Genomic DNA, 57671 nt, shown 5'->3' with positions numbered 1-57671 from the left:
CGCGGTGCGTCCGGGTCTATCCCACGCGCGGTCGCGACCTGCTCGACCGTTGCGTAGAAACTGGCGATGAGGGCAATCGGGTCGGTCAGCGGATGCCCGGTGCGTTCGGTTGGCAGCGATGTTGCGTGCTGCAATTTTGAGGTGGTGCCAAAGACAGTGGCCCCTTTTTGCGCGATCTCGTCGGCCACTTCGGCCAAGGCGGCTTCGGCCTCGTCTGCGGCGGCAAAGGCGATGACCGGAAAACCGCGGTCGACGATCGACACGGGGCCATGCAGTACCTCGGCCGAGGAATAGGACTCGGCGTGAATTTGACAGGTTTCCTTGAACTTGAGCGCCGCCTCGTTCGAAATCGCATAGGCCGGGCCGCGACCCAAACAGAAGATCGAATTTCGCCCCCCTAAGGCGTCTTTTGCAGCTGACCAATCCATACCGATAGCGGCCTCTAGCCGGTTTGGAAGGTCTTGGATTGCCGCGCACAGGGTGGCATCCTCGGCCCATTCCGCCAGTAACCAGACACCGGCAACGGCCGAATTGACAAAGGTCTTGGTCGCGGCAACGCTGAGTTCGGGACCGGCGTGCAACGCCAGTGTATGGTCAGCAACGCCCGCCAAGGGACTGGCCGGAGTGTTGGTCATCGCCACCGTCAACGCTCCGCCGTCACGCGCCATCCGCGTCATGTCGAAGATGTCGGGGCTTTTGCCCGATTGCGACACCGACAGGCAAACACCTCCGGTCAATTGCAACTGACGTTTGTAGATCGAGGCAATAGAGGGTCCGACCGACGCGATGGGTGTTCCGGTCAAGAGTTCAGCCGCATATTTGAGATAGGTCGCGACATGGTCGGACGACCCACGCGCAACGCTAATCATAAACGCCGGATCGCGGGCGCGGATCGCCGATGCGGCGCGTCGAATGTCTGCACTGCCGTGATCAAGCAGGCGCTGCACGGCAACCGGGATTTCCCGCACCTCGCGCCGCATTTGGGTTTCGACAGGTGACATGGTGATGGCCTTTTGTGTCTTTGGGGTCGCGCTAGCGTCCGTACGGATGGCGTGTTCCTTCTGTACGGATCAGTTAGGCCGCAAGCCGCGGCGAACCGCAAGCCGATGGTCGTTCAAGGGGTTCGTGCTCAGGGCTGGATGGCCGAACGGTCAATTCCAAGCGACTTGATCCGGGAATAGAGCGTGGTCGGCTGGACATCCAACAGCGCCGCCGCGCCCGACGCGCCGGACACCCGCCCCCCGGTTTCGCGCAGCGCGGCTATGATATTGCGGCGCATCATCTCTTGCATTTCGGCCTCGGTACGGACGGACGCATTGGTGGGCGACGCCACCTGTCCGCCCCCGCCCAGTTCCAACACCAGCTTGCGATCCCGCGAGACGATGGCGGCGCGTTCGATGACATTGTGCAATTCGCGCACATTGCCCGGCCAGTGATACGCCTGCATCTGCTGGACCACGCGCTCGGTCAGTACGGGCACTGGACGACCGTGGCGACGGCAGGCGAGTTTCAGAAGATGTGCGGCAAGCAACGGGATGTCTTCCAAACGATCCCTCAGCGGCATGCAGGAAATCGGGAAGACATTGAGGAAAAGATACAGGTCTTCGCGGATGCGATTGCCGGACCGTGTGTCCGTCGGTGCATGGGTGGTGGCGGCAATCACCCGGATATCCAGCGGCTTTTCCCGCGTATCCCCAACGCGTGTAACCGTGCTTTTCTGAAGTGCGTGCAAAAGCTTGCCCTGTATTTCGAACGGCAGTTCTTCAACATCGTCCAGAAACAGCGATCCGCCATGCGCCAGTTCGAGTTTGCCCGGCTTGTCCCGCGCGGCGTTGGGCCCTGCCCCACGCACATGGCCGAAAAGCGCAGCCTCTACATCTTCCGGAGCAACAGATCCGCATTTGAAATGAATCAGGGGTCTGCGGGACCGGGGGCTGGCCTTGTGGATCTCGGTGGCGACCAGCGCCTTGCCGGTGCCCGCTTCGCCGGTGATCAGAACGGTGGCGTCGGTGCCTGCCACAAGGTCAATGCGGGTCACGACCTGACGGATCGCGGGCGAGCTTCCGATGATGTCATGGTGTGCCCGTTCTGAGCTGATTGCCTCTTGCAGGTATTCGTTTTCCTGCTCCAGCCTGTCACGCAGCGCCGCCACTTCGTCCAGCGCCTCGCGCAGCTTGCGTTCGCCTTCCTTGCGTTCGGTGATGTCGCGAAAGATGACCACCGCCCCGGCGAGCACCTTTTGATCGTAAATCGGTGTCGAAACATATTCGACACGTATCGGCTTGCCGTCCTTTCGCCAGAACACCTCGTCTTCGATCCGGTGGACCTGTTCAAAGCGGAAAGATCGGTAGATCGGGCATTGCTGCGACGGGTAGATTTCGCCGTTCAGGTGGTGGTGGTGGATCATCGAATGGATGTCCTTGCCCAACAGATCCTGCGTCGTCCAACCCAGCATTTCCTGCGCCGCGCGATTGACGAAGGTGGTTTTGCCATCAGCATTCACGCCGTAAATCCCCTCGCCCGCCGCGTTCAGGATCAGTTGGTTCTGGCGTTCCAGTTCGGCAAAGAAGGTCTCGGCCCGTTTCCATTCAAGAAGCCCCGCACGGTGCAGTTCAGCGGCTTCCGCGATCTGGGTGCGTTTGTCGAATGCATCGAGGTCGGTGAAACTGAGAAGCAGGCACCCCGCCACATCGGGCACGCCTCTTGCTCGGATTTCGCACCGCAGCGGCCGCCCGTCCAGCGTGGTCAGAGGCACATCCCGTGTCCAGCATTCGCCCCGGTGGTCGACCTCTTCGACAAAGACCACGAACTTTGCCAATGCCGCGCCCAGAAAGCCGGAAAAGCGCAATGCCCTGTCGGACGCCATGTCCACACCGAACAATGTGGCTGCAGCCGCATTAAGCGCGACCACCTTGTCCTGAGTGGTGTCGAGAACCAGCGCAGCGTCGGGAAATGCCGCAAGCAGGGAATCAGATTGGTGTCGTTCGTCAAGCATGCGTGCATGATTGCCGCTGCACTGCAGAACAGTCTAACGAAATTTCGTAATTTACGATTTATCGTAAATTATTGTTATCGCTAAAGCTCATCAACATATTGAAATAGTTTTATATTTTCACTTTGAACAAATATGCGGCACTCGGTTTTTCTACCCGAGCCCTGCTGTCAGGATGGCTTCAATCCTTAGGAACTTCCACCAGACAGGGGACTGCACATGACGATCAAAAGCCTTGGAAATCCGTTTTCCGCAGATACCGACCTGCGTCACGGCGCCGATTGCGGCTGCGACAGCTGCGCCTCGGGTCACACTCATTCGCACAGCGCGAAAGACCTCGATCCTACACGCATGTCATCCGAACAAATGCTCGAACGGGCGGTTGAAAGTGCCATCGTTCGATCGGTCTTTGGTCAGAGCGATATTGGCCGCCGATCCTTCATGGGCATGATGGGCGGCAGCACCGTTGCGGCGGCACTTGCTTCGGTCTTCCCGATGAACGAAGCCAAGGCGGCGATCCTCGACAATCTCGGGACACCGGAAAAGACCGACCTCAACATCGGCTTCGTGCCGATCACCTGCGCCACACCTATCATCATGGCACAGCCTCTGGGCTTTTACGAACGCTACGGGCTGAACGCGCAGGTCATCAAAACAGCAGGCTGGGCCGTGGCCCGCGACAAGTCGCTGTCGGGTGAGTACGACGCCTCTCACATGCTGACACCGATGCCGCTTGCAATGACGCTGGGTGCTGGTTCGGTGGCTGAGCCGTACATCATGCCCGCAGTCGAAAACATCAATGGTCAGGCGATTGTTCTGTCCAATGAGCACCTTGACAAGCGTGATCCGAAACAGTGGAAGGGCTTCACCTTTGGCGTGCCGTTCGAATATTCGATGCACAACTTCCTGCTGCGCTACTACGTTGCGGAATTCGGTCTCGACCCGGATGTCGACATCCAGATCCGCGTCGTGCCGCCGCCCGAAATGGTTGCGAACCTGCGTGCCGGCAACCTTGACGGCTACCTGTCGCCCGACCCGTTCAACCAGCGCGCCGTCTGGGAAGGCATTGGTTTTATCCACATGCTGACCAAGGATATCTGGGAAGGTCACCCGTGCTGTGCCTTTGCCGCACCGCTGTCCTTTGCGACCGAACTGCCGAACACTTACGGCGCACTTTTGAAGTCGATCATCGACGCAACGCAATATGCGTCAAACCCCGACAACCGCAAAGAAATCTCGGCTGCGATTGCACCAACCAACTATCTCAACCAGCCGGTTCCTGTGATCGAGCAGGTTCTGACAGGCACCTACGCCGACGGCTTGGGCGAGGTACAAGTGGTGCCCGACCGGATCGATTTCGACCCGTTCCCGTGGCACTCGATGGGTGTGTGGATCCTGACCCAGATGAAGCGTTGGGGCTATATCGAAGGCGACATCGACTACAAGGCCGTGGCCGAGCAGGTCTACCTTGCCGCCGATGCGAAGAAAGTGATGGAAGACCTCGGCTATGAGGCACCGGACATCACTTACAAGTCGCACACGATCATGGGCAAAACCTTCGATCCGGCAGAACCTGAAGCCTATGTCGCCAGCTTCCCGATCGGAAAGGGCTGATCCATGTTGGACAGTCTTTCAATCAACAAGCGCGCCGCGATCTTGTCGATTGCCATGCTGGTGGTGGGCCTCCTGATCTGGGAGGCCGCCATTCCGGCGCAAAAGGCAGTGGGCGAGCTTACCGAATATGAGCGTCTCACAGGTGGGGGTGCCCAAAAAGCGGGTGTCCCCCCGCCCAGTCAGGTGATCGCCAAGGCATGGGCGGAACTGTCCAACCCGTTTTATGACGCAGGCCCCAACGATAAGGGGATCGGTATCCAGATCGGGTACTCGATCTACCGCGTTCTGACTGGATATTTCTTGGCTGCGCTGGTCGCTATTCCGTTGGGCTTCCTCATCGGGATGAGCCAGATCGCGTACAAAGCGTTCAACCCGTTCATTCAGGTGCTGCGGCCCATCTCGCCGCTGGCATGGATGCCGCTTGCCCTGTTCATCATTCAGGATTCAGAGGCGTCAGCAATCTTTGTCATCTTCGTCTGTTCGATCTGGCCGATGTTGCTGAACACGGCGTTTGGCGTGGCCGGGGTACGCAAGGACTGGGTGAATGTGGCACGTACGCATGAACTTGGCCCTCTCAAAACCGCGTTCACCGTGATCCTGCCCGCCGCTGCCCCCACAATCGTTACAGGCATGCGGATTTCCATCGGCATCGCGTGGCTGGTCATTGTCGCGGCTGAGATGCTCGTGGGCGGAACAGGCATCGGCTACTACGTTTGGAACGAGTGGAACAATCTCGACCTGACCTCAGTCATCTTTTCAATCCTCATGATCGGCGTTGTCGGCATGTTGCTGGACTCGGCCTTTGGCGTCCTGCAGCGCGCTGTCGCCTATGCCGAATAAGGAGACACCTCATGGCGAAACCTTTTCTCAGTATCGAGCGATTGACCCAGCACTACCCGGATGGCCAAGGCGGCACGATGACCGTCTTCGAAAACGCCAGCTTCGGGATCGAAAAAGGCGAGTTCGTTTGCATCCTTGGTCATTCCGGTTGTGGCAAGTCGACGATCATGAACATCCTTGCCGGATTGGCCGAACCGTCTTCTGGCGTGGTCAAGATGGACGGGTTCGAAGTATCCGGACCATCACTGGACCGCGGCGTGGTGTTCCAGAACTATTCGCTGCTGCCGTGGTTGTCGGCGCTCAAGAACGTGACCTTTGGCGTCAAGGCACGCCACCCGGATTGGAGTGTCGAGCAAGTCGAAGCGCACGCCCGCGACTACCTTGCCAAGGTTGGTCTTGAAGGTGACGTCGTGCACCGCAAACCCAGCCAGTTGTCGGGTGGCATGCGCCAGCGTGTGTCGATTGCACGGGCCTTTGCCAACCAGCCCAAGCTGCTGCTTCTGGATGAACCGTTCGGTGCGCTGGACGCGCTGACACGGGGCACCATTCAGGAAGAGCTGATCAAGGTCTGGGCCGGCACCGAGCAGACGGTGTTCATGATCACCCATGACATCGACGAGGCGATCCTACTGGCGGACCGCATCTTGCTGATGACCAACGGGCCGTTTGCGCGTGTGGCGGAGTCGGTCGAGATCACCATTCCGCGTCCGCGTACCCGGACCGAGATCGTGGAACATCCGAACTACTATGCGATCCGCAACCATCTGGTGCACTTCCTTGGCCAACGCTCCAAGGAACTGGCGGGCAAGCAAAGCGACGATGCCGATCAGCGACCGGAAACCGTGCGGATCGACAAGACAACCGCCGAAGACGAACCCAGCGCACCGCCGCCCTTGCGGGCGGTGAACGACTGAACCTCTGGAATACGATTGTGACACATCAGGAAACCCCGCGTGCGCCCCTACCCCCGTTCTCGTTCGAGGACGCGGTACAGAAGGTGCGGATGGCAGAGGACGCGTGGAACAGCCGCGATCCAGCCAAGGTGGCGCTGGCCTATACGCGGGACACGGCGTGGCGTAACCGCGACACGTTTCTGAATGGGCGGGCCGAGGTCGAGGTTTTCCTGACCGCCAAGTGGGCCAAGGAAAATGGCTACCGCCTGATCAAGGAAATCTGGGTGCATGACGGCAACCGGATTGCCGTGCGCTTTTGCTACGAATGGCATGACGAAAGTGGTCAGTGGTTCCGTGCCTACGGCAACGAGAACTGGGAATTCGACGCGCTGGGGTACATGGCCGTGCGCCACGCCTCGATCAACGACGTTCCCATCGCGGTGGCCGATCGCCTGTTTCACTGGCCGCAGGGCCGCCGCCCTGACGACCATCCGGGCCTGACGGATCTCGGGCTCTGACACGCAAGATTTAACATACGACCAAGGAGGAACCCCAATGAAAGACAATTACGAGGTGCCAGTCATGATGACCAAGGAAGACGTGACGATGATGATCCTGTCCGCCAAGAAGCAGGCGGGCATGACATGGGAGGGCATCGCCGAGAAGATCGACATGTCTCCGATCTGGACACATTCGGCCTGTATGGGGATGAACGCCTTTCCCAAGGACAAGGCAGAAGCGCTGGTGTCAGTGATGGGCCTGCCGCAAGAGGCCGCCAGCGTGCTGGAAGAGCCGCCCACCAAGGTCTGGGAACAGTCGGTTCCGACCGATCCCTGCATCTACCGCCTCTATGAGATCGTCGGCGTCTACGGCCCAACCATCAAGGCGCTGATCGAGGAAAAGTTCGGCACCGGCATCATGTCGGCCATCGACTTTGACATGCAGCTGACGCGCGTGCCGCATGAAAAAGGCGACCGTGTGAAGCTGGAGATGTCGGGCAAGTATCTGGCTTATAATTCCTGGTAAGCCAGCCTGCGCTGCCCGGTTCTTGCGGATCGGGCGGCGCTCTTTGGGTCAGGCGATCGCCTTGCCCTCTGCCGCCCAGATGGCCCCACGCCGGATCATCTCGGTCACTTGCGGCACTTTCAGATCGTCCAGTTCGTGGCCGATCGAGCAATAGAACACCCGCCCTTTGTCCCAGCGCCTGGTCCACGTGACGGGGATCACCGTGCCTTCGATCCACCATAGGTGATCGCCGGAAAAGGTGGTCGTGGCGAGCACATTGTTCGACGGATCTGTCAGCATGTAATACTGCTCTGATGTGATGCGGAAACTGCGGATGCCTTCGACCAGCGGGTGATCCGGCTGGCAGATGCTCACGTCGTAGTTAATATAATCCTCGCGCGGTTGCAGGTTGTCGGGCCATCCCGGCGGGTGCGCAACAAACTGCCCACCGATGAGAAAGTGATATGTGGGCCGGTCGCGGAACGCATCGCCCATATGTCCGTGCCACCCTGCCAGCCCGCAGCCATTGCCGATGAGCTTGAGCAATCCGTCTTCCTGCAGTTTGGTCATGTTGCCAAACTCTTCTTGATGGCCCGACCTTGCGGAAGACCAGATCGGAGTGATCAGATCGAGGTCGGCCAGATCATCGGGGCGTTCCAATGGTTCGAGCGTGTCGTAAACGTCAACCTCGAACCCGTTGGTCTTCAACAGATCTTCATACCAATCGGCGAAATGTGTGGGCGTGTGGCCTTCCCAGCCACCGACAAAAAGCGCGGCTTTCATTCAGAGTCCTTTCGCATGAAGTTCAACATCGCCGCCATGTCGCGTGCGCCGAAACCGGCTTGCTCTGCCCGGCGCAGCGTATCGAGCGTTACCGCGCCTTGCGGCATCAAAGTACCAAGAGATGCGGCCAGTGAGGCGGTGACCTCCATGTCCTTGCGGGCAAGGGACACAGTGAAGGTCACGTCGTGATCGGCTTCGTTCAGGTAAAGCGGTTTGCGGTAGGACAGCATCGGGGCCGCCGCCGCACTGTTTTCGATCACTTCGAACGCGGCTGCGGGCGCGATCCCAGCCGCCTCGCTCAGGGTCAGAGCTTCGGCCAAGGTCTGGTTCAGTCCGTGGATCAGCGAATTGACCGCGAGTTTCATCACAGCACCTGCGCCTGTCTGGCCAAGACAGATCGTCTTGCGTCCCAGCGCATCGAAGACTGGGCGCAGCGGCCCTGCTGTGTCTTCCGAACATCCGGCCATGATCAAAAGCTGCGCATCCGCCGCCGCTTGTGTGGCTCCGGACACTGGCGCGTCGATCACCGTGCAGCCCTCGGGTGCAGCCTTGGCCAGCGATCGTATGTGATCGGGCGACATCGTGCCCATTTCGATGAACACCCGCGCGCCCTGCCCCGCGAACAACCCGTCCGGCCCCAGATGCACCACATCTGAGGACGGGTCATCGGCCAGCATGGTTACCACGACATCGGACGCATTTGTGAGAGCAGCTGGAGTCTGCGCAACGGCGCAACCTGTTTTGTCTGCCAGCGTCCGCGCCTTGTCGGGTGACCTGTTCCAAGCAGTGACCACATGTCCTGCGGCCACAAGGTTCGCGGCCATATGCGAACCCATACGGCCCAGCCCCGCGAATCCGACGCGCATCTCAGGCGACCTTGTCGGCAGTGATCCCGGAGATGGCTTGGATAAGGCTGTCTTCTGTCACCTCGTCCGAGGTGAATTCGCGCATGACCTTACCGGAATACATCGCTACGATCCGGTCGGACACATGCAGCACTTCTGGCATTTCCGAACTGATGACAATCACCGCATAGCCCTGCGCCGCCAGATCGCGGATCAGGTTGTGGATCTCGGATTTGGAGCCAACGTCGATACCGCGTGTGGGTTCATCCACGATCAGCACTTCGGGACGCATCGACAGCCACTTACCAATAACGATCTTCTGCTGGTTGCCACCCGAGAGGTTGCCGACGGTCTGTCGCCAACCAGGTGTGCGGATGTCCAGCTTGTCGCGGTATTGATCAAAAATGGCGATCTCAGCGCCATCGCTGACAAACGGACCCGCTGTCAGGTCATCGACCTGCGGCAAGGTCATGTTGTCCCGGCAGTTCATGCCAAGAACAAGCCCCTGCCCCTTTCGGTCTTCGGGAACAAGGGAAATTCCGTTGGCAATTGCGTCGATTGGCGATTTGATCCGCACCTCTTGCCCGTTCAGCAAGATTTGCCCGGCAGAGGGATCGCGAAGCCCAAATAGGGTCTCGGCAATCTCGGTCCGGCCTGCGCCGACCAGACCGTAAAAACCCAGAACCTCGCCTTTGCGGACGTTAAAGCTTACATCCTGATAAAGCTTGCCGCAGCTTAGCCCGCGCACTTCGAGAGCCACATCGCCCATTTCGTGATGGCTTTCGTTGCGCGACAGATCAAGGCTGCGCCCGATCATCAGTTTTGTGACTTCTTCTTCATCTGTCTCGCGGGTGTTCAGAGTGCCGCGATACTGACCGTCGCGCAGAACGCTGATCCGGTCGGTGATCTTGAAGATCTCTTCCATCCGATGCGAGATATAGATGATGCCGACGCCTTTGGATTGCAGGTCCGAAATCACATCGAACAAGACCACCTTTTCGGCATCTGTCAGAGACGCGGTCGGCTCATCAAAGATCACCGCCTTGGGGTCGACCGTCAGGGCGCGGGCAATCTCGACCATTTGCTGGTTGGCGATCGATAGGTCCCCAACCCGCGTTTTCGCGTCAAACCCGACATTGAGCGTTTTGAGGATGGCGTTTGTGTCTTCGTAAAGCTTAGCCCAGTTGACACGACCAAAGGATTTTAGCGGCAGTTCGCCAAGCCAAATGTTTTCGGCCACGGTCAATTCGTCGGCAAGGCTGAGTTCCTGATGGATAAACACCACGCCCTTGGCTTTGGCCTGCACCGGGGTGGTCATCACCGTTGGTTCTTCTTCGATGAAGATGCGGCCTTCGTTGGGTTGCAGGATACCGCCCAGCACCTTCATCAGCGTGGACTTGCCCGCGCCGTTTTCACCCATCAGCGCGTGCACCTCACCGGGCAGGACGCTAAACGACACGCCGTCCAAGGCGCGGACACCGGGGAAAGTCTTGACGATGTCTTCAAGCCGCAGAACCGGGGTTTGATCGGTCATGTCTTCAACTCCTCTTTGCCCTTGCGGTTCAACTGGCGATCCAAGAACAAGACGGCGATCAGGATCAGACCGATGACAAGGTTCACGGTTTCCGTGTCGGCCCCGATATGGCCCAGACCTTTGCGCAAAAGCTGGATCGCGATGACGCCGCCGAGGGTGGAAATGATCGACCCGTAGCCGCCGGTGAGCTTGGTTCCACCCAGCACAACCGCCGTGATTGCCCAGAGTTCATAGAGCATCCCATCATTCGGGTTCACCGAGCCGGATTCCGAGTAGAACACCACCGCAGACAAGGATGCGAGAAACCCGATCAGCATGAAATTCCACAGGAAATGCGGGCCGACGCGGATACCGGCGTTCACGGCTGCTTCGCGATTGTTGCCGATGGCATAGGCGTTGCGGCCATGTACCGTCTTGGTCATCAACAGCCACAGCAGCAAGGCCGCGCCCAACAGGAACCACGTCGCGGTGTGCAGGCCCAGAAACTGCGCTTCGGCAAAGTCGACGAGCGTCCAGTTCAGGTGGCTGGTGGGTTGTTCACCATTATACATGAAGACCAAGCCGCGATAGCCAAGCATGGACCCAAGTGTCACGATGAAGGCATCGACACCGGTCTTCCACACGATCAAACCGTTGATCGCACCCAGAATGGTTCCTGTCAGCAGGGCAAACACCCAGGCCAGTGGGATCGCCCAATCGCCCATTGCCTGCATGAAGGGCCACGTCATGCTGTCCAGAAGGATGATGGCCGACAAGGCATAGGTGGCACCGACCGACAGGTCGATATTGCCGTTGATCATGATGATCGTCATGCCCAACGCGATGATCCCGATGGGTGCAGATTGCTTGAGCAGCAACAGCATGTTGTCGAAATCCATGAAGGCGCTGTCCGAGACCGACAGGTACGAGCCCGCGATCGAAAAGAAGATCAACTCGACCACGATGAAGGCCCAAATAGCGCCTTGCTTGAGAAGGGTGTCCTTGTTCATCACTCTGCTCCCTACGCGATCTGCGACAACAGACGGCCGCGCTTGGCCGCGATATCCAGCCAGACTGCAAGGATGATGATCACCCATGTGACGACGTACTGGACGTAAAACGCGAGGCCCATGAGCAGAAGTCCATTCTGGATAAAGCCAAGGATCAGAACGCCGATCACGGTTTTGAAGATGGTCCCCGACCCACCCAGCAGCGACGCGCCACCAAGAATGACTGCCGCGAGCACTTCAAGTTCTAGCCCCTGCCCCACAGTATTCTGGCTGCCAAGGCTTCGGCTGGCTTGCAAGAGACCGGCACAGGCCACGCAAAAGGACGAGATCAGGTAGGTCAGAAACACGATGCGCGCACGCGGGATGCCCGAGAACGTTGCCGCCTTGCCGTTGCCACCGACCGCATAGACCTTACGGCCAAAGGGGGTCTTGGACAGAATGAGGCTCAGAACGATCGCAAGTCCGGCGAAGATCAGGATCGGCACCGGCACACCTGCAATGTTGCCTTGTCCAAAGACCGAGAACCACGTGCCGCTTTTGTCGGCGATGTCCATGTTTTGACCGCCGGACCACGTCAATGTCAGCCCGTGGATGGCCGAAAGCATGCCAAGCGTGACGATCAGTGAATTGAGTTTGAGATACCCGACAAGAAACCCGATGAAGGCCCCCAACCCAAGGGTCAGCCCAAACATCGCCGGGATCGCCAGTGTCGGCCCGATCTTGTCGTGCAGATCCAGCACCACAATGGTCGAGAAAGACATCATCGATCCGACAGACAGATCAAGATTTCCACCGATCACCACAAATGTGACACCCAGGGCCATCACGCCAAGAATGGCTGAAGAGCGGATCACGCCCGAGATATTGTCCACTGCGATAAAGCGTGGATTGGCCAGCGCAAAGCCGATCATGAAAACGACAAAGGCAATCAGGATGCCCTGTTTGGCAAGGACTCTTCCGATGCCCTGTTTCGTCAGTTCTGCCATGTGTTCCTCCCAAAGGTGCGGGCGGGATCGCCGTCACACCAAAGTCATTCCACCGTCGATCATCACGATCTGGCCGGTCATGTAGTCACTGGCGGAAGAAGCCAGAAACGTCGTCGTTCCGGTGATGTCTTCAGGACGTGCAACGCGTCCTTTCAAAATCTCGGACGAGAACTCTTCCATCGCCTGACCGGGGCGTTCTGCGGCCCCTATTGCCATCAGATCCTGATCGACCTGTTCCCACATCTCGGTTGCAACGACACCGGGGGCGAACCCCGTCACAGTGATATCATGTTTGGCCAAGTCGCGCGCACCGGACTGCGTCAGCGATACGACGGCCCATTTGCTTGCGCAATACGGTGCGACATTGTCGAACCCTTGGCGGCTGGCGATGCTTGCCGTGTTTATGATCTTGCCACCACCACCTTGGGCGATCATCTGCCGGGCGGCTTCCTGCATGCCGATCATGCAGCCCAGCCCGTTGATCCCCATGATGAAATTCCAGTTATCCTCGGTCACGTCGAGGAAATTCATCGGCTTGTTCACACCTGCATTGTTGAACTTGACGTCGAGCCGTCCAAAGGTATCGACCGCGTGGGCGATCATCGCCTTGACCTGATCGCGGTCAGTCACATCAACGGATGCGTGCGTCACCTTGCAACCGGCTTGCGCCGCCCGTTCCGCGTTTGCATCAGCGACTTCAGATACTTTTCCCGCGTTGATGTCCGCAAAACAGACATTCGCGCCTTCGACCAAGAGCGCTTCACCAATCGCGCGGCCAATGCCTTGCGCTGCACCGGTCACGATACACGACCGACCCGAGACTCCTGCCATCTCGCCCATCCCTATTTTTCTTTTGAAACGTACAAAACGCGCGAGGCGGACGTGCCGCCCCGCGCATTCAGGGAGGAGATCAGAAGACGGGCTTGGTGTAATCGCCCATGTTGTCCTGAGTGATCTTCGGCGTGTCGAAGTAGTTGAGGAACGGTACTTCTTCCCCATTCAGCACGTCGATGGCGGTTTTCAGCGCGGCTTCGGCATCGTCAACCGGGGACTGGTAGATCGATCCCCAGTATTCGCCCGCGGCCATCGCTTCGTAGCCCACGGCAAAGTTTGTGGCACCAACGAAGATGATACCTTCACGGCCAGCGGCCTTGGCTGCGTTCAATGCGCCTACGCCCATGTTGTCATCGCCGGAATAAACGCCGTCGATGTCGTCATACTTGACGAGGAACGCTTCCATAACCTGCTGAGATTTTTCGCGGTTCCAATCGCCCGGCTGCGTTTCCACAAGCGTCACGTTCGGGCAGACTTCGGGCAGACGGTCGTCAAAGCCCTTCTGGCGTTCGATTGCGGTTGTGTAACCGGGCTGACCCGAGATCTGCACAACGCGCGCTTCGTTTTCGATGCCCATGTCCTTGAACTTGTCACACATGATCTCGGCAGAGCGCGAACCTTGGGTGATGTTGTCCGGACCCGAGAAGCTGGCGACGAAGTCAAAGCCTTGCTCGGCAATATTCGAGTTCGTCACGATGACAGGAATGCCTGCGTTATGCGCCTTGCGCACGGCCGGGATCACCGCTTCGCCGTTGGTCGGCCAAATAATGATCGCGTCGACTTCTTGCTGGATCAGGTCTTCCATCTGCGCGATCTGACGCGCCACGTCGCCACCGGCATCCAGAACAACCGCTTCAACCATGTCGTTGGCTTCGGTCGCTGCGATGAAGGCCTTTTCGTATGTGGTCTGGTAGCTGTCGACGCCCACGTTGTTCTGCGTGATGCCGATGGTCATCTTGCCGCCATGAGACTCGGCCATTGCCGTGCCAACAAGTGCGGTCGATGCAACCAAAACTGCTGTAAGGGTCGTTTTCATAGTCGTTTCCTCCCTAGGGGTGTTATTCGCACGATTGCAGCTGTCCTCCCAGCCCGGGCGTTCCCGATGCAACCTGACCCGTATCCAGCGATATTTAGCGAACGGACGAACGCACCTTTTTATTCATTATGGATATTTTTTTGTTCATTATGAATTTTTATCCGATATTCGGAAACCGTCATATTGAACAATTTTAGGAGACGCGATCGTGAGCGACTCGCCCAAGCCCCGCAAACCTTCACTTGAAAAAGCGAAAATGTCCGAAGCCCTCCACAGCGATATCCATTTTGGACGGCGCCCATTGCAGCGGTCCAGCACCGTCTCTGCATCGGTGGCGGCTCCGGAGTTGGCGCGCGTGGTCGAATTCCTGACATCGCTTTGCATAGAGCTTGACGCGTCGATCGAACCGAACACGCCCAACCCGCACCTCAACATGATCCTGCATCTTTTGCACAGTCATTCAGAGGGGCGTCTTGTGTCGCCATCTTCAATGGTTGCGGCGGCGGGCGTGCCTTATGCCACCGCGACACGCAAACTGGCAGAGCTGAAAGATTCAGGTCTGCTGGAACAGCGCCCCCGCACCAAAAGCGGCAAGAGCTTTTCGCTACACCCCAGCCCACGTCTGCTGGACCGGTTCAGCCAGGTTGCCGACCGGATCGAGCGGCTGGCGCGGGTGTCATTCGGTACTGCGTCCGAGACCGAGGAAACAGAACACTACTATTATGGCGGCTCGTATCAGGCGGCACGTGCCACCATCGCCCCACCCCGCGCACTTCCACAGCCTCTGAAACTGCCAGGCGGATTGCGCATCCTGGTACATGGCGATCCGACCTTCATGGTGATGGACAACCTCAAGCGTCAGTTCGAACAGCTGGTCGGCACCAATATTCATCAGCGTGCCTTCTCTATCGACCGGCTGCGAGAAGAGGCCTTGCGCAACAGCGACCGCAGCAAGAGCCGCTATGACCTGATCGCGGTTGATCTGCCTTGGTTGGGCGAGTTCATCAAAAAGGGCGTCATTCGCCCCCTGACTGACGTGATGGACGTATCCCGGCTTGATCCGGCTGATTTCCACACCGCAGGCTGGCGCGCAGCACATTGGGACGGAACCCCCTACGGTGTGCCAAGCCAGACCACGCCGGAATTGATGTTCTACCGCAAGGACTGGTTTGCATCCGAAGGTCTGGAACCGCCGGTCACGACAGATGCGGTGATCGACGCCGCGCGTCATTTTCACGACCCACGCCGTGGGCGCTATGGCGTGGCGTGGAACGCGGCACGCGGAACGGCCCTTGGGCACACTTTCATGATGACCTGTGCCGCCTTTGGGCAGCCGATCATCGACCTGCCCGAAATCGCGGGCGGCTATGATGCGGATCATCTGGGATCGCGCGAGTTCCGCCCGGCACTAAACACCGACCGCGCTCTTGCTGCGGCGGATTACCTAATGCAGCTTCTTGAATTCTCGCCACCCGACATCCTGTCGATGTCGTGGTACGAACGGGTCCGGCCCTATGCTTCTGGCAAGGTAGCGATGGCCTATGGCTACACGCTGTTGGCACCGTATTTCGAACTGGACGACAGCTGTTCGGCGCATGGCAACACAGGCTACCTGCCCCATCCGCATGGCCCCGAAGGCGCGCCGATTGCGCCGGTCGGAGGCTATGTTTTCTGCGTGCCGTCAAATCTGGCCGAGGAGCGGCTTGAGGACACGGTGGAAGCGCTGGTCGCCTTCACATCGCCGGGCGCGCAAAAGCTGTACGCGCAAAGCGGCAGCCGCACCGCGCCACGCTATTCCGTCGGCGCTGACCCAGAAGTGCGGCGCCTGTCGCCGATCTTTGAACTCGTCGACCAGATGTCGTGGCGCGATGAGCTGCAATTCTGGCCGCGCCCGCCGATCCCGCAAATCTCGGACATCATCCGCATCTGCGGCCACGAACTTCACGACATGCTGCGCGGGATCGTCTCCCCGCGCGAGGCGCTCGACCGGGCACAGGCGCGCGCCGAAGACTTCATGAGACAACAGGTCACTTAGGGAGGAAACCATGGACCCCAATCGCCTCAAAGGTAAGAATATCCTGATCACCGGTGCCGCACGCGGCATGGGTGCTGCCAATGCGGAAAGCTTTGCGGCACAGGGCGCCAACGTGTGTCTCGGTGATCTTGACGTAGCCGAAGCGCAAAAGGTTGCCGACGGGATCAATGCGGCCGGAAACGGCAAGGCGGTCGCCGTAAAAATGGACGTGACCAAGCGCGAAGACAACGCCGCTGCGGTGGCTGCCACCGTCGAGGCGTTCGGGTCGATCAATGTGGGTCTTTTCAATGCTGGCCTGAACAAGCCCCGGTTCTTCATGGATATCGATGAAGACAACTGGGACATGATCATGAACGTCAACACCAAGGCGATGTGGCTCGGCATGCAGGAAACCGCACGCCAGATGATCAAGCAGGGCCCGATGGAGGATCATCCCTACAAGCTGATCAACGTGGGCTCTATCGCGTCGCGCAAGCCGTTGGTCGATGTCACGGTCTATTGCACCTCGAAATACGGCTGTCTTGCCCTGACCGAATGCGGCGCGCTTGGGCTGGCAGAGCACAACATCACCGTCAACGGATACGCACCCGGTGTCGTGGTGACGCCACTTTGGGAACAGCTGGACAAAGACCTTGTCGAGATCGGCTTCAAAGAACGCGAAGGTCAGGCCTACGACGATATCGTCGCCAACAATTTGGTGATCAAACGGGTCTCGTATCCGAATGACATCACCGGAACAGCGTCGTTCCTTGCCTCTGACGACAGCGACTACATGACCGGTCAGATGATCTCCATCGACGGCGGCTGGGTCACGAAGTAACCCAACATCCCTCTGATTTATTGAACAAACCGGGTCCGCCTTGCGGCACCCGAAAGGAGCTACTCATGTCTCGCGCACTTATGCCCAACTTGCTCACGCCGCAGGATCTCGAACCCAACTGGGAATGGCGGGAACGCCTGCCCGCGTGGGGCCACACCTCGGTTGATTTCGAACGCCGCGTCGATCACGACCGTCTGCGCCGCTACCGTCTGTCGCGTACCCGGCAATCCTTGCAGAACTCCAATGCCGGTTCGCTGCTGCTGTTCGACGTGAACAACATCCGCTATGTCACAGCCACCAAGATCGGCGAATGGGAACGGGACAAGATGTGCCGCTTCTGCCTGTTGACCGGCGACGACAGCCCTTATGTCTGGGATTTCGGTTCGGCTGCGGTACACCACAAACGTCACTCCGATTGGCTGGAGCCGGATCACTGCCTTGCCGGTGTGGTTGGCATGCGCGGGACCATTCCGCCCGAGTTCGGCCTGATGCAGAAATATGCCAAGATGATCGCGCAGTTGATCAAGGATGCAGGCATGGCCGACATGCCGGTGGGTGTGGATTACGCTGAAACAGCCATGTTCCATGCGCTGAAGGCCGAGGGTATCAACGTCGTCGACGGTCAGCAGATCATGCTGGCGGCGCGCGAGATCAAGAACTGGGACGAAATCCAGTTGCTCACGCAGGCCGCCGCGATGGTCGATGGCGTCTACCACATGATCTATGAAGAGCTGAAACCCGGCGTGCGCGAGAACGACATCGTCGCGATGTCCAATAAGCTGCTTTACGAAATGGGATCGGATGATGTCGAGGCGATCAACGCCATTTCCGGCGAACGCTGCAATCCACACCCGCATAACTTTACCGACCGACTGATCCGTCCGGGTGATCAGGCGTTCTTTGACATTCTGCAAAGCTATCAGGGCTATCGAACCTGCTATTACCGCACGTTCAACGTGGGCCGTGCAACGCCGTCGCAGAATGATGCGTACAAGAAAGCGCGCGAATGGATCGACGCCTCAATTGCGATGATCAAGCCGGGTGTCTCGACCGACAAGGTGGCCGAGGTCTGGCCGACAGCGCAATCGCTTGGGTTCGACAACGAGGATCAGGCCTTCGGCCTGCAATTCGGCCACGGGCTTGGGCTGGCCCTGCACGAGCGCCCGATCATCAGCCGCGCGGTCAGCCTTGATCACCCGATGGAGATCCAGACCGGCATGGTCTTCGCGCTCGAAACCTACTGCCCCGCCACCGATGGCTATTCCGCCGCGCGGATCGAGGAAGAGGTCGTTGTGACGGAAACCGGCTGCGAGGTGATCAGTCTCTTCCCCGCAGAAGAGCTACCCATCGCCAACCGGTATTGAACAGCCCCGCCGGGGGACGCCTCCGGCGGGAGTTTATTGGGCAAGATGAAGCAGGGGCCGCGCGCCCTTGCCCCCTTTGGGAGGGAACCGATGGCCAAGGCCAAGACAAACACCGAAGACTATCTGCGTATGTATCGCCAGATGATGCGCATCCGCACCTTCGAGGACAACGCGAACCAGCTTTACCTGTCGGCAAAGATGCCGGGCCTCACCCATATGTATTCTGGTGAAGAAGCCGTGGCGGTGGGGATCTGCGAGGCGTTGACCGATGACGACCGCATCACATCGACCCACCGGGGTCATGGACATTGCGTCGCCAAGGGCGCGAATTTCAAAGAGATGTTCTGCGAATTGCTGGGCAAGGAAGAAGGCTATTGCCGCGGCAAGGGCGGGTCGATGCATATTGCCGATCAAAGCCACGGCAATCTTGGGGCCAACGCCATCGTGGGCGGGTCCATGGGGATTGCGACAGGCTCTGCCCTGCGCGCCAAGCTGCTGGGCAAGGACGATGTCACCGTCTGTTTCTTTGGCGACGGGGCCACGGCACAAGGGCTTCTTTACGAGGTCATGAACATGGCCGCACTTTGGAACCTTCCGGTGATCTATGCCTGCGAAAACAATGGCTATTCCGAATACACCAAGACAGAGGAAATCGCCGCCGGCTCCATCACCGCGCGCGCCGAGGCGTTTGGAATCGAGGCGTTCAAGGTCGATGGGCAGGATGTGCTTGCGGTCAATGAATTGACGCAAAAGCTGGTGGCACGCTGTCGCAAGGGCGAAGGCCCGTTCTTCATCGAATTGGAGACCTACCGCTATCACGGCCACCACGTGGGCGACATCAACCGCGAATACTACCGCTCCAAGGACGAAGAGAAGGACTGGAAGGAAAACCGCGATCCGATCATCCGCTTCCGATCCTATCTGGTGGCCGAAGGTATCGCCACCGAAGACGAGATCGAGGCGATGAATGCCGAGATCGAAAAAGATGCAACCGAGGCCGTCGCCTATGCCGAGGCTGCCAAATATCCCGATGTGTCCGAAGTGGACATGCATGTGTACGCGGACTGAGGAGAGACCGACATGAGAGAGATCACCCTGTCCCAGGCCGTCAACGAGGCCATCGCCGAGGAAATGCGTCGCGATCCCACCGTTTTCCTGCTGGGCGAAGACGTGGCCGAGGCCGGAACGCCCTTTAAGGTGCTGTCCGGTTTGGTGGAGGAATTCGGCACCGAGCGCGTCATCGACACACCCATTGCAGAACCCGGCTTCATGGGCATCGCCGTGGGGGCCGCCATGACCGGCTCGCGTCCGATCGTCGATCTGATGTTTGGCGATTTCATCTTCCTGATCATGGACCAGCTTTGCAATCAGGCGGCCAAAACGCACTATATGTCTGGTGGCAAACTCAATGTGCCGCTGGTCTTGCGCACAAATATGGGCGCAACCCGGCGCTCTGCCGCGCAGCACTCGCAATCGCTCCATGCGCTTGTGTCTCATATACCGGGGCTGAAGGTTGCCATGCCGTCCTCCGCCTACGAGGCGAAAGGCTTGATGAAGACTGCGATCCGCGACAACAACCCGGTTGTGATCTTCGAAGACAAGCTGATGTACCAGGACAAGGCCCCGGTGCCGGAAGAGGAATATCTGATCCCCTTCGGCGAGGCGAATGTGAAGCGCGAAGGTAGCGACATCACCCTGATCGCCACGTCCTCGATGGTGCAGGTGGCCGAAAAAGCCGCCGCAATCTTGTCGAACGAGGGCATCGAGGCCGAGGTGATCGACCCCCGCACCATCGTCCCGCTGGATGAAGCGACGCTGATCAAAAGCGTCAAGAAAACCAGCCGCGCCATCGTGATCGACGAAGGCCACCAAAGCTACGGCGTCACATCGGAAATCGCCTCGCGACTGAACGAAAAGGCGTTCTACCACCTCGACACACCCGTGGTGCGGATGGGCGCGATGGACGTGCCAATCCCCTTTTCGCCCGCGCTGGAAGACATCACTGTTCCGACACCCGACCGCGTTGTCGAGATGGCGCGCAAGCTGTGTTCCGGGGAGATGATTCATGCCGCATGATGTGACAATGCCTCAACTGGGCATGGCACAGGACGCGGGCAAGATCGTGTCGTGGCTCAAGGCCCCCGGCGAACCGGTGACCAAGGGCGATGCCCTGTTCGAGGTGGAAACCGACAAGGCCACAATGGAGGTCGAGGCGCAGGCCAGCGGCTTTCTAACCGGCGTTTCGGCGTCCGAGGGTGAAGACGTCAAAGTCGGAGCTGTAATCGCGCGCATCTCGGACAGTGCCGATGACGAGGGCCCCGCGCCCGAGGCACCTGGCCCCGCCGTGCCGGAAGACACATCCGACGCGCTTCCCGAGGGTAAATCGGTGACCATGCCGCAGCTTGGCATGGCGCAGGACAGCGGCCTGTTGGTCAGTTGGCAAAAGACCCCCGGCGATGTGGTCAAGGCCGACGATGTGCTCTTCGAGGTGGAGACTGACAAGAGCACGATGGAGGTCGAGGCCGGCACTGACGGATATCTTGCCGCAACTCTGGCCGAGGCCGGAGAGAATGTTCCCGTGGGGCAAGCGGTCGCGATCATCAGCGCCGAAAAACCCGATGCTCTGGTACGTCGCTCTGTTGCGTCAGGTGGTGGTGCAGCCAAAGCGGCCCCTGCTGCCGAACCTGAACCGACCAAGGTTCAACCGGCAGCGCCAAAACCCGCAGCCACTAAACCCGCCGTACAATCAAGCGACGGACGTATCCTCGCCTCTCCAAAACTGCGCAGGTTGGCACAAGAGCAGGGTCTCGACCTGTCGCGGCTGGTCGAGGCCGGGCATCCGCAGCCCTACCACGTACGTGATCTGGAAGTGTTGAAGGCGCTGCCGCAGAAATCAGCCCAAGCGACGGCCACAGCCGCCGCAGCAGCGCATCATCTTGTGGCCAAAACCTCGGGCGATGCCCTGCCCGGTTTTGCACGTTGGGCGGCTGAAGCACATGGGCTGGCCGATGCCGACGCGCTTGTCGCAGCGCTGGCGGGCGCGTCGTTGCCAGATATACAGACCGTTTCCATTGAGCGGCTCGGCACGTCCACCACCTATGCGACGCCAGACGGATGCACGCTCTCCGAAGTGACACAAACCGACGACGCACCTGATCTGATCCTGCGCGATCTGCGCGGCACAACGATCCGCAGCGCGGGCATGGGCACGGACGTAGTGCCCACCATCACCATAACACAGCGCCGCAAAGGGTTGAAATTGACGCTCGACTGCGCCGCTGACCAGTTGGACGCGCAGGCCGCAATCCAGCTTCTGACCAATTTCGCAGGCCGGGTGGAGCAACCGCTCCGCCACCTGCTCTGACTTTCCGGGGGACCGACATGGACTACACCGATCTTTATATCGACGGCGGCTGGCACAAGACAGACGACCGCTTTGACGTCATAAACCCCGCCACCGAAGAGGTGATTGCCTCGGTCGCCTCGGCCGACATCGCGGATGCCGACAAAGCGCTGGACGCCGCCGAAAAGGCGATGGCCGATTGGGCTGCCCGTACACCGCGGGAACGATCCGAAGTGCTGCGCAAGGCGTGGGAATTGATGACTGCGCGGCTGGATCATTTTGCCCATCTCATCACGTTGGAGAACGGCAAGGCCGGTGCAGATGCCAAGGGTGAGGCCACCTATGCCGCCGAATTTTTCCGCTGGTTCGCCGAAGAGGCCGTGCGCGCGGACGGGATGATCACCCATGCCCCGGCCTCTGGTGCCCGCATCCTCGTGCAGCACAAACCGGCGGGTCTGGCCGTTCTGATCACACCCTGGAACTACCCCGCCGCGATGGGCACCCGCAAGATCGCACCAGCGCTCGCTGCAGGTTGCGGCGTCATCATCAAACCCGCGTCGGAAACGCCGCTGACTATGCTGGCGCTGATGCCGCTCCTAGAAGAAGCAGGTGTGCCGCCGGGTCTGGTCAATGTGCTGCCCTCACGCAGGACCGGCGCGTTGGTGGATCACATGCTGCACGATCCGCGCGTGCGAGTGGTCAGCTTTACCGGCTCCACAGGTGTGGGCCGCAAGCTATTGAAATCGGCCGCGGATCAGGTTCTGAAACCCGCGATGGAGCTGGGTGGAAACGCGCCGGTGGTGGTGCTGGAAGACGCCGACCTAGATACCGCCATCGAGGGCACAATGCTCGCCAAGATGCGCAATCTGGGCGAGGCGTGTACGGCGGCGAACCGCATCTACGTGCATGAAAACATCGCGGCAGAATTCACCAAACGTCTGACCGAGCGCATGTCAGCGCTCAAAGTGGGGGATGGCACGGACCCGTCGGTCGATGTCGGCCCGCTGGTCAATGCCGATACCCGCGACAAGGTTGCGGCGTTTGTCGCTGATGCCGTGGCCAAAGGTGCAAAGATCGAATGCGGCGGAACAACGCCCGAAGGCAAGGGCTTCTACTACCCACCGACGGTGCTTTCGAACGTGTCCGAGGACGCCGATTGCGTGCAGGACGAGATCTTTGGCCCCGTCGCCGCGATCCAGACCTTCAGCGATCAAGAAGAGGTTATCCGACGCGCAAACAACACCGAATACGGCCTTGTCGCTTATGTATTTTCCGCCGACTTCAAACGCGCACTTCAGGTCTGCGAACGGCTTGATTACGGCATGGTCGGCCTAAATCGCGGTTTGGTCAGCGATCCGGCGGCGCCATTTGGTGGCACCAAGCAATCGGGTCTTGGCCGCGAAGGTGGGCATGAGGGCATGTTGGAATTCATGGAAACACAATACATCTCGGCAAGCTGGTAAGGGGGTAATATGGCAGACTTTATCGCAAGCCCCGCCACACGACGCCTTGCCCGTGAAAAAGGCGTCGAGATCGAAGCTTTGGCCAAGAAGCTTGGCCGCAAAACCATCGGCCCCGAGGATCTTGATGGCGGTGCAACGCCCGTTGCGGCAACGGCAGGTGATACCTCTTATTGGGATGTAGATCACAGCCAGTATGGCCCCGTGACCGAAGAACCGATGAGCCGCTTTGCCCAAGTCGCAGCCCGCAATCTGGCGGCAGCGCAGTCGTTGATCCCGGCAGTGACACATCACGACCGCGCCGATGTCAGCGCGATTGAGGCGTTCCGCCAAAGCCTGAAAGCCGAAGCGCAGGCGCGGGGTGTCAAGCTCACGGCGCTTGCCTTTCACGTCGCAGCTCTTGCCCGCTGCCTCAAGGCGTTTCCCCGGTTCAACGCGTCTTTGTCAGTCGATGGCGAGACGCTGTATCTGAAGAACTATGTCCATATCGGCATTGCCGTCGATACGCCCCACGGCCTCATGGTGCCGGTCATCCGCGATGCAGACCGCAAGGGTCTGTGGCAGATCGGAGCCGAGATTGCGGATCTCGCGGCAAAGGCGCAGGCGCGCAAGGTCAAGCCCGACGAAATGGGTGGCGCGTCCATGACGATCACCAATCTGGGCGGCATCGGTGGCACGGCCTTCACGCCCATCGTCAACCCGCCCGAAGTGGCGATCCTAGGCATCACGCGGACTGAAACCATCACCGTCTGGGACAACGACACGCCGCGCCCGGTGCCAATGGTGCCGCTGGACCTGTCCTATGATCACCGCGTGATCAACGGGGCCGATGCGGCGCGATTCCTGTCGCATTACGCCAAACTGATCCGCGATCCACGCAATATGCTGATTTGAAAACCGACAGGCGGGCGCATCAGCCCGCCGCCTCGATCGCAATCGCAATCCCCTGCCCGACACCGATGCACATCGTGGCCAGCGCCTTTTGACCGGACCGCAGGTCAAGGGCGGCAGAACCAGTAATCCGTGCCCCTGACATACCCAAGGGATGGCCCAGCGCAATAGCCCCGCCGTTGCGGTTCACGCGTGGATCGTCATCGGCAATGCCCAAGCGGCGCAGCGTCGCCAAACCTTGCGACGCGAATGCCTCGTTGAGTTCGATCACGTCAAAGTCTGACTGAGTTAGTCCCAACCGCGCCATCAGCTTTTCCGAGGCGGGCGCAGGCCCAATTCCCATAATGCGCGGCGCAACGCCGATAGAGGCTCCGCCCAAGACCCGCGCGATGGGAGTCAATCCGTGCTGTTTGATCGCTGCTTCTGATGCGATGATCAGCGCCGCCGCCCCGTCATTCACGCCAGACGCATTGCCTGCCGTGATTGTGCCGCCTTCACGCACGAACGGTCTGAGCCGCGCCAGATCGTCGGCGGTTGTTTCCGGGCGCGGATGTTCGTCGGTGTCCACGATTACCGGATCGCCCCTGCGACGCGGGATTGTCACAGGGGTAATTTCTTGCGCCAACCTTCCGCTGCTCTGAGCGGCCCCAGCGCGTTGTTGACTGCGCAAGGCAAACGCGTCCTGATCCTCACGCGACACATTAAAATCTTCTGCCACGTTCTCAGCCGTTTCAGGCATGGAATCAACGCCGTATTGCCCCTTGAGCACCGGGTTCACGAAGCGCCAGCCGATGGTCGTGTCATAAACCTCGGTCTGGCGTGCAAACGCCTGCTGTGCCTTGGCCATGACGAACGGCGCGCGTGTCATGCTTTCGACGCCACCTGCGATGACCAAATCCGCCTCGCACGCCTTGATCGCACGAGCGGCAGCCAGAACCGCATCCATTCCTGATCCACAGAGCCGGTTCATCGTGGTGCCGGGCACTGTCTCGGGGTAGCCCGCTAGCAAAGCTGCCATGCGCGCCACATTGCGGTTGTCCTCGCCTGCCTGATTGGCACAACCAAGGATCACTTCATCGATGGCCGAGAGGTCAAGCGACGGATTTCGCGCCACCAAAGCCGCCATGGGCACGGCTGCCAGATCATCAGCGCGGATCGACGCCAAAGCCCCGCCATAGCGACCAATGGGCGTACGGATGTAGTCACAGATAAAGGCGTCGGGCATGAAGATGGCTCCGGCTCGAGGGGTATGTTTGGTGCATAAGGCCGTGGAACCCGCCCCGAATGCAAGTCAGCCGTTCAATCGGGCCCCTTGCGGGATCGTCGGCGCAGCAGCGTTCAGAGTTTCGATGGCAAACCCGGCAGCGGCTTTGTATTTCGCCATGAAATCCTTGCGCTCGTCGGCAGGAATGACCGTTTCGATATCGTCAAACACACCGCCACACCGTTCGTTCAACAGATTGAGCAACCCAAACGGCCCCGCCCCGCGATTGCGCAGGACCAGTTCCGACACCGGAGCGCATAGCTGCGCATCATAGGCAGCAAGCGCCGCCTCGGTCACACCATGCTCCAGCATCCGGGCCCCGATCACGCGGGCATCGACGATGGCCTGACTGGCCCCGTTCGACCCGGTCGGATACATCGCGTGCGCCGCATCGCCCATCAGCGCCACCGCGCCATCGACCCAGCTTGGCACCGGGTCGCGGTCGATCATCGGGTTCACATAAGCGCAATCAGCGTCGCGCAGCATTGCCGGCACGTCCAGCCAATCATAGCGGAACTCTTCGAAATGATGGATGAATTCCTCGATTTCCACCGGTTTGAACCAGCCGTCCTGCTGCCAGGCACCTGCGTCATCCATCGTGACTTCGGCAATCCAGTTGATCAGCGCGGTTCCGCTCTCGTCCAGTTTCGAGATCGGATAGATCACCATCCGGTGGCGATGCGTTCCCAAGCCGACAAACGAGGAAGTGGTGCGCAAGGGTTTGGCCCGCACGGTGCCCCGCCACATGACAGCACCGCCCCAATGGATCGGCGGCTGATCGGGATACATCTGCGCGCGGATCGCGGAATGGATGCCATCAGCCGCAACCAGCAAAGAGCCGGTTTCGGTGCGGGTGCCCCCGTCGAGCAGCACCGTCGCCTCGACGCCGGCATCGTTCTTTGCATAGCCCGTGACTTTCGCCCCAAGCTGAACCGCGTCAGCCCCTGCCCGTTCGATCAGCGTGTCGTAGAGCAGCATATGAAGCTGCCCGCGATGTACCGCGTATTGTGGCCAGTTGTAACCAGCGCCCAGTCCGCGCGGTTCGGAATACACCTCGCGCCCGTTCAGACCCACCAGCGCCCATTCCTCGGCGGGAAGACCGACCTTGTCCAGGTCCTCGGCTGTGATCCCAAGATCAAACAGTTCGCGCACGGCGTTGGGCTGCAGGTTGATGCCCACACCCAGCGGTTTCATCTCGCGTGCGGATTCAAACACAGTAAACGGGACACCGATCTGGTGCAGCGTCAGCCCAAGCGTCAATCCAGCGATACCGCCTCCGGCGATGATAACCCTGTTGTCGGACATAGTGGTGTTTCCCATGGTTTTGGCGGGTTTAGGGCGTGGCGTTGATCAGGACAACAGGTCGGGTGTCCCAATTGAGGTGATTTGCGACGTCACATCTGACGCCACGACCAAAGCGCGCCCGGTGGCCTGAACCATCTGCGGCAACAGCATCCATTCCAGCGCCCACGCCGCACCCGATCTTTCCTGTTCGTGCACCATGGCCTGATGTACGCCGGACAATTGGACGGCATTGTAGCGGGCCAAGGTGACCAAGAGCTCGGCAAGTACAGGGTTCTGCTTGTGTGGCATGGCCGACGACCCGCCACCGCCCTCCATCTTGATTTCGTCAATCCCCTGCTGCGCCATAAGGCAGATATCCTGCCCCATTTTGCCCAGTGTCCCGGTGACGAGCGAAAGGACTGACGCCGCTTCGGCCATGCCATCGCGCATTGCGTGCCAGCATTGCGGTGTCGCGGACAGGCCAAGTTCACCAGCCACAGCGTCACACACGGCGTCTGCATCAGCGCCCAGCGCAGCGCGATCTCCGGCGGCACCGCCGATCTGCACCAGCGCGACGCGCGGGCGCAATTGCGCCAACCTCTCCCGATGCGTGTCCAGCGGCAGACGCCACGTTTGCACCCGGTCGGCCACAGTGATGGGCATCGCCGCCTGCATGCGCGTCCGTCCCATCAGGGGGGATGTCCCGAACCGATCTTCCAATGCGTTTAGATCCGAGGCCAATTGCGCCAACCGTTGGTCGATCAGGTCGAGGCTTTGGACCAAGGACAACACCGTCGCCGTATCGATCACGTCCTGCGAGGTTGCACCTTTGTGGATCGCAGGTGCCCCTGTCCGCTCTTTCAGCAGGCGCACTAAGACCGGAACACAAACCCCGTCCTGCGCTGTCCCGTCGCGCAGTTCTTCCGGTGCAAGGGGCACACCTTCAATGGCAGATGCCGCCGATGCGCCGTCTGCCTCCGACCACAGGCCGGCCAGATGACCATGCCGCGACCATGCCGCCTCGAAGGTGAGCATGTGCGCAAGCTGCGCCTCGGCAGACCAAAGCGCTGCGATTTCGGTATCCGCGAAAAGACCCGACAACCAAGGGTGGTCAAAAACGCCTGTCATCACAGGTCAAGAAACACCGTTTCGCCTTCGCCCTGAAGCCGAATATCGAACCGATAGGTGCCATCCCCGGTTTTCTTGGCGATCAGCGTGTCCACGCGCGGGCGCTGTTCGATACGGGCGAGCAGCGGATCGGCGCTGTTGTCTTCGTCGTCGAAATAGATGCGCGTGTTCAGACCAATGTTGATCCCCCGCGCCACAATCCAGATCGAGATATGCGGCGCGAAGACCTGACCATTCCTGCCCTTCACCGCCCCCGGCTTGATGGTGCGCAGCGTATATTCACCCGTGTCTTTGTCGGCGGCAAAGCGGCAAAAGCCCGAAACCTTGGGATCGGCCCCATCCTGCCCCTGATAGACACCCGCCGCATCGGCCTGCCAGCTTTCGAACATCGCGTCGCGCATCGCCCAACCGGTGCCGTCATAGATCGAGCCCACGATGGTGATCACCTCGCCCTTGGCGCCGTCTTCGATCGGGCTCAGGCCTAGGTCTTCTGGGTAGACGCCTTCGACCCCGGCGAAGGTAGGGATGCAGCCGATATGGACATAGGGACCAGCAGTCTGGCTGGGTGTTTCGACCAGAATATCAAGCGGTTGTGTCATGGCTTACATCCCTTCCGGCTTGTTCTCGAACATCGTCTGACGACGCCCCCGCAACACGATGTCGAACTTGTAGGCAAGGTAATCCATGCCCCGCGAGTTCTGCATATCCAGCGGGGCCACAAGGCGGTCCAACTGACTCCGGTCCCGCACAGTGGCGGCAATCGGGCAGAGGTCGATCAGCGGATCGCCTTGGAAATACATCTGACTGATGAGCCGCTGACCAAAGGCATGGCCGAAGATCGAAAAGTGAATGTGCATCGGACGCCAGTCATTCGCACGGTTCGGCCAAGGATACGCCCCCGGACGGATGGTCATGAATTCGTAATATCCGTTCTCATCCGTGATCGTCCGCCCGCAGCCGCCAAAATTAGGATCGAGCGGTGCGAAATAAGTGTCCTTTATATGGCGATACCGCCCGCCCGCATTGGCCTGCCAAATCTCGACCAGCGTGTGCGGAACGGGGCGGCCCATCTCGTCGAGCACCCGGCCGTGCACGCGGATGCGTTCACCCACGGCCAGCGCCTTGCCCTGCGTATAGTTGCTGATCAGGTTGTTATCGAGCGCACCCAGCATATTGTGACCGAAACGGGGACCGGTTTCTTCGCTCGGGGTCGATTCCATCGACAACAGAGGCAGGTAGGGCGACCGGGTGATCGACGTCTTGTAATCCGTGTAATACGGGTCCGGATGCACCTCGCGGCGTCGCGGCATCAGGGCTGCGGTGTCAGTCATCGGATCTCTCCATTTCTGCGTAAGTCTGTTTGGCCAGCTTGATGGCGTGGTTGGCTTTGGGCACGCCGGCATAAATCGCGACATGCTGGAACGCCTCCATCACGTCTTGCTTGCTGGCTCCGGTCCGCGCGGTGGCGCGTATGTGCATCGGGATTTCTTCAAAGTTTCCAGTGGCCGCCAACAGCGCCAGCGTGAGCATCGACCGTTCCCGACGGCTGATCCCATCAGACGACCAGACGGTGCCCCAAGCGCCTTCGGTGATCAGCGTCTGAAATGGCAGATCAAAGTCCGTTTTGGCCGCTTCGGCGCGGTCGACATGGGCATCACCCAAGACCTCGCGACGGGTTTTCATGCCTTGGTCGAACCGGTCAGACATGACCCACCTCCTTTAGGAACTCCGAGATCAGTTTACCGACCTCTTCGGGCGCCTCGACGCAAGGAAGATGGCCTGCGTCCGGGATCACGTGAAAGGTCGCGCTGCAGAGGTTTGCAGTCGCCTGCACCATCTCGGGAGTGGTTGATCCATCCTCGGACCCAGCCATCGCCATCACGGGAAGGGTCAAATCAGCGGTCGATTGCGTGAAATCCGCACCGGCAATTGCGGCGCAGCAGCCGATATAGCCTTCGATCGGGGTGCGGGTCAGCATATTGCGCCATGGGGCAAGCCGGGCAGTATCATTGCGCATTTCAGGCGCAAACCAACGATCCAGAATGGCATCGGCCATCGACCCGATGCCACCAGCCCGCAACCCGGCGATCCGGTCCTGCCACATCTCGGGCGATCCAATCTTGGCAGCGGTGTCCATCAGAACAAGGGCACGCAGTGCGTCAGGGCGGCGCGCAGCCAGCCCCTGCCCGATCAAACCACCGATGGACAGGCCGACAAAGGCGATGTCCTGCAGACCCAGCGCGTCGATCACCGCCTCGGCGTCCGACACCAGCGTGTCCATGTCATAAGGCGCGTCAGGGCAATCCGACAGCCCGTGCCCGCGTTTGTCAAAACGGACAATCCGCAACCCTGTTGGCAGGAACGGCAAAAGCAGATTCCAGACACGCATGTCTGTGCCAAGCGAATTGGCGAACATGACAACCGGTCCGTGTTCAGGCCCATCCACCTGCACGTGCAGCGTGACGCCATGCGATGTGACTGTTCTCATATGTGCAAATCTCCCCATCCCTTCTTTCGCATTTCTTTTGCTACCTGAAAATTATAATCTTGCACCGTTTAGTTAACCCATGAGTTATATATGATCGACGCCCGTATCCGTCTGCGCCACTTGCGATGCTTTCTTGAAACCGCGCGATTGGGGTCATTGTCTGCCGCCGCCAATGCACTGAACGTGTCGCAGCCTGCGGTATCCAAAACCATTCGCGAATTGGAAGAGGTGTTGGGCAAACCCCTGTTCGACAGGTCGCACCGAAGGTTGACACTGACGACAGTTGGCCGGGTGTTCCAGCAACATGCGGGGGCTGCAATGGCCGAACTCTCGCGGGCACAATCGCTGGTCAAAGACATCCCGTCCCAAATCACCCGCCTGTCTGTCGGGGTTCTGCCCACCGCTGCGACGTCCCTAATGCCGCGTGCCGCTTTGGCGTTTCGGAACACACATCCGAATTGCCTTTTGCGGGTCAGCACCGGGCCGAACTGGCTGTTGATGTCTCAACTTCGGGAAAGCAGCCTCGATCTTGTCATCGGTCGCATGGGCACGACCGAAGTGATGCAGCACCTGTCATTCCATCATCTCTACTCCGAAGACATCGCAGCCGTTGTGCGCCCGGATCATCCGCTCACTGAACAGGCCCAGCCATTGGACGCGCTTGAGGGCTTCCCGCTTCTACTGCCGCCACCGGGGGCGGTGATTGCCCCACTGGTTCGGGCGCTACTGTCGCGGCACGGCATCGCTGCGCAAACTGCGGCGTTCGAGTCGGTCTCGCTCGCCTTTGGGCGGCGGGTTGTGCAATCATCCGATGCGGTCTGGTTTATCTCGCGCGGGGTGGTCGAAGACGAGCTTGACGCAGGCACGCTGACCGCCCTGCCCCTTGGCAATGACCTGCGCGGCGGCCCCATCGGCATCTCGATGCGGGCAGATGGCGTCTTGACCGAGGAACAAACCGGCCTGATCCGGGCGCTGGAAGACGCCCGGACCGAATTGCGCCCCTTGGGCCAAACCTCAGGTTAGAACGGCAAACCGATATAATTCTCAGCTAAATCGCGCCGGGCGGTTTCCGATTGCGACAGGTGGCGCAACGTGGATTTGCGCATCTGCGCGGCAAAGCTGTCTTCGCCGTCAAAATGGTGCAGCATTGTCGTCATTTGCCAGCTGAACCGCATTGCCTTCCAAATCCGCAAGAGCGCCCGTTCAGAATAAGCGTCGATACCAGCGGTATCACCCTTTTTCACCGCGTCGATCAGCGCTTGGTAAAGGTAATGCACGTCCGATACGGCAAGGTTCAGCCCCTTGGCTCCAGTCGGCGGCACGATATGCGCGGCATCACCCACAAGGAACAATCGTCCCCAACGCAGCGGTTCGCTGACGAAGGACCGCAACGGCGCGATGGATTTCTCGATCGACGGTCCTGTCTGCATTGTGTCAGCCACTTCGAACGGCAGGCATGACTTCAACGTGGCCCAGAAGCGCTCATCGCTCCACTCGTCGACTTTATCGGTTAACGGAACCTGAACGTAATACCGGCTGAGCGTTTCGCTGCGCATCGATGCCAGCGCAAACCCGTTCGAGGAATTGGCGTAGATCAGCTCTTCATGGGCGGGCTTCGTGCGCGACAGAACCCCCAGCCAACCAAAGGGATAAACGCGTTCAAATTCGCGGCGCTTGTCTGCGGGAATAGTCTTGCGGCTCACCCCGTGAAACCCGTCACATCCCGCCACATAGGCGCAGTCCAACCGAATACGCGCGCCGTTCAAAGTGTATTCGACATAAGGTGCGTTGCTGTCGGCATCGTGGATCACGACATCCTCGACCCCGTGGATGATCGTCGCCCCTATTGCATCCTGCGCCTTGTAGAGGTCCGTCGTGACCTCGGTTTGGCCATAGACCATGACGGACGTGCCGGTGAGCTCTTCAAAATTGATCCGCACCATCAGATCGTCATCGGTCAGGTAGCACCCTTCATGCGGAATGCCTTCGCGTGCCATCCGCTCACCCACACCCGCCTCGCGCAGCATGTCCACCGTTCCGGCCTCCAACACCCCTGCCCGGATGCGTGACAAAACGTGATCCCGCGACGAACGCTCCAACACCACCGTCGCCACACCAGCTTGGTTCAGCAATTGCGACAACAACAGGCCCGAAGGCCCACCGCCGATAATCGCGACTTCGGTTTTCATGGCACCACTCCTCCAAAAGCTGACGACCTTGATAGGCTGCAAAGCAGCAACAGATAATGGCACCAAAGAGCGAGCTATGGTAACAATCGAACATGTCTGTGCAAAACACCATTCCCGCCTTCGGGCTCTACGGCGAACAAGGCCCCTTCCCGGATGTCATCCATTTTGAGGATTTCTCGGTTCGTGCACCGATCAATGATTGGCGGATCATGCCGCACCGCCACAGCCAGATGTCACAGTTATTCATGGTCGAACACGGCTGGATCGACGCGACTGTCGACGGCGAGAAACACCAAGTATCCAAGTCAGAGTTTCTATATATTCCAGAGCACTGTGTGCACGAATTCACCTTCAAACCCGGATCTGAAGGCAAGATTTTCTCCTACCCAATCAACATTGTGCGCACGATCTCACCGGCGACGGATCAAATCCTGACCGCCCTGTCCAAACCTTTTGTCGGGCGCGTCGAACACCCCTTGGAACGGGTGACCCAACTGCTGCGCGAGACTGTCGGCGGCACCAGCCTGTTTCGCGCGCAGCAAGTTGTCGGATTGGCACATTCCGTGCTCGCCAATCTGGCCGAAACGCGGCTTGCAGAACGCGCGTCCGAACAGAGAACCAAACATGCCCGCCTCTTTGCGCTGGATGATCTGATCTCGAAACACATGTCTGATGGCTGGACCGCATCGGATTTCGCAAACGCGCTGTCAATCAGCACCGGACATCTAAGCCGCCTGTGCCGCAACGCCACGGGGATGGGCGCCACCGCCTATATCGAACAACACCAGATGCAAGAGGCCTGCCGCTTGCTAGCCTTTACGCAATTGCCCGTGTCAGAAATCGGCTACCGGCTTGGGTTCATCGACCCGTCCTATTTTTCCAAACGATTCCGCGCGGCACGAGGCCAGACCCCCTCAGAGTACCGCGCGCTGTTCACGAACTAAGTACCCGGTCCGCCAACGCTTTGATCCGCGCGGGCTCAGGATGCGAATCCGAGACCGCGGCGCATTTGGCCCAGCACGCCCGAAAGAACAGGCCTGCTGTCGCCTGCGCGAAATCATGCGCCTCACGTTCCGCATCGTCAGTTCCGCGCATCCGGTCGCGCCATGTGACCCACGCCGCAAGGTCGGCCAGTACTAGGTCCGACGTGCCACCAAGTTCGCGGATCAAATCGGCAAACTGGTCGGCACCCGGCCCCTTTAGACCACGCGTGGCGATGCCACGTTCATGAATGCCATTGGCCCCTTCGTAGATAGAGGTGATGCGCGCATCGCGCCACACCTGCCCTAGCTGGTATTCGTTCAGATACCCGTAACCCCCAAGGATCTGTATTCCCAGATCCGCCGCCTTGATCCCTGCTTCCGAGCTGAACACCTTGCAGAGCGGGGTCAAGAACGCCACGAGATCGGCGCGCTCGCCACGCTCCATCTCAACAAAAGCGACATGGCAGATCGCCCGCGCGCCCATCGCCAAAGACGCTTGCTCGGCCAGCATCCGCTGCACATCGGCATGATCGGCCAACCGCGCCGGGCTGCCATCTTTGCGTCGCCCCTGCACGCGGTCTTGTGCATAGGCCGTGGCGATCTGAGACGCGCGCGCCGCGTGCGCGACACCCTGCAACGCCACATCAAGACGCGCGTGGTTCATCACCGTGAACATGGCCCGTAACCCATCGCCCTCGGCCCCGATCAATTCGGCACGGGCATGGCAGAACGCCAACTGACAGGTCGGTGAAGCATGCAGTCCCAGCTTTTCCTCGATCCGCGTGACGGTCACACCGTCAACTGCGGAACACAGGAACAATGACAAACCCTTCAGCCCGTCCTCCACCGATCCACTGCGGGCAAGAACCAGATGCAGAATGCCCGAAGACATGTTCTGGTCGCCCCCCGAGATAAAAATCTTTTCTCCATCAAGCCACCAATCCGCCCCATCGCGCGTCGCCTTGCACCGGATGCCCGACAAGTCCGACCCGGCACCGGCCTCGGTCAGACACATGGTCGAGAGCACCTCACCCGCCGCCAGAGGGGGAATCCATGTCTCTTGTTGTTCCGGCGTTCCGAAATGCAGCAAGGTCTCAACAGCACCGGGCACCAGCCCGCAAACCATCTGCATGGCATGATTGGCTCCGGTAAAGACCTCCGACACACCCGCAGCAACCAACGCCGGTTGTTCCATTCCACCGAAATGTTCGGGTGCCCGTAGCCCCTGCCATCCGCCTTCCGCCAGTTGCGCATACGCTTCGACAAACCCGTCTGGCATCAGGACACGCCCATCGACAAGTCGCGCGCCCTGCGCGTCGCCAATCGCGTTTAACGGCGCAAGCACGCCCTCTGCGAATTGTGCGAAATGTCCAAGGATGTCAGCAGCAAGCGCATCATCCCAGCCCTCGACACGGTGCGCATCTGCCACGTGCCGCAGGCAAAACAGGATATCATCCGTGGGCGCAACGAAGTCGGTCATACATCAAGCGCCTTTGTCCGTCACGCCCAGCAGACGCATCGCGTTTTCCTTGAGGATCAGCGGGCGCACTTCGTCTTTGAAGGGGGCATCCGCAAAGTCCTTGAGCCAGCGATCGGGCGTGATGGCTGGCCAATCGGATCCGAACAGCATCTTCTTCTTCAGGATCGAATTGGCGTATTTGATAAAGATCTCAGGAAAGTATTTCGGCGACCAGCCCGACATGTCGAAATAGACATTTGGCTTATGCTGTGCGACCGCCAGACCTTCCTCAGTCCAGGGAAAACTCGGATGCGCAAGAATGATCGGCATGTCCGGGAAATCCACTGCCACGTCATCCAGATGCATCGGGTTCGAATACTTGAGCCGCATGCCCATGCCACCACGCATGCCAGACCCGACCCCTGTCTGTCCGGTGTGGAACAAGGTGATCACCCCCTCTTCAGCACAGGCTTCGAGCACCGTGTAACAGGCTTCCCGGTCATTCGGGAAAAACCCCTGCATCGTCGGATGGAACTTGAAACCACGCACGCCGAAATCGCGGACAAGCCGCCGTACTTCTCGCGCACCTGCCTTGCCCTTATGCGGATCGATCGACGCGAACGGGATCAGGATATCGTCATTCTGAGCGCACAGCTGCGCAACCTCTTCGTTGGAATAGCGTCGAAACCCGGTTTCGCGTTCGGCATCGACGGGAAAGATGACTGCCGCGATATTGCGTTCGCGGTAGTAGTCTGCGGTGTCCTGAACCGTCGGCAGCATGCCTTCGGCACCAGCGGGATTCTTGAAATATGCCGCCATGCCGGACTGGAATTCATTATAGCCGTCATCCCGTCCATGATTACAGGGCTCTTCTGCATGCGTATGGAAATCAATGGCTTGCACCTTTGAAAAATCGACCATGTCTGCCCTCCCACGGCAAGAAATCAGCGCCTTCAAAAATCGCTATACAGCAAAACCGTTTACATATACAACAAAACTAATTGAAGGATCGGGAGGATCACATGCACGATGGCTCAACACGTTCGGGTGACGTCACACGCGTTGAAATCGAAGGTGATATCGCCACGCTGATTTTCGACCGTCCCGAAAAGCGCAACGCCATGAACGACGCGTTGGTCGACGATCTGGACCAGTTCTTCTCGCATCCGCCCGAAGGTGTGAGCGCCGTGATTCTGCGCGGCGAAGGTGGGCATTTTTGCTCTGGTCTGGACCTTGCGGAACACGAACACCGCGCCCCGGTCGAAGGCGTTTACCATTCTCGCAACTGGCACCGCGTGTCCGAATTGATCGAATTCGGCGGCCTGCCCGTGATCTCTGTCCTCACCGGTGCAGTAATCGGCGGCGGACTGGAAATCGCAGCTTCGACCCATGTGAGGATCGCCGAACCAACTGCCCGCTTTCAACTTCCCGAAGGGCGTCGCGGTATCTTTGTGGGTGGCGGCGCAACTGTACGCGTGGGCCGCATCATCGGGCCGGACCGCATGCGCGAGATGATGCTGACCGGGCGCAATTACGGTGCGGAAGACGCGCTGTCCTTGGGTCTTGCGCATTATTCCGTTGGCGAAGGCGAAGGTCTTGCCCTTGCGCTCAAGCTGGCCCGCAAGATCGCGGACAATGCGCCCTTCTCCAACTATCTGATGATCAATGCTTTGGCGCGGATCGGCGACATGTCACGCTCGGACGGGTTGTTCACCGAAAGCCTTGCCGCGGCGATGTGCCAGACATCTGAGGGAGCGAAAGAAGGCCTGCGGGCCTTTCTCGAGAAGCGCGAACCCGTTTTCAGAAAGTAACACGAAGGAGCTTGGTCAATCTTTGAACCGTGGCATGAGGGACTAGGGAAATGCACGTTTCTTACCACCACCTGACCAGTGGAGACATTCCGTTCCGCAGCGGAAAACATCTAATGCTGCGGAGTGTTCTTGAAGAAACACTGAAATAAGCAACAAATCTGGGAGGATTTACCATGAAAAGAAGAAGCTTCGTAAAAAGCACGCTGCTGGGCGCAGTCGCTGCACTCGCCGTGTCAAGCGCGGCCTATGCACAGGAAGTCACCCTGCGCTTGCACCAGTTCCTGCCGCCACCCGCGCCGGTGCCCGCGCAGATCCTCAAGCCGTGGGGCGCACAGGTCGAAGAAGCCTCTGGTGGGCGCATCAAGATCGAACATTTCGACGCCATGTCGCTGGGCGGCCGCCCGCCCGAGCTGATGGATCAGGCGCGCGATGGCGTGGTCGATCTGTCCATGACCGTCGTGGGCTATACCCCCGGGCGCTTCCCGCGTACCGAGGTGTTCGAACTGCCCTTCATGATGACGAATCCAGTCGCAACGGCCAAAGCCTATTGGGAAATGGTCGAGTCCGATTTCCAGAGCAACGAATACAAGGACGTGAAGGTTCTGGGGGCATGGGTGCACGGTCCCGGCCTGATCCACTCTGCCGATGGCGTGACCAGCCTTGAAGATATGAAAGGCCTCACCCTGCGCGGCCCGACCCGGATCATCAACGATCTGATGGCCGAACTGGGTGCCGAGCCTGTGGGCATGCCGCTGCCCGCGATCCCCGAAGCGCTGTCCAAGGGCGTTGTGAAGGCAACCGTGATCCCGTGGGAAGTGACCACCGCGATCCGCCTGTCGGAACTGGTCAGCAACCACACCGAGTTCTCGGGTGATGAGTCGCTTTACACCGCCGCGATCGTTCTGGTGATGAACAAGGCCAAGTATGAAGCCCTACCCGACGATCTTCGCGCAATCCTTGACGCGGAATCCGGTGCCAAGCTGTCGGCCTTCGCCACTCAGGTGATGTGGGACATGGACGCCCCGGCACGCGAGATTGCGGCAAACGCAGGCAATTCCATCGTTCAGTTGGACGAAGCCGAGGTCGCCCGTTGGAAAGAAGCATCGCAGCCGGTGATCGAGCGCTGGATTGCCGATATGGACGCCAAAGGCATCGACGGCGCGGCGCTGATCGAACAGGCCAAATCCCTGATCGCCAAGCACGGCGGCTGATCGGTCCGAGCAGTAAACGCGGTGGGCTGATTGCAATGGCCCACCGCACCTTGGGGAGGGTGGCATGTACCGGCGACTTCAGATCATTGTCGAACTCATTGCACGTGTGCTGGCTCTTGCGGGTGGCGCGGTGCTGTTGTGCATCATCGTCCTGACCTGTGTGTCGATCATCGGCCGCGCGCTGGTGCCCTTCGATATTGGCGTAGGCCCGATCCGCGGCATCTATGACATGACCGAAATCGGCATGGCCGCAGCGATCTTTGCCTTTCTTCCCTGGGCCCAATTCAACGAAGCCCATGCGCGGGTGGATTTGTTTCAACCTGTCATGCCCAAGTCGATGGACCGGTTTCTGGACCTCGCATTCAACCTTGCCATGCTGGTGGTCGCCGCTGTCGGTACATGGCGGCTGTATCTTGGCATGCAGGACAAACTGTCTTTCGGCGAAACCACTCTGATCGCGCAAATCCCTGTCTGGCAGGGCTATGCCGCCAGCCTCTTGGGCGCGGTCGGCTTCATCATGGTCGCCGCATTCTGCGTGCTGCGCTCTGGGCGGCGCATGGCCGGACTTCCGGACTAGGAACCACATGACATGACCAATATCGAACTGGCTCTCTGGTCCTTCCCGATCCTTCTCGCGCTGGTCTTTCTGCGCGCCCCCATCGCGCTGGCGATGATCGGTGTCGGCGTCGGCGGAACCTACCTGGTGATCGGGTCATCCATGATGACCCTGAACCAATTGAAAACGCTGACCTATGGCACGTTTTCAAACTACTCCTTCTCGATCATTCCGCTGTTCCTGCTGATGGGTCAATTCGCGACCCTGTCCGGCATGTCGGCCGCCCTGTTCCGCGCAGCCGAAAGCTTCCTTGGTCACCGCAAGGGCGGGGTGGCCATGTCCGCCGTTGGAGCCTGCGCCGGGTTCGGCGCGATCTGTGGATCGTCATTGGCGACGGCAGCCACGATGGGACAGGTGGCGCTGCCGGAACTGCGCCGCTACGGCTATCCGGGATCATTGGCAACCGGAGCGCTGGCCGCAGGCGGCACTCTGGGCATCCTGATCCCACCGTCGGTGATCCTTGTGATTTACGCGATCCTTGCCGAGCAGAATATCGAAAAGCTGTTTGTCGCCGCCCTGATCCCCGGCATCCTTGCCGCGATCGGCTACATGATCGCCATATCCGTCTGGGTCCACTGGTCGCCCAACAGCGCCGCCGTCAAAGACCGGGTGCCGTGGGGACAGCGAATGAAGGCGCTGGGGCAAGTCTGGCCCGTAATCTTGATCTTCGTCTCCGTCGTCGGCGGAATCTACGCAGGCATTTTCACGCCAACTGAGGCCGCCGCCGTGGGCGCCGCAGGCACAGGGCTGGTCGCGTTGGCATCGGGTCAAATGAGCTGGGGCAAGCTCAATCAAGCGATCCTGTCGACTGCCGCGTCGTCGGCTATGATCTTCCTGATTATCCTTGGCGCGGGCATCTACAACAACTTCCTGTCGCTTACCCAATTGCCGCAAACCGCCTCTGTCTGGGTCGGAGATCAGGGCTTCTCGCCGTGGTTTGTGCTGACCATCGTGCTGCTGATGTATCTCGTCTTCGGCTGTGTCATGGACAGCCTGTCCATGGTCCTGCTGACCGTGCCGATCATCTTCCCGATCATGTCCGTCCTCGATTTCGGAATGAGCGCGAATGACTTTGGCCTTTGGTTTGGCATCCTTGTCCTGATCGTCGTCGAGGTCGGGTTGATCACGCCACCGGTAGGGATGAACCTGTTCATCATCAACTCGATGGCCAAGGAAACGCCCATTGGCCAGACCTACAAGGGCGCACTGCCCTTCGTGCTGACCGATATGGTGCGCGTGGTGATCCTTGCAGCCTTCCCTCCGATCACGCTCTGGCTGGTTTGGGTCATCGACGCGCTGTGACCTATTCCTTGCGCCGAACCCAACGGTGCAAGGTATGATTGCCAACGCTGGACAGCGCCACATCCCTGCGGCACATCTAAAGCCCCGGATCACCTGCAAGTGAGCACAGCATGTCAGACCGTCCCAACGTTCTTTGGATCATGGCCGACCAGTTGCGCTTTGATTACCTGAGCTGCTACGGCCACCCGCACCTGCACACACCGCATATCGACGCCCTCGCCCAGCGCGGGGTGCGCTTTACCAATGCCTATGTGCAATCACCCGTCTGCGGCCCGTCGCGCATGTCGGCCTATACCGGGCGGTATGTGCGCAGCCACGGATCGACTTGGAACGGCATGCCTCTGCGGATCGGCGAACCGACACTTGGCGATCATCTGCGCGACGTCGGGTCGCGTGCGGTGCTGGTGGGCAAGACGCACATGATCGCTGACGCGGAAGGCATGGCATGGCTGGGCATCGACCCCAAAAGCGAAATCGGCGTGCGCCGCGCGGAATGCGGCTTTGACATATTTGAACGCGACGACGGGTTGCACCCTGACAGCGCCCGCCAGAACTGGTCAGCCTATGACGACTACCTTGTCGCGCATGGCTATTCCTCGGACAACCCGTGGGAGGATTTCGCCAACTCCGGTGTTGATCCCGATGGCGAACTGCTCTCTGCTTGGTTGCTCAAGAACTCGCGCCTGCCCGCCAACGTGCCCGAAGAACACTCTGAGACCGCCTATATGACGAACCGCGCGATGGACTTCATGCAAGCCGCGCAAAATGACGACCAACCGTGGGTCTGCCACCTCAGCTATATCAAACCACACTGGCCCTATATCGTGCCCGCGCCGTACCATGACATGTACGATAGTGGGCACATACTTGCTCCGATCCGCGCTGACGCGGAACGCACCACGGACCATCCGCTCATGCAGGCCTACCTGAACGCCCGCGTCTGTCGCAGCTTTTCGCGTGACCACGTGCGCGAGCAGGTGGTCCCCGCCTATATGGGTCTGATCAAGCAGCTCGACGACAATCTGGGACGCCTGTTCAAATGGATGGAGGACACTGGCCTATCTCGGAACACCATCATCGCGTTCACCTCGGATCACGGCGATTACATGGGCGACCACTGGATGGGCGACAAGGATTTCTACCACGACGTCGCGGTCAAAGTTCCCCTGATCCTCTACGATCCCCGCCCCGACGCTGACGCAACGCGCGGGCTGGTCTCTGATGCGCTGGTCGAGATGATCGACCTCGCGCCAACCTTCCTCTCTGTGGTTGGCGGGACACCGAAACCGCATATCCTCGAAGGCCGTGACCTGACACCGATCTTACACGGCACAGGCGGGTTTTCCCGCCGTTACGCGATCAGCGAACATGACTATCACTGGTCCGAAATGGCGCAGGCCCTTGGCGTGCCGCAGGAACACGCGCACACCAAGATGATCTTTGATGGCCGATGGAAATACATCCGCTGCGAAACGTTCCGGCCCATTCTGTTCGACCTGCAATCCGATCCGCAGGAACTCTCAGACCTTGGCGCTTCAGACCTGCCCGAACATCAGGAGGTTCGCGCCCGGATGGAGGCAGCTCTGCTCGACTGGGCGACACGGCATCACAGCCGCGTCACCGCAACGCCGAAGATTCTAGAAGGCCAGAAGATTGCAGCCGAGGTTGGCATCCTCATCGGTTTCTGGGACGAAGAGGAATACGAGGCCACCACCGGCAAGCCGTTTGACAGCCTGAAACCCGTTGGCCGCTCCAACCGCAGCACCTGATCCTTAGCGCGGCGCCATGCGGATTGCCCCGTCCAGACGGATCACTTCGCCATTCATCATCGGGTTCTGCGTGATATGGGACACAAGCGCTGCATATTCCGCCGGATCGCCCAAACGCGACGGGAACGGCACCTGCGCGCCCAGTGACATCTGAACGTCCTCGGGCAATTCGTGCAGCAACGGCGTCAGGAACAACCCCGGTGCCACGGTGCATACCCGCACGCCCTTGTCCGCCAGATCGCGCGCCATCGGCAGGGTCATCGCCACGATCCCGCCTTTGGAAGCCGCGTAGGCCAATTGGCCAACCTGCCCATCGAACGCTGCAACAGACGCGGTGTTGACGATCACCCCGCGCGCGCCATCCGCATCCACTGGATCAGCGGCCACCATCCGTGCCGCCACCTGACTTGCACAGTTGAAGCTGCCAATCAGATTGACGCGAATGGTGCGGTCAAAGAGTTCGGGATCATGCGGAGCACCCCACGACACGGTCTTTGCCGCACCGCCGATACCCGCGCAGTTGATCAGGATACGCGGCACGCCATGCGCGGCGCTAGCCACCTCCAGACCAGCCGCAACCGAGGCCGGATCGCCCACATCGACTTGGGCAAAAGCGCCTCCGATGGCAGTTGCATGCGCTTCGGCCAGTTCGGCGTTGCGGTCGAACAGTGTGACCTTGAGACCATCTTCGGCCAGACGCTGCGCTGTCGCCGCACCAAGCCCCGACGCCCCACCGGTGACGATGGCGCCATATCCAGCCCAATTCTGCATGATCAATCCTCGTGTGACCGTATCTTACCCAGCAACGTCAGAAGCGTTGCCTTTTCTTCGGTGCTCAGGTTCGACAACAACCGATCCTCATGCGCACGCACAACGGCACGCGCCTCGACATAGGACGTCTTGCCTTTGGCTGTCGGCACCAATGCCTGCACCCGGCGATCTCCGGGCACATTGGTCCGCTTGATCAAGCCGCGCCCTTCCAATTCGTCGACGATGGCCACCAGACCCGACCGTTCGATCCCAAGCATCCGCGCCAATCCGCTTTGCGTCACGTTCGGGTATTGCACTACCAGAGACAGGGCCGAAAACACGCGCGGCGCGAATCCGTCTTCGCCCAGCGCTCGCCGGAAATCCGCCTGCACGATCACATAAGCGCGCTTCAGGTTGTAGCCGATGAATTCTTCCAGATCCGGCGCTTCGATATGCGCCTCATCCTCGGTCCGCCTGTCAGTCTTGCGCAGCGATGCCATACGTCATCTCCTGTTGTTCAAAGGAAAAATATATCATATCGTTAAGTTAGTAAACAATTTCCGTCGGAGAGGATCTTGATGAAACTGCCGCAGCCCAAACTAGACCATGTCTGCACGCTGCAGGTCACGTTAGATCCGATCCGCGAGATGGGCACAGGCCGCGCCGGGGCAAGGCGCATCATCCCGATTGTCGGCGGCACCGTAAGTGGGCCGCGCCTTAGCGGGCGCATCCTGAACGTTGGCGCAGACTGGCAAACGCTGTTTGCCGACGGTCTGGCAGAACTCGACACACGCTACGCCATGGAAACCGACGACGGTGCCACAATTGAGATCATCAATTACGGCTACCGCCACGGCCCGAAAGAGGTGCTCGACGCCGTCGCACGCGGCGAAGCTGTGGACCCCGGTTCCTATTACATGCGCACCCATGCACGGTTGGAGACCGGCGACGCACGCTATGATTGGGTCAATCGCACCTTGTTTCTGGGCGTCGGCGCCCGCAATCAAAGCAGCGTTCAAGTCGAGCTTTACGCAATCACCTGATCCGCTTTACGCGCCGCGATGTCCTGTGCAATCGCCTCTTTATAAAGTGTGCGGATGCGATGCGTCAGCGGGCGCTCACCCGAGCCAATCGTCTTGCCGTCAATCGACGCCACGGGCGTCTGCGCCCCAAACGTGCCGGTCAGAAACGCCTCGTCCGCTGAATACGCCTCGTAGAGCGAGTAGTTCTTCTCGAACACGGGAATCCCGTTTTCCCAGCAAAGATCGATCACCTTGGCGCGCGTGACCCCGTTCATGCAATAATCCCCGGTCGAGGTCCAAACCTCTCCCCTGCGGATGATGAAGAAATTGCAGGCATTGGTGGTGTTCACAAACCCATGCGGGTCTAGCATCAACGCCTCATCCGCCCCCGCCGCTTCGGCCTGAAGGCAGGCGATCACGCAGTTCAGCTTGGAATGGCTGTTGAACTTGGCGTCCTGACTGTGCGGCAATCCCCGCACCTGCGGGACCGAGGCCAGCCGGATGCCTTGCGCTTGCAGTGCTTCTGCGGGTTTCGAATGCTCCATGATGATGACCAGCGTCGGTCCGGACCGCGACAGGCTCGGATGCTGAAACGGCTTCACCTTGGTCCCGCGCGTCAGCATCAACCGGCAATGCACATCGCTGGTCATGCCATTTGCCTCGGCGGTCAGGCGCAGCGCCTCCGCAATCCCGGCGCGATCCATACCCACATCAAGGCCCACCGCGTAGCAGCTGTCGAAGAACCGATCCATGTGTTCGTCAAAGAATGCCCAAACGCCATCATAAAGGCGCATCCCTTCCCACATACCATCGCCCAGCAGGAAGCCGGAATCGTAGACTGACACCTTGGCCTCGTCCCGCGGGTAAAGCGTCCCGTTGATGTAGATAAGAATATCGCGGTTGCGCGCGTCCTCTTCCGCATCATGGGTCGTCGTATGATCCGTCATCGCGCCCGCTCCATCAGGCTCAATAGCTGGTCTTCGGTCAACGCCACCGGGTTCGCCTTCATCGACGATGAGCTCACCGCGTCCTTGGCCGCCTTGGCCCGCGCCGCATCCGTGATCCCTTGCGCATCCAGTCCGGGCAAACCCGCGTCCCGCGACCAGTCGTGCAAGGTTTCAAACGCCGCATCCGGCGCTCCGCCAAAGGCCCGCGCAATCCAGCCCTGCACCTCGGCAATCCGTGCCTGCAACTCGTGATCATCCCCCGCCTCGGCATTCGCGCTTAATCCATGCGGCAACAATGCGCCGCAAATCGCCCCATGCGCCGCGTTGGACAAGCCACCCAGCGGCCCGGCCAAACCATGTACAACCCCCAAGCCAGAGTTGGCCAAAGCCAGCCCACCGCAAAGGCTCACCCATGCCAGCGCGTCCCGCGCGCCTGTGTCTTCGGCCCTCATGATCTGCTGTATTGCCATCAACCCTTTGGGGATCGCATCGCGGCAGATGGCATCGGTCAGCGGATTGGCCTTGGACGACAAATACGGCTCGATCACCTGCGTGACCGCGTCCAGCCCCGAGGCTAAAGTGACACCACGCGGGCAATTGTCCGTCAGTGCCGGATCGACAATGGCCAGTTTTGGCAACATGCGCGGGTCGCGCAAGCTCACCTTGCGCTGCGCCTCGGGCACCGCGATCACCGCATTCTTGGTCACCTCGGCCCCGGTTCCCGCAGTCGTCGGCAAAGCGGCAAAGGGCAAGGGCGCTGTGTCCAGCGGTAGACCTTTGCCCACCACTTCCAGATGGTCGAGCATCGGCCGCGTTGCACGTGTCAGCGCCGCAATCGCCTTGCCCGCATCGACTACGGCACCCCCCCCAATCGCGATGACCGCCTGAACCTGTGCATCTCGTGCCAAGGCCAACCCTGCCTCGACCAGCGAAACATCCGGCTCTTTGCCGACAGAAAAGACCGTGACAGCCACCCCTTCAGCCTCAAGTGCGTCCTTCAACCAGTCCGCCCGCACCGGGGTCGCGCCTGTGACAAGCAACACCCGAGCACCCAACGCCGCCAACGCAGGCACTGCCTGCACCGCCTCACCGCGTCCGAACCGGATCATGTCTGCTTTGGCAAAGGCAAAGGCGGTCATGGGCACTCCTGTGGTCAAGTCTCGCCCAGAGATGTGCCTGTCTTTGCCCCCCGTGTCGAGAGTCGCCGCCTAAACGGTTTGTGCCATACCTTCGCTCCGCAACCGCCCCGATGCCAACGCCGCCAAGGCCACCATCACCGATGCCGTGCCCAACACCAACGGCAACCCGCCGACCTGATAGCTGAGGCCGGACAGGACCGTGCCCAACAGCCGCCCACCGGCATTGGCCATGTAGTAAAAGCCCACGTCCATCGTCACCCGTTCGTTTTGGGTGAATGCCAAAATCAGATAAGAATGCAGCGCCGAATTGACGGCGAACAGCGCGCCGAACACCAGCAACCCAATGACCAATGTCACGGTCAGCCATGTTTGTGGCTCAGGCGACAGCACCGCCGCTGCGGTCAATGCCACCGGCACCGACAACAGCAGGAACGCCCACTTCCGCGCATCCGCGATTAATGCGGCCTCGCTTCGGTCCGCTGCACGCAGGAGCTTCGGCGTATTCGCCTGCACGATCCCGTAAAGAATGATCCATACCGCCATGAACGTCCCGATCAAGAAGAACGTCGCGCGATTGCCCTCCTCGGTTCCGTCCGACAGCACCGCATAGAAGTAGATCGGGATGCCCACCACGAACCACACATCCCGCGCCCCGAACAGGAACACCCGCGCCGCCGACAGCCAGTTCACGTTGGCGGATTTCGAAAACACCTCCGAGAACTTCGCACCCTTGCGCCCTTTGGGCAGGCCCGACGGCATGAAAACGATGATCGCCATCAAGATCACCGCCAGCACAGCCGCCATCGCATAGATCGCCGCGACAAATCCTAACGTCGCCAAAAGCGCGGCACCCAGCAGGAACCCAACCCCCTTCACCGCGTTCTTCGATCCGGTCAGGATGGCCACCCAGCGGAACAGACCTCCGCCTTCGGTGGGCGCCAGCAACTTGACCGCCGATTTGGACGACATCTTGGCCAAGTCCTTGGCCACACCCGATGCACCCTGCACACACATGACAAACGCGACAGAGGCGGTGATGGCCCATGTCGGGTCCAATTGCGCCAGCGCCAGCAAAGCCACCACCTGCAACCCTAGCCCGGCATACAGCGTCGAGGTCAGGCCAAACCGTGCCGCGATCCATCCTGCGGACAGGTTCGTAACCATCCCGGCGATTTCATAGAGCACAAACAGATACGCCAACTGAATTGGCGAAAACCCAAGCGTGTGAAAGTGCAAGAGCACCAACATTCGCAAGGCTCCATCGGTCAGCATGAACGCCCAATACGCCGCCGTAACGGCAATATAGGCAGAAAGACCCTCGGGTTTGCTCACAACCGACCGCCCACCATCAGCGCCACATCCACCAACCGATGCGCATAGCCCATCTCGTTGTCATACCACGCGTAGACCTTAACTTGCGTACCGTTCACCACCATCGTGGACAGCGCATCGACAATGCTCGACCGCGTGTCATTGGTATAATCGGTCGAAACGAGCGGGCGCTCTTCGTAGCCCAGAATGTCCTTCAATGGACCTTCCGCTGCCGCCTTGAACAGCGTGTTCACCTCTTCCACCGTGGTCGCGCGGTCCATCTCGAACACGCAATCGGTCAGTGATGCATTCAGCAGCGGCACGCGCACCGCGTGGCCGTTCAACCGCCCCTTGAGTTCGGGATAAATCAGCGTGATCGCTGTCGCACTTCCCGTGGTTGTGGGGATCAAGGAGTTCAAAGCTGACCGCGCACGGCGCAGGTCTTTGGCGGGTCGATCCACAATGGTTTGCGTATTCGTGACATCATGAATCGTCGTTATTGATCCGTGACTTATGCCAATACTCTCATGCAAAACTTTCACAACCGGCGCCAAGCAATTGGTCGTACAACTGGCCGCGGTGACAATATCATGCGTTTCAGCATCATAGATGTCGTCGTTCACACCGTAGACGATATTCGCTGTTGGCCCGTCCTTGACCGGGGCCGACACCACTACTTTCTTCGCTCCCATTTGAAAATAGGGCGCGATCTTCGCCTCTGTCTTGAAAACACCGGTGCAGTCGATCACCACATCCACACCGTCCATCGGCAGCTTGGACAGATCGGATGTGCCAATAAACGGCAACCGCACTCCGTCAACGGTAATGCTGTCCGCGTCATGCGCGAACTCGGCTTGCCAGCGGCCATGCACCGTGTCGAACTCGAACAGATGCGCGTGCATCTCTGGATCGCCCACTGCGTCATTGATCCACGCGATCTTTGCGCCCTTCTCCAACAAGGGTTTCAGGGCAAGCTTGCCAATGCGGCCAAGCCCGTTCAGCGCGTAGGTTGTCATGCGGAGGCATCCTCTTCCGTCATTTGTCCAATATCATCGACCGCTTTCTGCAATGAAATCCGGTCAAGCGTGTTCATGGGCAGAGCTGTGAAAACGCCAATCCGATTGCGCAGCGCACCGTAGGCCACTTGAAAGGCAAGACTGCGTTCGGCGTCTGATCCGCTGGCCTTGACCGGATCGACCATGCCCCAATGCGCGCTGATCGGCTGACCCGACCACGCCGGGCAATCCTCGTTCGCGGCCTGATCACAGACCGTGAACACGAAATCGAACTTCGGCGCATCTTGGGCTATGAACTCCTGCACGTTCTTGGCGCGCAAGCCGGAGACGTCGTGCCCCTTTTGGCGCAGCACATCGACCGCCATCGGGTTCAATTCGGAATAGGGTTTGGTGCCTGCAGAATAGACATCGAACCGATCTCCGGCCATGTCCCGCAGGATTGTTTCAGCAAAGATCGACCGCGCCGAATTGCCGGTGCAGATAAAGAGAACACTGAACTTTTTGAAAGACATATCCATCATTCCTTGTCCAAAGCCCGCTGCCAGCGGGCTGCACATATCCGGTCTGCCCCGACAACAATCGAGCAGCAGGAAATCCAGCATTCCCTGCACATTTGTTACATTCACACTGTAACGAAGCGATGTCCCAACCCGCGTCTGGCTCAGCAATCCGGCGTCCAGCAGGTTCGACAGATACGCCGAGAGCGTGGACGCCTTGATGTCCAAGGCGTCTGCGATTTCACCAGCCGGCACCTTATCCGGCATCCGCCGCATGAGCATACGAAAGATGGCCAGTCGTTGCGGATGACCGAGTGTCGAGAGTTGCGAGGCGGTTTTTATTTCCATATTTCGTGAATAATAGAAATAATGCGCCAGTCAATGAGTCGTTTGACCATGTGCCTGCGCCATGCACTGCGACTTTCGGATTGCGACGCGCGGCAAAACCCGTAAACCCGCTTCTGACGTTCCGACCGGAGATCCGCCATGTCGCTGCCCATCGCCCAGATCGCCCCCGTGACCCAGCCGTTGGTGGGCCGTGTGACCCTGCCCGGTTCAAAATCCGTGACCAACCGCGCGCTTCTGGTCGCGGGTCTTGCCCGCGGCACCAGCCGCCTGACCGGCATCCTGCGCAGCGACGACACGCATTACATGATGACCGCCCTTCGCGCGATGGGTGTGGGGATCACCGAACTGGATGAGACCGCGGTTGAGGTCACAGGTTCGGGCACTTTGCACCCAGCATCCGAGCCACTATTCTTGGGCAATGCAGGCACCGCGACACGCTTTCTGACCGCTGCCGTTGCTTTGGTGCATGGCACGACCATCGTCACCGGCGACGAACATATGCAGAAACGCCCCATCGCGCCCCTGCTCGATACGCTCCGCGCAATGGGCGTGGATGCCACGTCCGAAACCGGCTGCCCGCCCGTCACCGTCAAAGGCAACGGCACATTCCAAAGCGGCGACATCGAGGTCAGCGGCAAGCTGTCCAGCCAGTATATTTCGGCCATCATGATGCTGGCCGCGATGGGCAACGGTGAGACCCGCATCACCATCGGTGGCGGCAAGATTGGCGCTGTGGGATACTTGCACATCACCGCCGCTGTCATGCGCGCCTTTGGGGCGACCGTCAGCTTTCCAACCGAAAACCAGATCGTTGTGGCACCGGGCGGCTACACCGCTGCCGACTACCACGTCGAACCTGACGCAAGTGCGGCGACGTATCTCTGGGCCGCTGAAAAGCTTACCGGGGGGAGCATAGATATCGGCACCGCCCCCGGCGACATGAACCAGCCCGACGCCAAAGCCTATGACATGATCGCCGCCTTCCCGCAGATGCCGGCCGAAATCAACGGATCGCAGATGCAGGACGCTGTCCCGACCCTCGCCGTGCTGGCCGCGTTCAATGAAACACCCGTGCGCTTTACTGGCATCGAAAACCTGCGCGTCAAGGAATGCGACCGGATCGACGCCGTACACAAAGGGCTGTTACAGGTGCGCGCGGATCTGGCCTCGGTCGAGGGCGATGACCTGATCGTGCATGCAGACCCGGCGCTGTCCAACCATGTCAGCGACGGCCTGATCGACAGCCATGCCGACCACCGCATCGCCATGTGCTTTGCGCTGGCCGCCATGAAAGTCAAAGGCGTGCGGATCGAAGACCCCTATTGCGTGTCCAAGACCTTCCCGAATTACTGGGATGTCCTGCGCGGGCTGGGCGTGTCGGTCGACATCACCCAGCCCTGACGCTGGTCACTCTGCCGCGATCGGCGGTGCGTCCTTGTCGCCGCGCAGCGACACCCATTCGCCACCGCCAGTATACCGCCAGCCAAGCCGCCCTTCGTCGTCCATCGCAAAAAGCTTGAGCCAGCCGTTGTCAAACAGCGCCGCCACACCTGCGTGCCGGTTGAGGATGTCGCTGATCGCTTCACGCGGAGCTTCGATCGCCACCGACAACCGCAGCGGGTCGTGCATGAAGTTTTCGCCATCATGCACCGACTGCCACGGCAAGCCACCGCGCAACACGCCACCGTTGCCTTCGACAACTCCGATGCCGCCAGTCACGTTGTGCAGCAGCTTGTTCCCCGCCCCAAACGCATCCGGTGCCACGGATGACCCGTAATATTGCAGGCTGATCCAGCTTGCGACAACCACGGGCGCGGTCAGGATCAATTCCAGAACCTGGAAGTTGGTGTCCTGCCGCCAGTCATAGCTGTGCAGGAACGACCGTCCATCAAGGCTCCGGCCCGTGGTCCGAGCACGCGGTGCTGCGATGAAAGCCGAACAGCCTGCAAGACCCCATTCAGGCCGGGTTTCCGACCAGTTTTTAGCCCGTTCCATAACCGCCGCCTGATCAGTGGCCCGGGGCAACCGCGCGGACCGCTCCGTCCGCGTCACTTTGGCCGCCATCGACAGCGCTTGCTTGAGTGACGCAATCGTTGCCACCTGCGTGTGTCCAGCAGGAAGATCGTCCTCGTAAAGCCGGACCTCATCGGTCACTGTGTCGTGCAGACCAGCAAGGAACACCGTCTCCGCAGGCACCTCAATCCCCTTTTCCACCAGCCCGGTCCGCACGTCTGCATCGTTCAGCAGAAGCGCCACCAGCCGCGCGTTCACGTCGCCCGCATGGCCGCCACAGGCACCACATTGCAGCGCACTCGCATGGGGGTTGTTCACCACACCCGCGCCATGGCCTGCCAGCAGCACCACCTTGGCAAAGCCAGATTTCATCGACATTGCCGACAGAATGGTCGCCGCCATGCCAATCCGGTCCTCAAGCGTGATGCTGTCAGACAAGGCAGGCGCCGGACCGACGCCAAGGCTCGGATGCTTCTGCGCGAGCGAATCCCGCACCAGTTTGCCAAGGTACAAAGGCCCCGTCGCCTCAACGAAGGCAAAGCTAGACACCGCCGCCAGCCGGAACCGGCCCCACGCCCGCGTCACCCGCTTTGCCACACGGGTCAGCATGTCGCTGTCCTGCGGATCGGTCGCGGCCGAGGTCGCACCGGGATTGATCAGAACCGGACCGCGTGTCTCAAGCACGTCCGATGCAAACCCGTGATGTGCCGCCGCGATGCCAAAGAAACCCGCAAAGCCAATGGTTTCGATCCCGTCACCGGACGCCTCCAGCGCCCGCCGGAACACTTCGGACCGCACGTCGATACAGAACGCGGCTTGCACGTTCGGCAGGTCGTCCTTGGCTGTAACCGGCTGCGCCAAGGTCTGGTCCAGCGCCCGCGCCGCGGCATGATCCGCCGCCGCCTGCAGAGCCGCGTCGATCAGATCGTCCTCGCTCGGAACAATGGGCTGCGCGTGCTCTTGAAGCACCCTTTCCCAAGCACTCCCGATCTTGTCCTTGTACCGCGCCAGAAGCGCCGCCTCGAAAACCAGTTTCGCAGTCAAAAGGTCAGTGATGTCATTGTTACCGTCGCCTTTCAGGTTCGCGCGGAATGCCTCACCCGAAGCAAGCTGCGCCCAGCCCCCCAGCCGTATCAACAGAGTGTGGAAGTAGCTCTCGCAGGCATCGGCCGTGATCCCCATATCCTCAGCACATTTCGTCAACGCCCCCCGTGCTGACATCGACATCGACGCCACGCGCGACGCAAACCCGGTGAGGCCAAAAATCTCGGGCGTCAGATCACGCTGCGCAAAAGACCGCCACGACAGCCACGCCCTTTCCTTGGGCGCAGGCCAAAGCGCCTGTCCGGTGTCATAATGCCCGCCCGCCCAGTGACCGATCCGTTCAGCCACGAAGTCGGGCCAGTTGATGTCTGACACCTCTTCAGCCAAATCAGCAAGCGTCGGCAGGGTTTCGGGCGCCACAACTGTTTTGTCCATCGCTGCAATCAGGTCGTCGACCGTCGCTGCCAACTCCGGGACTTCGGCCAGACCGGCCTCTAGGTCGGCCACACTCAGCTCGTTTGCCACGAATTTCGCTTTGAAATGCGCCCGCTCCGGCACCGTCCGCACCCCGGCCACCCGCGCCAGTCGCGCGGCGGCAACCTGCAAAGGCTCGCCCGCCTGCCCAACGTAAGGGTTCACAGCAACCGTCGCCTCAAGCGACCAAAGCGGCGGGATGTGGGCGGCGGCATTCTTGGCGCCTGCCATAATCTCAAGCGCCGGACCCGAGAAACGTTCAACCATTGTCAGCATGTCTTGATCTCCTGTCCTGTCCATTACCGTGACCGTGCGGCCCAGCCGCCTGTCAGCCGGTCAAACACCGCGTTGAGGTAAAATCCGTTCGATAGATGCACCCGAAGGCCTTGGGCGGCCGGATGGCTGGCCCAGTTGGGGAAGGTCGCCTGCGCAAGCGCCACTGTGCCAAAGCTCAGGATGGTCAGAACCATCAGCGCCCATTGCAGCGGGCCGGGGGCCGGGGTTGCGGGCAGCGCGCCGGTGGTCAGCCAGATCGCGATGGATTGCAGCGCGAAATAGCTCAGCGTCGTTGCCACCGAATAGGCCGCCATACGCCGGGTCAGAACCTCGGGCGCATGATCTGCGAGGCCTTGCGCCAGCAGATAGGCCACGCCCATCACCAGCACCGCACCCAGCGCGATGGCCTGTGCCGACTTGCCGTCGATACCCAGAAGCAGGCCCAGCGTGCCGTAGATTGCCAGCGCAATCGCAAACGCCTTGAGCACCGCTTTGCCATTCGGGATCGCGACCGGACCGGGCCGCCGGATCGATGCCACCTGCGCCACAGCACCGCCAGAGGCAAGGAAGGCATGCGCCTTGTAAAGCGAGTGCGCCACGATGTGCAGCAGCGCCAGCGGGAACAGTGCCAGACCACATTGCAGGATCATGAAACCCATCTGCGCAACAGTGGACCACGCCAGCGAGGTCTTGACCGACGGCTGTGTCAGCATGACCAACCCGCCGAACAGAGCCGAGAACCCACCAAGGATCACCAGCACCGACAGCACACCGGGCGCGAGCAGCATCACATCGGCAAACCGGATCAGCAGGAAGCCACCCGCGTTCACCACACCCGCGTGCAGCAGGGCCGACACCGGCGTCGGCGCTTCCATCACTTCGGTCAACCAGCCATGGGTCGGAACCTGTGCCGACTTGAACAGCGCCGAAATCGCCAGAAGCCCAGCTGCAAGGATCGCCGCCCCGCCGCCTTCGCCCGCGCGCGCCGCCTCGATGATCGTCGCGATATCCGCAGTGCCATACGCCGCCGCCAGCGCAAATGCGCCAAGGATCAAACCACCGTCAGACGCCATGGAACACAACGCTTTCTTGCGTGCCGCCCGCTGTGCTGCCGCCCGTTCGGGATAGGTCAGCAACAGCCGGTTCACACAAAGGCCCACCGCACCCCAGCCGATAATCAACTGGATCAGGTTGCCCGCCGTCACCAGCAGAAGAACAGACGCCAGACCAAGGCTCAGCCAGCCCAGAAACCGCGTCTGGTTCGCCTCACCATCGGTGTAGGTCACCGCAAACCGCATCACGACCCAGCCGATAAAGCTCACCAGCATCAGCATGGTCACGCTCACCGCGTCGATCCGGGCGGCAAAGCCCATCTCGGCCGCACCGATCAGCGGGCTGGTGGCCGAACCATTGGCGATCAGCAGAGCCAACGTGCCCAGTGATACGACCATCGCAGCCAGTCCGGCATATTCGCCCAGACGCAGCAGGGCCGACCCACGCGGCATTTCGCTGCGCATGTAGACAAACCCGATAATCGCGAAAAAGACGGGGGCCAAAAGCGGCAAAGCGGTGATCATGATACGGTCTCCTGTAAGGGCGTGATCTTGCAGGGGGACCTAGCCCGCGCCTTTGGTGAATAAAAATACATTGTTCATCAATTATCGTTCACTTAAACAGAACGAATGTCAGGCTTGAATTATCATCACCTTCGCTATTTCTGGGCCGTGGCCCATGACGGCAACCTCACCCGGACAGCCGAACGGCTGAACCTGTCTCAATCGGCTTTGTCGTCGCAAATCAAACAGTTGGAAGCACGCATCGGCCAAACGCTGTTCGAGCGCCGAGGCCGCGCTTTGCACCTGACCGAAGCAGGCCGCATCGCGCTTGATCACGCAGACACGATTTTTACCGCTGGCGAAGAACTGCTCGACACGTTGCGCGAAACTGCGCGCCCTGCGCGCGCCTTGCGGGTCGGTGCGCTGTCCACCCTGTCGCGCAACTTTCAGATCACCTTTCTGGAACCCGTCCTTGGGCGACCCGATGTCGAAGTCATCCTGCGTTCGGGCAGCGCATCCGAGCTTTACGCTGCTTTGGACGCTTTGAATCTCGACGTGGTGCTGACCAACACGCCCCCCGCCCGAGACGCGATCAGCCCCTACCTGACCCAAAAACTCGCCGACCAGACCGTGGGCCTGTTCGGCACACCTGACCGGGTGCGCGGCAACCGACCCTTTGAAGACCTCGTCGCGGATCACCCCCTGATCCTGCCGACACGCGACACCCAGATCCGCAACGCCTTTGACACGTTGCTGTCGCGCGTTCAGGCCAAGCCCACCATCGCGGCCGAGGTTGATGACATGGCCATGATCCGCCTTCTTGCCCTGCGCGGCACAGGCTTGGCCGTGGTGCCGCCCATCGTCGTGCAGGACGAACTCGCACGTGGCGATTTGGTGCAGGCGGCTATGCTGGACCTGCACGAATTGTTCTACGCGGTCACGCTGGACCGCCGCTACCCCAACCCACTGCTGACCGAATTGCTGGAAGCGGCAGCGCGCTAGGCGATAATCTCGAACTTGGTCACATCGACCATCCCCCGGTCGGTGATCTTGAGCGCCGGAATGACCGGCAGCGCGAGAAATGCCAGTTGCAGGAACGGCTCGTTCAACGTGACGCCAAGGCTTTTCGCCGCCGCGCGCAGGTCGACCAGCCGGTCATGCACCTCTTCAAACGGCTCAAGGCTCATCAACCCGGCAACGGGCAAGGCCAATTCGGCCAACACCTCACCCCCTGCCGCCACGACGAACCCACCTTCGATCTTGGACAGCCGGTTCGCGGCCAGTGCCATGTCGGCGTAATCCACCCCCACACAAGCGATGTTGTGGTGATCGTGGCAGACGGTCGACGCAATCGCGCCGCGCTGCAACCCGAACCCACGCACGAACCCGGTAGCGATATTGCCGTTCTTGCCGTGCCGTTCGACCACCGCGATGCGAATGAGGTCGCGCGTCGGGTCGGGGTGTTTGTCACCGTCCTCGACCGCAATGGTCTCGTGCAGATGTTCGGTGATGATCTTGCCTTCGACGATGCCGATCACGTCGGTCTCTGCGCGGTTGGCTTTGGTGCGGAAATCCTCGGCCTTCAGATGCGGCGCGTGGACCGAACCGGTGCCGACCGGGTCTATTCTTGACCGTTTGGTAAAATTCTCTGCCGTGGCCTCTACCCCGGCACAAAACACCGTCTGCACATCGCAGGCGTCAAGCGACCGAACCGCCACGATATCCGCCCGCTTGCCCGGCGCGATCAGGCCGCGATCCTTGAGCCCGAACGCCTCGGCCCCCGACAGCGACGCCGCGCGATAGGCGGCCAGCGGTGGCGTGCCCAAGGCGATCAGCGTGCGGATCATGTAATCAAGATGCCCTTCTTCGGCGATGTCGAGCGGGTTCCGGTCATCGGTACACAGGCACATGTAGGGCGCGGTGCGTTCGGTCAGCAGCGGTTGCAGCGCGTGTAGGTCTTTTGACACTGACCCCTCACGGATCAGCACGCGCATGCCCTTTTGCAGCTTTTCGCGAGCCTCCTCCGCTGTTGTCGCCTCATGTTCCGTGGAAATCCCAGCGGCGATATAGGCGTTCAGGTCCATGCCGCGAAGTTGCGGGCAATGGCCGTCGATATGGCCTCCCTCGAACAGATGCAGCTTTTCCATCACCTGAGGATCGCGGTGGATCACCCCGGGATAGTTCATGAATTCCGCCAGACCTATCCCCGACGGATGCCCCATGAGAGGCGCAAGATCGGCTGCGAGCAACTCGGCCCCGGCGGTTTCCATATGCGTGGAGGGCACGCAGGACGACAGTTGTACGCGGATGTCCATCAGCGTGTGGCGGCTCGCCTCTTGGAAATAACGGATACCCGCCGCGCCGATGACATTGGCGATCTCGTGCGGGTCGCAAATGGCGGTGGTGATCCCATGCGGGGCGACACAGCGGTCGAATTCATAGGGCGTGACCAAAGAACTTTCTATGTGCAGGTGGGTGTCGATAAAACCCGGCACAAGGATCAGGCCTGCCATGTCCCGGACCTCGGCCCCGTCATACTGCCCACAGGTGCCTGCGATCATGCCGTCACAGATGGCGATATCGCCATCGAGCAGATCACCGGTCACCAAATCGAGCATCTTGGCGTCGCGCAGAACCAGATCGGCGGGCGCCTCGCCGCGTCCAACGGCGATGCGGCGGTCCAAAGGACTGAAATCGGGCATGGGGTGTGGCGCTCCTGTGTTTTGTCCAAGTCTACCCGATGCGCGCTCCGGCCACCAAGCCTCGTGTGGTCCTGACAGGCGACTCAGTGCCAAGTTTTTCGGCGGTCTGTTGGGGCGTGACGAAAAATCAGGCACCCGAAATTCGGCATACAGCGGCATACCGGATCAATATGTCACACCCTGAGCGCGAGTGTGCGCCCTGCTACAGCGTGTCACGGTTACCGCAAACAGCCCGAAATCCGCCAATTCGAACTTGCCTTGTTTTAGAGGGCTTTACGTAGCGTCGGGTAAATTTGTTTACGTATTTTCCTTTCGTGGTGAAAAATATTTACACGTAACTTACTGTTTTTTATTTGCTTATTTATTTGTTTTCACCATCGCGTATGATCAAGCCAAGCCGCGATAACACATCTGTGATCGCAGTCTGAAGCGCTCGAAGGGGATCGGGCGGCGCGAGGGGAGACCAAGACCATGAATGATCAAACCACCACCAACGATGGAACGGCCGTGTATCCGCCATCATCCGAAACGGTGTCGCGGGCGCATATTGATGCGTCTCGATACGAGGAGATGTATGCGCGGTCGGTGTCTGATCCTGAGGGGTTTTGGGCGGAGGCGGCGCAGCGTCTGGACTGGATGAAGGCACCGACCGAGGTCAAGGACGTGGATTTCACGCTGGGTCAGGTCAAGATCAACTGGTTCGCCGATGGCACGCTGAACGTGGCGGCCAACTGTGTCGACCGGCATCTGGCGACCCGCGGTGATCAGACCGCGATCATCTTCGAACCCGATGATCCCAACGAGCCTG

At 60.0% G+C, this 57671-nt stretch carries 53 protein-coding genes (1 of these 53 running past the window's edge); 24 read left to right on the top strand and 29 right to left on the bottom strand.

What is annotated here, in order from left to right:
* Nucleotides 1-1001: the 5' portion of an SIS domain-containing protein gene (locus MCRY_RS05755; protein WP_085628538.1), read on the bottom strand. The gene continues 31 nt to the left of window position 1, outside the view; 1001 of the gene's 1032 nt are visible here — the first part of the coding sequence; it begins with the start codon at nt 999-1001; its stop codon lies off the left edge, out of view.
* Nucleotides 1002-1129: 128 nt separating this feature from the next.
* Entirely contained in the window at nt 1130-2995 is a 1866-nt protein-coding gene (locus MCRY_RS05750) for a sigma 54-interacting transcriptional regulator (RefSeq protein WP_085628537.1), read from the bottom strand.
* 216 nt (nt 2996-3211) lie between these two features.
* Between MCRY_RS05750 and MCRY_RS05745 the strand changes: the two genes are divergently transcribed.
* From MCRY_RS05745 to cynS, 5 genes are read left to right on the top strand one after another with little or no spacing between them, the layout of a single operon-like run.
* The gene (locus MCRY_RS05745) at nt 3212-4606 is read left to right on the top strand and encodes a CmpA/NrtA family ABC transporter substrate-binding protein (protein ID WP_085628536.1); all 1395 of its coding nucleotides are present in this window, start codon (nt 3212-3214) and stop codon (nt 4604-4606) included.
* Nucleotides 4607-4609: 3 nt separating this feature from the next.
* Complete coding sequence (ntrB, locus tag MCRY_RS05740) at nt 4610-5446, top strand: nitrate ABC transporter permease (RefSeq protein ID WP_171046082.1); 837 nt, start codon at nt 4610-4612, stop codon at nt 5444-5446.
* 11 nt (nt 5447-5457) lie between these two features.
* Nucleotides 5458-6360 carry an ABC transporter ATP-binding protein gene (locus tag MCRY_RS05735; protein ID WP_085628535.1) on the top strand — a complete coding sequence of 301 codons (903 nt, stop codon included), beginning with the start codon at nt 5458-5460 and terminating at the stop codon, nt 6358-6360.
* 17 nt (nt 6361-6377) lie between these two features.
* Nucleotides 6378-6857 (top strand): nuclear transport factor 2 family protein, encoded by a 480-nt coding sequence (locus tag MCRY_RS05730; protein WP_280523421.1) that lies wholly within the window; start codon nt 6378-6380, stop codon nt 6855-6857.
* Nucleotides 6858-6894: 37 nt separating this feature from the next.
* Nucleotides 6895-7365 carry a cyanase gene (gene cynS / locus MCRY_RS05725; RefSeq protein WP_238939779.1) on the top strand — a complete coding sequence of 157 codons (471 nt, stop codon included), beginning with the start codon at nt 6895-6897 and terminating at the stop codon, nt 7363-7365.
* Between the two features lie 48 nt (nt 7366-7413).
* Here cynS and MCRY_RS05720 read toward each other — a convergent pair whose 3' ends face one another.
* The 7 genes from MCRY_RS05720 to MCRY_RS05690 form a co-directional block, all read right to left on the bottom strand.
* A complete protein-coding gene (locus tag MCRY_RS05720) occupies nt 7414-8127 on the bottom strand; it encodes a ThuA domain-containing protein (RefSeq protein WP_085628533.1) in 714 nt (237 codons plus the stop codon).
* Nucleotides 8124-8993 (bottom strand): NAD(P)-dependent oxidoreductase, encoded by an 870-nt coding sequence (locus MCRY_RS05715; protein WP_085628532.1) that lies wholly within the window; start codon nt 8991-8993, stop codon nt 8124-8126. The genes MCRY_RS05720 and MCRY_RS05715 overlap by 4 nt, the downstream gene beginning before the upstream one ends.
* Before the next feature lies 1 nt (nt 8994).
* Nucleotides 8995-10506 (bottom strand): sugar ABC transporter ATP-binding protein, encoded by a 1512-nt coding sequence (locus MCRY_RS05710; protein ID WP_085628531.1) that lies wholly within the window; start codon nt 10504-10506, stop codon nt 8995-8997.
* The gene (locus MCRY_RS05705; protein ID WP_085628530.1) at nt 10503-11495 is read right to left on the bottom strand and encodes an ABC transporter permease; all 993 of its coding nucleotides are present in this window, start codon (nt 11493-11495) and stop codon (nt 10503-10505) included. The genes MCRY_RS05710 and MCRY_RS05705 overlap by 4 nt, the downstream gene beginning before the upstream one ends.
* 11 nt (nt 11496-11506) lie before the next feature.
* Entirely contained in the window at nt 11507-12481 is a 975-nt protein-coding gene (locus MCRY_RS05700; RefSeq protein ID WP_085628529.1) for an ABC transporter permease, read from the bottom strand.
* 33 nt (nt 12482-12514) lie between these two features.
* Nucleotides 12515-13312 (bottom strand): SDR family oxidoreductase, encoded by a 798-nt coding sequence (locus tag MCRY_RS05695; RefSeq protein ID WP_085628714.1) that lies wholly within the window; start codon nt 13310-13312, stop codon nt 12515-12517.
* A 79-nt stretch (nt 13313-13391) separates the two neighbouring features.
* Nucleotides 13392-14351 carry a sugar ABC transporter substrate-binding protein gene (locus tag MCRY_RS05690; RefSeq protein WP_085628528.1) on the bottom strand — a complete coding sequence of 320 codons (960 nt, stop codon included), beginning with the start codon at nt 14349-14351 and terminating at the stop codon, nt 13392-13394.
* A 256-nt stretch (nt 14352-14607) separates the two neighbouring features.
* On the opposite strand from MCRY_RS05690, the gene MCRY_RS05685 reads away from it, so the two are divergent.
* From MCRY_RS05685 to MCRY_RS05655, 8 genes are all read left to right on the top strand, one after another.
* Nucleotides 14608-16386 carry an extracellular solute-binding protein gene (locus MCRY_RS05685; RefSeq protein ID WP_085628527.1) on the top strand — a complete coding sequence of 593 codons (1779 nt, stop codon included), beginning with the start codon at nt 14608-14610 and terminating at the stop codon, nt 16384-16386.
* A 10-nt stretch (nt 16387-16396) separates the two neighbouring features.
* Nucleotides 16397-17206: an SDR family NAD(P)-dependent oxidoreductase gene (locus MCRY_RS05680; protein ID WP_085628526.1), complete on the top strand. Its 810-nt coding sequence runs from the start codon at nt 16397-16399 to the stop codon at nt 17204-17206.
* Between the two features lie 65 nt (nt 17207-17271).
* Nucleotides 17272-18570, top strand: a complete 1299-nt coding sequence (locus MCRY_RS05675) for a M24 family metallopeptidase (RefSeq protein ID WP_085628525.1) — start codon at nt 17272-17274, stop codon at nt 18568-18570.
* 90 nt (nt 18571-18660) lie between these two features.
* Nucleotides 18661-19638 carry a thiamine pyrophosphate-dependent dehydrogenase E1 component subunit alpha gene (locus MCRY_RS23110; RefSeq protein WP_203276056.1) on the top strand — a complete coding sequence of 326 codons (978 nt, stop codon included), beginning with the start codon at nt 18661-18663 and terminating at the stop codon, nt 19636-19638.
* Between the two features lie 12 nt (nt 19639-19650).
* Nucleotides 19651-20646 (top strand): alpha-ketoacid dehydrogenase subunit beta, encoded by a 996-nt coding sequence (locus MCRY_RS23105; protein ID WP_203276057.1) that lies wholly within the window; start codon nt 19651-19653, stop codon nt 20644-20646.
* On the top strand, nt 20636-21934 hold the full coding sequence (locus tag MCRY_RS05665; RefSeq protein WP_085628524.1) for a biotin/lipoyl-containing protein: 1299 nt from the start codon (nt 20636-20638) through the stop codon (nt 21932-21934). The genes MCRY_RS23105 and MCRY_RS05665 overlap by 11 nt, the downstream gene beginning before the upstream one ends.
* Nucleotides 21935-21951: 17 nt before the next feature.
* A complete protein-coding gene (locus MCRY_RS05660; RefSeq protein ID WP_085628523.1) occupies nt 21952-23376 on the top strand; it encodes an NAD-dependent succinate-semialdehyde dehydrogenase in 1425 nt (474 codons plus the stop codon).
* Nucleotides 23377-23385: 9 nt separating this feature from the next.
* The gene (locus MCRY_RS05655) at nt 23386-24267 is read left to right on the top strand and encodes a 2-oxo acid dehydrogenase subunit E2 (RefSeq protein WP_085628522.1); all 882 of its coding nucleotides are present in this window, start codon (nt 23386-23388) and stop codon (nt 24265-24267) included.
* Nucleotides 24268-24286: 19 nt separating this feature from the next.
* On the opposite strand, the gene pcaF is transcribed toward MCRY_RS05655, so the two are convergent.
* The 7 genes from pcaF to pcaD form a co-directional block, all read right to left on the bottom strand.
* Nucleotides 24287-25489, bottom strand: a complete 1203-nt coding sequence (pcaF, locus tag MCRY_RS05650; RefSeq protein WP_085628521.1) for a 3-oxoadipyl-CoA thiolase — start codon at nt 25487-25489, stop codon at nt 24287-24289.
* 66 nt (nt 25490-25555) lie between these two features.
* The gene (locus tag MCRY_RS05645; protein ID WP_085628520.1) at nt 25556-26833 is read right to left on the bottom strand and encodes a flavin-dependent oxidoreductase; all 1278 of its coding nucleotides are present in this window, start codon (nt 26831-26833) and stop codon (nt 25556-25558) included.
* 45 nt (nt 26834-26878) lie between these two features.
* Nucleotides 26879-27940: a 3-carboxy-cis,cis-muconate cycloisomerase gene (locus MCRY_RS05640; RefSeq protein WP_171046081.1), complete on the bottom strand. Its 1062-nt coding sequence runs from the start codon at nt 27938-27940 to the stop codon at nt 26879-26881.
* Nucleotides 27940-28539, bottom strand: coding sequence for a protocatechuate 3,4-dioxygenase subunit alpha (gene pcaG / locus MCRY_RS05635; protein WP_085628518.1), 600 nt, complete (start codon nt 28537-28539; stop codon nt 27940-27942). Before pcaG ends, MCRY_RS05640 begins: the two co-directional genes overlap by 1 nt.
* A gap of 3 nt (nt 28540-28542) precedes the next feature.
* Nucleotides 28543-29271: a protocatechuate 3,4-dioxygenase subunit beta gene (pcaH, locus tag MCRY_RS05630; protein ID WP_085628517.1), complete on the bottom strand. Its 729-nt coding sequence runs from the start codon at nt 29269-29271 to the stop codon at nt 28543-28545.
* Entirely contained in the window at nt 29264-29647 is a 384-nt protein-coding gene (gene pcaC / locus MCRY_RS05625; protein WP_085628516.1) for a 4-carboxymuconolactone decarboxylase, read from the bottom strand. Before pcaC ends, pcaH begins: the two co-directional genes overlap by 8 nt.
* Nucleotides 29640-30428: a 3-oxoadipate enol-lactonase gene (pcaD, locus tag MCRY_RS05620; RefSeq protein WP_085628515.1), complete on the bottom strand. Its 789-nt coding sequence runs from the start codon at nt 30426-30428 to the stop codon at nt 29640-29642. Before pcaD ends, pcaC begins: the two co-directional genes overlap by 8 nt.
* Before the next feature lie 90 nt (nt 30429-30518).
* Here pcaD and pcaQ point away from each other — a divergent pair, with 90 nt between their 5' ends.
* Nucleotides 30519-31451, top strand: coding sequence for a pca operon transcription factor PcaQ (pcaQ, locus tag MCRY_RS05615; RefSeq protein WP_085628514.1), 933 nt, complete (start codon nt 30519-30521; stop codon nt 31449-31451).
* Here the strand turns inward: pcaQ and pobA are convergent.
* Complete coding sequence (pobA, locus tag MCRY_RS05610; protein ID WP_085628513.1) at nt 31448-32617, bottom strand: 4-hydroxybenzoate 3-monooxygenase; 1170 nt, start codon at nt 32615-32617, stop codon at nt 31448-31450. The genes pcaQ and pobA overlap by 4 nt on opposite strands.
* Nucleotides 32618-32709: 92 nt before the next feature.
* On the opposite strand from pobA, the gene MCRY_RS05605 reads away from it, so the two are divergent.
* On the top strand, nt 32710-33561 hold the full coding sequence (locus MCRY_RS05605; RefSeq protein WP_085628512.1) for an AraC family transcriptional regulator: 852 nt from the start codon (nt 32710-32712) through the stop codon (nt 33559-33561).
* Here the strand turns inward: MCRY_RS05605 and MCRY_RS05600 are convergent.
* Together MCRY_RS05600 and MCRY_RS05595 are read right to left on the bottom strand one after the other, a co-directional pair.
* Nucleotides 33551-35080: an acyl-CoA dehydrogenase family protein gene (locus tag MCRY_RS05600; protein ID WP_085628511.1), complete on the bottom strand. Its 1530-nt coding sequence runs from the start codon at nt 35078-35080 to the stop codon at nt 33551-33553. The genes MCRY_RS05605 and MCRY_RS05600 overlap by 11 nt on opposite strands.
* A 3-nt stretch (nt 35081-35083) precedes the next feature.
* Nucleotides 35084-35980, bottom strand: coding sequence for an amidohydrolase family protein (locus MCRY_RS05595; protein ID WP_085628510.1), 897 nt, complete (start codon nt 35978-35980; stop codon nt 35084-35086).
* Between the two features lie 101 nt (nt 35981-36081).
* On the opposite strand from MCRY_RS05595, the gene MCRY_RS05590 reads away from it, so the two are divergent.
* The 5 genes from MCRY_RS05590 (at nt 36082) to MCRY_RS05570 (ending at nt 41768) form a co-directional block, all read left to right on the top strand.
* Nucleotides 36082-36870: a crotonase/enoyl-CoA hydratase family protein gene (locus MCRY_RS05590; RefSeq protein WP_085628509.1), complete on the top strand. Its 789-nt coding sequence runs from the start codon at nt 36082-36084 to the stop codon at nt 36868-36870.
* Nucleotides 36871-37043: 173 nt separating this feature from the next.
* On the top strand, nt 37044-38081 hold the full coding sequence (locus tag MCRY_RS05585; RefSeq protein ID WP_085628508.1) for a TRAP transporter substrate-binding protein: 1038 nt from the start codon (nt 37044-37046) through the stop codon (nt 38079-38081).
* Between the two features lie 64 nt (nt 38082-38145).
* The gene (locus MCRY_RS05580; protein ID WP_238939780.1) at nt 38146-38658 is read left to right on the top strand and encodes a TRAP transporter small permease; all 513 of its coding nucleotides are present in this window, start codon (nt 38146-38148) and stop codon (nt 38656-38658) included.
* Nucleotides 38659-38670: 12 nt separating this feature from the next.
* Complete coding sequence (locus tag MCRY_RS05575; RefSeq protein ID WP_085628507.1) at nt 38671-39999, top strand: TRAP transporter large permease; 1329 nt, start codon at nt 38671-38673, stop codon at nt 39997-39999.
* A 110-nt stretch (nt 40000-40109) separates the two neighbouring features.
* Entirely contained in the window at nt 40110-41768 is a 1659-nt protein-coding gene (locus tag MCRY_RS05570; RefSeq protein WP_085628506.1) for a sulfatase-like hydrolase/transferase, read from the top strand.
* A gap of 3 nt (nt 41769-41771) precedes the next feature.
* On the opposite strand, the gene MCRY_RS05565 is transcribed toward MCRY_RS05570, so the two are convergent.
* Both MCRY_RS05565 and MCRY_RS05560 read right to left on the bottom strand, forming a co-directional pair.
* Nucleotides 41772-42539, bottom strand: a complete 768-nt coding sequence (locus MCRY_RS05565) for an SDR family NAD(P)-dependent oxidoreductase (protein ID WP_085628505.1) — start codon at nt 42537-42539, stop codon at nt 41772-41774.
* A gap of 2 nt (nt 42540-42541) precedes the next feature.
* Complete coding sequence (locus MCRY_RS05560; protein ID WP_085628504.1) at nt 42542-43018, bottom strand: MarR family winged helix-turn-helix transcriptional regulator; 477 nt, start codon at nt 43016-43018, stop codon at nt 42542-42544.
* Between the two features lie 78 nt (nt 43019-43096).
* On the opposite strand from MCRY_RS05560, the gene MCRY_RS05555 reads away from it, so the two are divergent.
* Nucleotides 43097-43561, top strand: coding sequence for a DUF3237 domain-containing protein (locus MCRY_RS05555; RefSeq protein WP_085628503.1), 465 nt, complete (start codon nt 43097-43099; stop codon nt 43559-43561).
* Here MCRY_RS05555 and MCRY_RS05550 read toward each other — a convergent pair.
* The 5 genes from MCRY_RS05550 to MCRY_RS05530 all read right to left on the bottom strand — a co-directional run bounded on the left by MCRY_RS05550 (nt 43546) and on the right by MCRY_RS05530 (nt 48798).
* A complete protein-coding gene (locus MCRY_RS05550; protein ID WP_085628502.1) occupies nt 43546-44487 on the bottom strand; it encodes an aminotransferase class IV in 942 nt (313 codons plus the stop codon). The two genes, MCRY_RS05555 and MCRY_RS05550, sit on opposite strands and share 16 nt — an antisense overlap.
* The gene (locus MCRY_RS05545) at nt 44484-45626 is read right to left on the bottom strand and encodes an iron-containing alcohol dehydrogenase (RefSeq protein WP_085628501.1); all 1143 of its coding nucleotides are present in this window, start codon (nt 45624-45626) and stop codon (nt 44484-44486) included. Before MCRY_RS05545 ends, MCRY_RS05550 begins: the two co-directional genes overlap by 4 nt.
* Nucleotides 45627-45695: 69 nt before the next feature.
* On the bottom strand, nt 45696-46958 hold the full coding sequence (gene arsJ / locus MCRY_RS05540; protein ID WP_085628500.1) for an organoarsenical effux MFS transporter ArsJ: 1263 nt from the start codon (nt 46956-46958) through the stop codon (nt 45696-45698).
* Entirely contained in the window at nt 46955-47953 is a 999-nt protein-coding gene (locus tag MCRY_RS05535) for an ArsJ-associated glyceraldehyde-3-phosphate dehydrogenase (protein WP_085628499.1), read from the bottom strand. The genes arsJ and MCRY_RS05535 overlap by 4 nt, the downstream gene beginning before the upstream one ends.
* Nucleotides 47950-48798, bottom strand: a complete 849-nt coding sequence (locus MCRY_RS05530) for an arsenate reductase/protein-tyrosine-phosphatase family protein (protein ID WP_085628498.1) — start codon at nt 48796-48798, stop codon at nt 47950-47952. The genes MCRY_RS05535 and MCRY_RS05530 overlap by 4 nt, the downstream gene beginning before the upstream one ends.
* Nucleotides 48799-48936: 138 nt before the next feature.
* On the opposite strand from MCRY_RS05530, the gene aroA reads away from it, so the two are divergent.
* Nucleotides 48937-50199, top strand: a complete 1263-nt coding sequence (aroA, locus tag MCRY_RS05525) for a 3-phosphoshikimate 1-carboxyvinyltransferase (RefSeq protein WP_085628497.1) — start codon at nt 48937-48939, stop codon at nt 50197-50199.
* A gap of 6 nt (nt 50200-50205) precedes the next feature.
* Here the strand turns inward: aroA and MCRY_RS05520 are convergent, their stop codons facing one another.
* Together MCRY_RS05520 and MCRY_RS05515 are read right to left on the bottom strand one after the other, a co-directional pair.
* Nucleotides 50206-52605 (bottom strand): YbcC family protein, encoded by a 2400-nt coding sequence (locus MCRY_RS05520; protein WP_085628496.1) that lies wholly within the window; start codon nt 52603-52605, stop codon nt 50206-50208.
* Nucleotides 52606-52628: 23 nt separating this feature from the next.
* Nucleotides 52629-54182: a proton-conducting transporter transmembrane domain-containing protein gene (locus MCRY_RS05515; RefSeq protein ID WP_171046080.1), complete on the bottom strand. Its 1554-nt coding sequence runs from the start codon at nt 54180-54182 to the stop codon at nt 52629-52631.
* 105 nt (nt 54183-54287) lie between these two features.
* Here MCRY_RS05515 and MCRY_RS05510 point away from each other — a divergent pair, with 105 nt between their 5' ends.
* Complete coding sequence (locus MCRY_RS05510; RefSeq protein WP_085628494.1) at nt 54288-55163, top strand: LysR family transcriptional regulator; 876 nt, start codon at nt 54288-54290, stop codon at nt 55161-55163.
* Here the strand turns inward: MCRY_RS05510 and ade are convergent.
* Nucleotides 55160-56863 carry an adenine deaminase gene (gene ade, locus MCRY_RS05505; protein WP_085628493.1) on the bottom strand — a complete coding sequence of 568 codons (1704 nt, stop codon included), beginning with the start codon at nt 56861-56863 and terminating at the stop codon, nt 55160-55162. The two genes, MCRY_RS05510 and ade, sit on opposite strands and share 4 nt — an antisense overlap.
* Before the next feature lie 471 nt (nt 56864-57334).
* On the opposite strand from ade, the gene MCRY_RS05500 reads away from it, so the two are divergent.
* Nucleotides 57335-57671, top strand: a 337-nt coding sequence (locus MCRY_RS05500; RefSeq protein WP_280523420.1) for an acetyl-coenzyme A synthetase N-terminal domain-containing protein, incomplete at its 3' end; no start/stop codon positions are given.

This window comes from Marivita cryptomonadis, from assembly GCF_002115725.1.
Classification (GTDB): Bacteria; Pseudomonadota; Alphaproteobacteria; order Rhodobacterales; family Rhodobacteraceae; genus Marivita; species Marivita cryptomonadis.
Note: the sequence above shows the minus strand (reverse complement) of the source record. Positions and strands in the feature narration are given on the sequence as shown.

Bases quoted from the DNA above. Each gene is read 5' to 3' on its own strand.
- cynS (WP_238939779.1), top strand. From the start codon at position 6,895: ATGAAAGACAATTACGAGGTGCCAGTCATGATGACCAAGGAAGACGTG.
- MCRY_RS05680 (WP_085628526.1), top strand. From the start codon at position 16,397: ATGGACCCCAATCGCCTCAAAGGTAAGAATATCCTGATCACCGGTGCC.
- MCRY_RS05640 (WP_171046081.1), bottom strand. From the start codon at position 27,940: ATGACAGGCGTTTTTGACCACCCTTGGTTGTCGGGTCTTTTCGCGGAT.
- MCRY_RS05660 (WP_085628523.1), top strand. From the start codon at position 21,952: ATGGACTACACCGATCTTTATATCGACGGCGGCTGGCACAAGACAGAC.
- MCRY_RS05745 (WP_085628536.1), top strand. From the start codon at position 3,212: ATGACGATCAAAAGCCTTGGAAATCCGTTTTCCGCAGATACCGACCTG.
- MCRY_RS05595 (WP_085628510.1), bottom strand. From the start codon at position 35,980: ATGGTCGATTTTTCAAAGGTGCAAGCCATTGATTTCCATACGCATGCA.
- MCRY_RS05560 (WP_085628504.1), bottom strand. From the start codon at position 43,018: ATGGCATCGCTGCGCAAGACTGACAGGCGGACCGAGGATGAGGCGCAT.
- ade (WP_085628493.1), bottom strand. From the start codon at position 56,863: ATGCCCGATTTCAGTCCTTTGGACCGCCGCATCGCCGTTGGACGCGGC.
- MCRY_RS05520 (WP_085628496.1), bottom strand. From the start codon at position 52,605: ATGCTGACAATGGTTGAACGTTTCTCGGGTCCGGCGCTTGAGATTATG.
- pcaD (WP_085628515.1), bottom strand. From the start codon at position 30,428: ATGAGAACAGTCACATCGCATGGCGTCACGCTGCACGTGCAGGTGGAT.
- MCRY_RS05675 (WP_085628525.1), top strand. From the start codon at position 17,272: ATGTCTCGCGCACTTATGCCCAACTTGCTCACGCCGCAGGATCTCGAA.
- MCRY_RS05655 (WP_085628522.1), top strand. From the start codon at position 23,386: ATGGCAGACTTTATCGCAAGCCCCGCCACACGACGCCTTGCCCGTGAA.
- pcaC (WP_085628516.1), bottom strand. From the start codon at position 29,647: ATGTCTGACCGGTTCGACCAAGGCATGAAAACCCGTCGCGAGGTCTTG.
- pcaQ (WP_085628514.1), top strand. From the start codon at position 30,519: ATGATCGACGCCCGTATCCGTCTGCGCCACTTGCGATGCTTTCTTGAA.
- pcaF (WP_085628521.1), bottom strand. From the start codon at position 25,489: ATGCCCGACGCCTTTATCTGTGACTACATCCGTACGCCCATTGGTCGC.
- MCRY_RS05590 (WP_085628509.1), top strand. From the start codon at position 36,082: ATGCACGATGGCTCAACACGTTCGGGTGACGTCACACGCGTTGAAATC.
- MCRY_RS05645 (WP_085628520.1), bottom strand. From the start codon at position 26,833: ATGTCCGACAACAGGGTTATCATCGCCGGAGGCGGTATCGCTGGATTG.
- MCRY_RS05710 (WP_085628531.1), bottom strand. From the start codon at position 10,506: ATGACCGATCAAACCCCGGTTCTGCGGCTTGAAGACATCGTCAAGACT.
- aroA (WP_085628497.1), top strand. From the start codon at position 48,937: ATGTCGCTGCCCATCGCCCAGATCGCCCCCGTGACCCAGCCGTTGGTG.
- MCRY_RS05735 (WP_085628535.1), top strand. From the start codon at position 5,458: ATGGCGAAACCTTTTCTCAGTATCGAGCGATTGACCCAGCACTACCCG.
- pcaH (WP_085628517.1), bottom strand. From the start codon at position 29,271: ATGACTGACACCGCAGCCCTGATGCCGCGACGCCGCGAGGTGCATCCG.
- ntrB (WP_171046082.1), top strand. From the start codon at position 4,610: ATGTTGGACAGTCTTTCAATCAACAAGCGCGCCGCGATCTTGTCGATT.
- MCRY_RS05750 (WP_085628537.1), bottom strand. From the start codon at position 2,995: ATGCTTGACGAACGACACCAATCTGATTCCCTGCTTGCGGCATTTCCC.
- MCRY_RS05550 (WP_085628502.1), bottom strand. From the start codon at position 44,487: ATGACGGATCATACGACGACCCATGATGCGGAAGAGGACGCGCGCAAC.
- MCRY_RS05720 (WP_085628533.1), bottom strand. From the start codon at position 8,127: ATGAAAGCCGCGCTTTTTGTCGGTGGCTGGGAAGGCCACACGCCCACA.
- MCRY_RS05690 (WP_085628528.1), bottom strand. From the start codon at position 14,351: ATGAAAACGACCCTTACAGCAGTTTTGGTTGCATCGACCGCACTTGTT.
- MCRY_RS05515 (WP_171046080.1), bottom strand. From the start codon at position 54,182: ATGATCACCGCTTTGCCGCTTTTGGCCCCCGTCTTTTTCGCGATTATC.
- pobA (WP_085628513.1), bottom strand. From the start codon at position 32,617: ATGAAAACCGAAGTCGCGATTATCGGCGGTGGGCCTTCGGGCCTGTTG.
- MCRY_RS05545 (WP_085628501.1), bottom strand. From the start codon at position 45,626: ATGACCGCCTTTGCCTTTGCCAAAGCAGACATGATCCGGTTCGGACGC.
- MCRY_RS05575 (WP_085628507.1), top strand. From the start codon at position 38,671: ATGACCAATATCGAACTGGCTCTCTGGTCCTTCCCGATCCTTCTCGCG.
- MCRY_RS05535 (WP_085628499.1), bottom strand. From the start codon at position 47,953: ATGACAACCTACGCGCTGAACGGGCTTGGCCGCATTGGCAAGCTTGCC.
- MCRY_RS05530 (WP_085628498.1), bottom strand. From the start codon at position 48,798: ATGGAAATAAAAACCGCCTCGCAACTCTCGACACTCGGTCATCCGCAA.
- MCRY_RS23105 (WP_203276057.1), top strand. From the start codon at position 19,651: ATGAGAGAGATCACCCTGTCCCAGGCCGTCAACGAGGCCATCGCCGAG.
- MCRY_RS05510 (WP_085628494.1), top strand. From the start codon at position 54,288: ATGTCAGGCTTGAATTATCATCACCTTCGCTATTTCTGGGCCGTGGCC.
- MCRY_RS05685 (WP_085628527.1), top strand. From the start codon at position 14,608: ATGTCCGAAGCCCTCCACAGCGATATCCATTTTGGACGGCGCCCATTG.
- MCRY_RS05695 (WP_085628714.1), bottom strand. From the start codon at position 13,312: ATGGCAGGAGTCTCGGGTCGGTCGTGTATCGTGACCGGTGCAGCGCAA.
- MCRY_RS05570 (WP_085628506.1), top strand. From the start codon at position 40,110: ATGTCAGACCGTCCCAACGTTCTTTGGATCATGGCCGACCAGTTGCGC.
- MCRY_RS05700 (WP_085628529.1), bottom strand. From the start codon at position 12,481: ATGGCAGAACTGACGAAACAGGGCATCGGAAGAGTCCTTGCCAAACAG.
- MCRY_RS05605 (WP_085628512.1), top strand. From the start codon at position 32,710: ATGTCTGTGCAAAACACCATTCCCGCCTTCGGGCTCTACGGCGAACAA.
- MCRY_RS05580 (WP_238939780.1), top strand. From the start codon at position 38,146: ATGTACCGGCGACTTCAGATCATTGTCGAACTCATTGCACGTGTGCTG.
- MCRY_RS05715 (WP_085628532.1), bottom strand. From the start codon at position 8,993: ATGCGCGTCGGATTCGCGGGGCTGGGCCGTATGGGTTCGCATATGGCC.
- MCRY_RS05665 (WP_085628524.1), top strand. From the start codon at position 20,636: ATGCCGCATGATGTGACAATGCCTCAACTGGGCATGGCACAGGACGCG.
- MCRY_RS05705 (WP_085628530.1), bottom strand. From the start codon at position 11,495: ATGAACAAGGACACCCTTCTCAAGCAAGGCGCTATTTGGGCCTTCATC.
- MCRY_RS23110 (WP_203276056.1), top strand. From the start codon at position 18,661: ATGGCCAAGGCCAAGACAAACACCGAAGACTATCTGCGTATGTATCGC.
- MCRY_RS05600 (WP_085628511.1), bottom strand. From the start codon at position 35,080: ATGACCGACTTCGTTGCGCCCACGGATGATATCCTGTTTTGCCTGCGG.
- MCRY_RS05565 (WP_085628505.1), bottom strand. From the start codon at position 42,539: ATGCAGAATTGGGCTGGATATGGCGCCATCGTCACCGGTGGGGCGTCG.
- MCRY_RS05555 (WP_085628503.1), top strand. From the start codon at position 43,097: ATGAAACTGCCGCAGCCCAAACTAGACCATGTCTGCACGCTGCAGGTC.
- MCRY_RS05585 (WP_085628508.1), top strand. From the start codon at position 37,044: ATGAAAAGAAGAAGCTTCGTAAAAAGCACGCTGCTGGGCGCAGTCGCT.
- pcaG (WP_085628518.1), bottom strand. From the start codon at position 28,539: ATGACACAACCGCTTGATATTCTGGTCGAAACACCCAGCCAGACTGCT.